Annotated in this window: 55 protein-coding genes (2 of these 55 only partly in view); 30 read left to right on the forward strand and 25 right to left on the reverse strand. The window is 66.0% G+C overall.

Going from position 1 to position 55,152, the window contains the following annotated elements; genetic code table 11:
* Nucleotides 1–261, reverse strand: the start of a protein-coding gene (locus Q0L25_RS09300) for a class I poly(R)-hydroxyalkanoic acid synthase (protein WP_296613603.1). 1,440 nt of this gene lie to the left of the window's left edge; 261 of the gene's 1,701 nt are visible here — the first part of the coding sequence; it begins with the start codon at nt 259–261; the stop codon falls past the left edge of the window.
* Nucleotides 262–501: 240 nt separating this feature from the next.
* On the opposite strand from Q0L25_RS09300, the gene Q0L25_RS09305 reads away from it, so the two are divergent.
* Both Q0L25_RS09305 and Q0L25_RS09310 read left to right on the forward strand, forming a co-directional pair.
* Complete coding sequence (locus tag Q0L25_RS09305) at nt 502–1,710, forward strand: LL-diaminopimelate aminotransferase (protein WP_066591975.1); 1,209 nt, start codon at nt 502–504, stop codon at nt 1,708–1,710.
* An 89-nt stretch (nt 1,711–1,799) separates the two neighbouring features.
* Nucleotides 1,800–2,576, forward strand: coding sequence for a sulfite exporter TauE/SafE family protein (locus Q0L25_RS09310; protein ID WP_296613605.1), 777 nt, complete (start codon nt 1,800–1,802; stop codon nt 2,574–2,576).
* 48 nt (nt 2,577–2,624) lie between these two features.
* On the opposite strand, the gene Q0L25_RS09315 is transcribed toward Q0L25_RS09310, so the two are convergent.
* Nucleotides 2,625–4,124: a hypothetical protein gene (locus tag Q0L25_RS09315; protein ID WP_296613606.1), complete on the reverse strand. Its 1,500-nt coding sequence runs from the start codon at nt 4,122–4,124 to the stop codon at nt 2,625–2,627.
* Between the two features lie 148 nt (nt 4,125–4,272).
* On the opposite strand from Q0L25_RS09315, the gene Q0L25_RS09320 reads away from it, so the two are divergent.
* Nucleotides 4,273–4,695, forward strand: coding sequence for a thioesterase family protein (locus tag Q0L25_RS09320; protein ID WP_296613608.1), 423 nt, complete (start codon nt 4,273–4,275; stop codon nt 4,693–4,695).
* Nucleotides 4,696–4,814: 119 nt separating this feature from the next.
* Here Q0L25_RS09320 and Q0L25_RS09325 read toward each other — a convergent pair whose 3' ends face one another.
* On the reverse strand, nt 4,815–5,309 hold the full coding sequence (locus tag Q0L25_RS09325; RefSeq protein WP_296613609.1) for a helix-turn-helix domain-containing protein: 495 nt from the start codon (nt 5,307–5,309) through the stop codon (nt 4,815–4,817).
* Nucleotides 5,310–5,454: 145 nt separating this feature from the next.
* Between Q0L25_RS09325 and Q0L25_RS09330 the strand changes: the two genes are divergently transcribed.
* The 4 genes from Q0L25_RS09330 to Q0L25_RS09345 all read left to right on the forward strand — a co-directional run bounded on the left by Q0L25_RS09330 (nt 5,455) and on the right by Q0L25_RS09345 (nt 9,999).
* The gene (locus Q0L25_RS09330) at nt 5,455–5,772 is read left to right on the forward strand and encodes a hypothetical protein (protein ID WP_296613611.1); all 318 of its coding nucleotides are present in this window, start codon (nt 5,455–5,457) and stop codon (nt 5,770–5,772) included.
* A 127-nt stretch (nt 5,773–5,899) separates the two neighbouring features.
* Nucleotides 5,900–7,987, forward strand: a complete 2,088-nt coding sequence (locus Q0L25_RS09335; RefSeq protein WP_296613613.1) for a bifunctional (p)ppGpp synthetase/guanosine-3',5'-bis(diphosphate) 3'-pyrophosphohydrolase — start codon at nt 5,900–5,902, stop codon at nt 7,985–7,987.
* 9 nt (nt 7,988–7,996) lie between these two features.
* Nucleotides 7,997–9,025, forward strand: a complete 1,029-nt coding sequence (gene tsaD, locus Q0L25_RS09340) for a tRNA (adenosine(37)-N6)-threonylcarbamoyltransferase complex transferase subunit TsaD (protein WP_296613615.1) — start codon at nt 7,997–7,999, stop codon at nt 9,023–9,025.
* Nucleotides 9,022–9,999, forward strand: coding sequence for an NAD(P)H-dependent glycerol-3-phosphate dehydrogenase (locus Q0L25_RS09345; protein WP_296613618.1), 978 nt, complete (start codon nt 9,022–9,024; stop codon nt 9,997–9,999). Before tsaD ends, Q0L25_RS09345 begins: the two co-directional genes overlap by 4 nt.
* Before the next feature lie 188 nt (nt 10,000–10,187).
* On the opposite strand, the gene Q0L25_RS09350 is transcribed toward Q0L25_RS09345, so the two are convergent.
* The 3 genes from Q0L25_RS09350 to gyrB all read right to left on the reverse strand — a co-directional run bounded on the left by Q0L25_RS09350 (nt 10,188) and on the right by gyrB (nt 14,235).
* Entirely contained in the window at nt 10,188–10,928 is a 741-nt protein-coding gene (locus Q0L25_RS09350; RefSeq protein ID WP_296613620.1) for a methyltransferase, read from the reverse strand.
* The gene (locus Q0L25_RS09355; protein WP_296613622.1) at nt 10,925–11,668 is read right to left on the reverse strand and encodes a methyltransferase; all 744 of its coding nucleotides are present in this window, start codon (nt 11,666–11,668) and stop codon (nt 10,925–10,927) included. Before Q0L25_RS09355 ends, Q0L25_RS09350 begins: the two co-directional genes overlap by 4 nt.
* 77 nt (nt 11,669–11,745) lie before the next feature.
* The gene (gyrB, locus tag Q0L25_RS09360; protein ID WP_296613625.1) at nt 11,746–14,235 is read right to left on the reverse strand and encodes a DNA topoisomerase (ATP-hydrolyzing) subunit B; all 2,490 of its coding nucleotides are present in this window, start codon (nt 14,233–14,235) and stop codon (nt 11,746–11,748) included.
* A gap of 231 nt (nt 14,236–14,466) precedes the next feature.
* Between gyrB and Q0L25_RS09365 the strand changes: the two genes are divergently transcribed.
* Nucleotides 14,467–14,931 carry a nuclear transport factor 2 family protein gene (locus Q0L25_RS09365; protein WP_296613627.1) on the forward strand — a complete coding sequence of 155 codons (465 nt, stop codon included), beginning with the start codon at nt 14,467–14,469 and terminating at the stop codon, nt 14,929–14,931.
* A gap of 173 nt (nt 14,932–15,104) precedes the next feature.
* Here the strand turns inward: Q0L25_RS09365 and Q0L25_RS09370 are convergent, their stop codons facing one another.
* The 5 genes from Q0L25_RS09370 to Q0L25_RS09390 form a co-directional block, all read right to left on the reverse strand.
* The gene (locus Q0L25_RS09370) at nt 15,105–15,857 is read right to left on the reverse strand and encodes an OmpA family protein (RefSeq protein WP_296613630.1); all 753 of its coding nucleotides are present in this window, start codon (nt 15,855–15,857) and stop codon (nt 15,105–15,107) included.
* Between the two features lie 79 nt (nt 15,858–15,936).
* Entirely contained in the window at nt 15,937–17,106 is a 1,170-nt protein-coding gene (recF, locus tag Q0L25_RS09375) for a DNA replication/repair protein RecF (protein ID WP_296613632.1), read from the reverse strand.
* A gap of 27 nt (nt 17,107–17,133) precedes the next feature.
* A complete protein-coding gene (locus Q0L25_RS09380; RefSeq protein ID WP_296613635.1) occupies nt 17,134–17,931 on the reverse strand; it encodes a Coq4 family protein in 798 nt (265 codons plus the stop codon).
* Between the two features lie 339 nt (nt 17,932–18,270).
* Nucleotides 18,271–19,383: a DNA polymerase III subunit beta gene (gene dnaN / locus Q0L25_RS09385; protein ID WP_296613637.1), complete on the reverse strand. Its 1,113-nt coding sequence runs from the start codon at nt 19,381–19,383 to the stop codon at nt 18,271–18,273.
* Nucleotides 19,384–19,582: 199 nt separating this feature from the next.
* Nucleotides 19,583–20,257, reverse strand: coding sequence for an outer membrane beta-barrel protein (locus Q0L25_RS09390; RefSeq protein WP_296613639.1), 675 nt, complete (start codon nt 20,255–20,257; stop codon nt 19,583–19,585).
* A 151-nt stretch (nt 20,258–20,408) separates the two neighbouring features.
* Here Q0L25_RS09390 and Q0L25_RS09395 point away from each other — a divergent pair, with 151 nt between their 5' ends.
* Both Q0L25_RS09395 and Q0L25_RS09400 read left to right on the forward strand, forming a co-directional pair.
* Entirely contained in the window at nt 20,409–21,044 is a 636-nt protein-coding gene (locus Q0L25_RS09395; RefSeq protein WP_296613640.1) for a histidine phosphatase family protein, read from the forward strand.
* Nucleotides 21,041–21,523, forward strand: a complete 483-nt coding sequence (locus Q0L25_RS09400) for a hypothetical protein (RefSeq protein ID WP_296613642.1) — start codon at nt 21,041–21,043, stop codon at nt 21,521–21,523. Before Q0L25_RS09395 ends, Q0L25_RS09400 begins: the two co-directional genes overlap by 4 nt.
* A 173-nt stretch (nt 21,524–21,696) precedes the next feature.
* On the opposite strand, the gene Q0L25_RS09405 is transcribed toward Q0L25_RS09400, so the two are convergent.
* Nucleotides 21,697–22,587 (reverse strand): LysR family transcriptional regulator, encoded by an 891-nt coding sequence (locus Q0L25_RS09405; RefSeq protein ID WP_296613644.1) that lies wholly within the window; start codon nt 22,585–22,587, stop codon nt 21,697–21,699.
* A 91-nt stretch (nt 22,588–22,678) separates the two neighbouring features.
* On the opposite strand from Q0L25_RS09405, the gene Q0L25_RS09410 reads away from it, so the two are divergent.
* A complete protein-coding gene (locus Q0L25_RS09410; protein WP_296613646.1) occupies nt 22,679–23,605 on the forward strand; it encodes an NAD(P)H-binding protein in 927 nt (308 codons plus the stop codon).
* A gap of 68 nt (nt 23,606–23,673) precedes the next feature.
* The gene (gene rlmN / locus Q0L25_RS09415) at nt 23,674–24,858 is read left to right on the forward strand and encodes a 23S rRNA (adenine(2503)-C(2))-methyltransferase RlmN (protein WP_296613648.1); all 1,185 of its coding nucleotides are present in this window, start codon (nt 23,674–23,676) and stop codon (nt 24,856–24,858) included.
* Between the two features lie 272 nt (nt 24,859–25,130).
* Here rlmN and Q0L25_RS09420 read toward each other — a convergent pair whose 3' ends face one another.
* A complete protein-coding gene (locus Q0L25_RS09420) occupies nt 25,131–25,793 on the reverse strand; it encodes an MBL fold metallo-hydrolase (RefSeq protein ID WP_296613649.1) in 663 nt (220 codons plus the stop codon).
* Nucleotides 25,794–25,910: 117 nt separating this feature from the next.
* Between Q0L25_RS09420 and pabB the strand changes: the two genes are divergently transcribed.
* On the forward strand, nt 25,911–27,671 hold the full coding sequence (gene pabB, locus Q0L25_RS09425; RefSeq protein WP_296613651.1) for an aminodeoxychorismate synthase component I: 1,761 nt from the start codon (nt 25,911–25,913) through the stop codon (nt 27,669–27,671).
* Between the two features lie 71 nt (nt 27,672–27,742).
* Here pabB and Q0L25_RS09430 read toward each other — a convergent pair whose 3' ends face one another.
* Complete coding sequence (locus Q0L25_RS09430; protein WP_296613653.1) at nt 27,743–29,014, reverse strand: MFS transporter; 1,272 nt, start codon at nt 29,012–29,014, stop codon at nt 27,743–27,745.
* A 74-nt stretch (nt 29,015–29,088) separates the two neighbouring features.
* The gene (locus Q0L25_RS09435; RefSeq protein ID WP_296613655.1) at nt 29,089–31,461 is read right to left on the reverse strand and encodes a TonB-dependent receptor; all 2,373 of its coding nucleotides are present in this window, start codon (nt 31,459–31,461) and stop codon (nt 29,089–29,091) included.
* A 125-nt stretch (nt 31,462–31,586) separates the two neighbouring features.
* On the opposite strand from Q0L25_RS09435, the gene Q0L25_RS09440 reads away from it, so the two are divergent.
* Entirely contained in the window at nt 31,587–32,255 is a 669-nt protein-coding gene (locus tag Q0L25_RS09440) for a TetR/AcrR family transcriptional regulator (RefSeq protein ID WP_296613657.1), read from the forward strand.
* Between the two features lie 61 nt (nt 32,256–32,316).
* Here Q0L25_RS09440 and Q0L25_RS09445 read toward each other — a convergent pair whose 3' ends face one another.
* From Q0L25_RS09445 to rpmF, 5 genes are all read right to left on the reverse strand, one after another.
* Entirely contained in the window at nt 32,317–32,706 is a 390-nt protein-coding gene (locus tag Q0L25_RS09445; RefSeq protein ID WP_296613659.1) for a MerR family transcriptional regulator, read from the reverse strand.
* Between the two features lie 11 nt (nt 32,707–32,717).
* Complete coding sequence (locus tag Q0L25_RS09450; RefSeq protein ID WP_066593020.1) at nt 32,718–33,017, reverse strand: integration host factor subunit alpha; 300 nt, start codon at nt 33,015–33,017, stop codon at nt 32,718–32,720.
* A 147-nt stretch (nt 33,018–33,164) separates the two neighbouring features.
* The gene (locus tag Q0L25_RS09455) at nt 33,165–34,130 is read right to left on the reverse strand and encodes a beta-ketoacyl-ACP synthase III (RefSeq protein ID WP_296613662.1); all 966 of its coding nucleotides are present in this window, start codon (nt 34,128–34,130) and stop codon (nt 33,165–33,167) included.
* Nucleotides 34,127–35,173 (reverse strand): phosphate acyltransferase PlsX, encoded by a 1,047-nt coding sequence (gene plsX, locus Q0L25_RS09460; RefSeq protein WP_296613663.1) that lies wholly within the window; start codon nt 35,171–35,173, stop codon nt 34,127–34,129. Before plsX ends, Q0L25_RS09455 begins: the two co-directional genes overlap by 4 nt.
* A gap of 28 nt (nt 35,174–35,201) precedes the next feature.
* Nucleotides 35,202–35,381 carry a 50S ribosomal protein L32 gene (gene rpmF / locus Q0L25_RS09465; protein WP_066593015.1) on the reverse strand — a complete coding sequence of 60 codons (180 nt, stop codon included), beginning with the start codon at nt 35,379–35,381 and terminating at the stop codon, nt 35,202–35,204.
* 225 nt (nt 35,382–35,606) lie between these two features.
* Here rpmF and Q0L25_RS09470 point away from each other — a divergent pair, with 225 nt between their 5' ends.
* The 5 genes from Q0L25_RS09470 to Q0L25_RS09490 all read left to right on the forward strand — a co-directional run bounded on the left by Q0L25_RS09470 (nt 35,607) and on the right by Q0L25_RS09490 (nt 39,978).
* A complete protein-coding gene (locus tag Q0L25_RS09470) occupies nt 35,607–36,044 on the forward strand; it encodes an MAPEG family protein (protein WP_296613666.1) in 438 nt (145 codons plus the stop codon).
* A 262-nt stretch (nt 36,045–36,306) separates the two neighbouring features.
* A complete protein-coding gene (locus tag Q0L25_RS09475) occupies nt 36,307–37,065 on the forward strand; it encodes a sulfite exporter TauE/SafE family protein (protein ID WP_296613668.1) in 759 nt (252 codons plus the stop codon).
* Nucleotides 37,066–37,119: 54 nt separating this feature from the next.
* The gene (locus Q0L25_RS09480; protein ID WP_296613670.1) at nt 37,120–37,929 is read left to right on the forward strand and encodes a cytochrome b/b6 domain-containing protein; all 810 of its coding nucleotides are present in this window, start codon (nt 37,120–37,122) and stop codon (nt 37,927–37,929) included.
* Nucleotides 37,926–38,684, forward strand: a complete 759-nt coding sequence (locus Q0L25_RS09485) for a molybdopterin-dependent oxidoreductase (protein ID WP_296613672.1) — start codon at nt 37,926–37,928, stop codon at nt 38,682–38,684. The genes Q0L25_RS09480 and Q0L25_RS09485 overlap by 4 nt, the downstream gene beginning before the upstream one ends.
* A gap of 61 nt (nt 38,685–38,745) precedes the next feature.
* The gene (locus Q0L25_RS09490) at nt 38,746–39,978 is read left to right on the forward strand and encodes a cyclopropane-fatty-acyl-phospholipid synthase family protein (protein WP_296613674.1); all 1,233 of its coding nucleotides are present in this window, start codon (nt 38,746–38,748) and stop codon (nt 39,976–39,978) included.
* A 170-nt stretch (nt 39,979–40,148) separates the two neighbouring features.
* On the opposite strand, the gene hemA is transcribed toward Q0L25_RS09490, so the two are convergent.
* A complete protein-coding gene (gene hemA, locus Q0L25_RS09495; protein WP_296613675.1) occupies nt 40,149–41,393 on the reverse strand; it encodes a 5-aminolevulinate synthase in 1,245 nt (414 codons plus the stop codon).
* Between the two features lie 200 nt (nt 41,394–41,593).
* Between hemA and Q0L25_RS09500 the strand changes: the two genes are divergently transcribed.
* On the forward strand, nt 41,594–41,767 hold the full coding sequence (locus tag Q0L25_RS09500; RefSeq protein ID WP_296613676.1) for a hypothetical protein: 174 nt from the start codon (nt 41,594–41,596) through the stop codon (nt 41,765–41,767).
* Between the two features lie 6 nt (nt 41,768–41,773).
* Here the strand turns inward: Q0L25_RS09500 and murI are convergent, their stop codons facing one another.
* On the reverse strand, nt 41,774–42,565 hold the full coding sequence (murI, locus tag Q0L25_RS09505) for a glutamate racemase (protein WP_296613678.1): 792 nt from the start codon (nt 42,563–42,565) through the stop codon (nt 41,774–41,776).
* 95 nt (nt 42,566–42,660) lie between these two features.
* Here murI and plsY point away from each other — a divergent pair, with 95 nt between their 5' ends.
* The 5 genes from plsY (at nt 42,661) to topA (ending at nt 47,988) form a co-directional block, all read left to right on the forward strand.
* A complete protein-coding gene (gene plsY / locus Q0L25_RS09510) occupies nt 42,661–43,269 on the forward strand; it encodes a glycerol-3-phosphate 1-O-acyltransferase PlsY (RefSeq protein WP_296613679.1) in 609 nt (202 codons plus the stop codon).
* The gene (gene dprA / locus Q0L25_RS09515) at nt 43,262–44,344 is read left to right on the forward strand and encodes a DNA-processing protein DprA (protein ID WP_296613681.1); all 1,083 of its coding nucleotides are present in this window, start codon (nt 43,262–43,264) and stop codon (nt 44,342–44,344) included. The genes plsY and dprA overlap by 8 nt, the downstream gene beginning before the upstream one ends.
* A gap of 227 nt (nt 44,345–44,571) precedes the next feature.
* Nucleotides 44,572–44,904, forward strand: a complete 333-nt coding sequence (locus Q0L25_RS09520) for a hypothetical protein (RefSeq protein ID WP_296613682.1) — start codon at nt 44,572–44,574, stop codon at nt 44,902–44,904.
* 109 nt (nt 44,905–45,013) lie between these two features.
* The gene (locus Q0L25_RS09525) at nt 45,014–45,388 is read left to right on the forward strand and encodes a hypothetical protein (RefSeq protein WP_296613684.1); all 375 of its coding nucleotides are present in this window, start codon (nt 45,014–45,016) and stop codon (nt 45,386–45,388) included.
* Between the two features lie 59 nt (nt 45,389–45,447).
* A complete protein-coding gene (gene topA, locus Q0L25_RS09530; protein WP_296613685.1) occupies nt 45,448–47,988 on the forward strand; it encodes a type I DNA topoisomerase in 2,541 nt (846 codons plus the stop codon).
* 108 nt (nt 47,989–48,096) lie between these two features.
* Here the strand turns inward: topA and Q0L25_RS09535 are convergent, their stop codons facing one another.
* Complete coding sequence (locus tag Q0L25_RS09535; protein WP_296613687.1) at nt 48,097–48,396, reverse strand: hypothetical protein; 300 nt, start codon at nt 48,394–48,396, stop codon at nt 48,097–48,099.
* A gap of 125 nt (nt 48,397–48,521) precedes the next feature.
* The gene (panC, locus tag Q0L25_RS09540; RefSeq protein ID WP_296613688.1) at nt 48,522–49,358 is read right to left on the reverse strand and encodes a pantoate--beta-alanine ligase; all 837 of its coding nucleotides are present in this window, start codon (nt 49,356–49,358) and stop codon (nt 48,522–48,524) included.
* A gap of 98 nt (nt 49,359–49,456) precedes the next feature.
* Between panC and Q0L25_RS09545 the strand changes: the two genes are divergently transcribed.
* From Q0L25_RS09545 to Q0L25_RS09560, 4 genes are all read left to right on the forward strand, one after another.
* A complete protein-coding gene (locus Q0L25_RS09545) occupies nt 49,457–50,224 on the forward strand; it encodes a division plane positioning ATPase MipZ (RefSeq protein WP_296615659.1) in 768 nt (255 codons plus the stop codon).
* A gap of 1 nt (nt 50,225) precedes the next feature.
* Complete coding sequence (locus Q0L25_RS09550) at nt 50,226–50,507, forward strand: J domain-containing protein (RefSeq protein ID WP_296613690.1); 282 nt, start codon at nt 50,226–50,228, stop codon at nt 50,505–50,507.
* Nucleotides 50,508–50,560: 53 nt separating this feature from the next.
* The gene (gene pgmG, locus Q0L25_RS09555) at nt 50,561–51,943 is read left to right on the forward strand and encodes a phosphoglucomutase/phosphomannomutase PgmG (RefSeq protein WP_296613691.1); all 1,383 of its coding nucleotides are present in this window, start codon (nt 50,561–50,563) and stop codon (nt 51,941–51,943) included.
* Between the two features lie 204 nt (nt 51,944–52,147).
* The gene (locus tag Q0L25_RS09560) at nt 52,148–52,903 is read left to right on the forward strand and encodes a 3'-5' exonuclease (protein ID WP_296613692.1); all 756 of its coding nucleotides are present in this window, start codon (nt 52,148–52,150) and stop codon (nt 52,901–52,903) included.
* 217 nt (nt 52,904–53,120) lie between these two features.
* On the opposite strand, the gene glmM is transcribed toward Q0L25_RS09560, so the two are convergent.
* Nucleotides 53,121–54,461 carry a phosphoglucosamine mutase gene (glmM, locus tag Q0L25_RS09565; protein ID WP_296613694.1) on the reverse strand — a complete coding sequence of 447 codons (1,341 nt, stop codon included), beginning with the start codon at nt 54,459–54,461 and terminating at the stop codon, nt 53,121–53,123.
* 72 nt (nt 54,462–54,533) lie between these two features.
* On the opposite strand from glmM, the gene Q0L25_RS09570 reads away from it, so the two are divergent.
* On the forward strand, nt 54,534–55,152 hold the 5' end (the start) of the coding sequence (locus Q0L25_RS09570) for a cation:dicarboxylase symporter family transporter (RefSeq protein ID WP_296613696.1). 659 nt of this gene lie beyond the right edge of the window; only the first 619 of its 1,278 coding nucleotides appear in the window; its start codon is at nt 54,534–54,536; the stop codon falls past the right edge of the window.

Here is a 55,152-nt window from a genome sequence, read left to right on the forward strand (position 1 = left end):
GGCTTCGGACTTGAAGCGCTTGTCCTTGACTGGCGCGCCGCTCTCTTCACCTGCTTTCGGGTCGAGGAAGCGCTGCCACAATTTGAGGCTGTCCGACCAGAAATCGCCGACCCGCGCCAAGGTCGCCGGGTCGTTGAACCCCGGGACCACCGGCACGCCCGCGCCTAGTCCGGCTTCGAGCATCATCTGCTGCGCGCGGCCCATCACCCAGGTCCAGTGCTGCATGTCCTCCAGGCTGGGTGCGTCGATCTGGTCGGCCATCGTCATTGTTCCCCGGCGAAGGTCATGCGCGCGACGCGCCGTCCGTCCTTACGGCAGCGGCGCTCCGCGCGAAAGCGTCCTGCGGCGGCGACGGCGTCGTTCTTTGGGTCGTCGTCACGCCGGGAAACGCGGCAGGCCGGCTTTTGTCTCCGCTTTTCGGCACGGATCGCCGCATCCGGAACAACGCGGTTTCGCCGCCGCCCGCTTATGCCCTAAGGAGGGAAGCGAAAGGAGTTTTGAATGTCCGACGAATTCTACCGCATCAAGCGTCTGCCGCCTTATGTCATTGCCGAGGTCAACGGCATGCGGGCAGCAGCGCGTGCGGCAGGCGAGGACATTATCGACCTGGGCATGGGCAATCCCGACCTCCCCCCGCCCCAGCACGTGATCGACAAGCTCTGCGAGGTCGCGCAAAAGCCCGACGCGCACGGCTATTCGCAGTCCAAGGGCATTCCCGGGCTGCGCCGCGCCCAGGCCAATTATTACGGCCGCCGCTTCGGTGTCGACCTCGATCCCGAGACCGAGGTCGTGGTGACGATGGGGTCGAAGGAAGGACTGGCCAGCCTGGCGACCGCGATCACCGCGCCGGGCGACGTCGTGCTCGCGCCCAATCCGAGCTACCCGATCCACACGTTCGGCTTCATCATCGCCGGCGCTACGATCCGCGCCGTGCCGACGACGCCCGACGAGCATTATTTCGAGAGCCTGGAACGCGCGATCGCCTTCACCGTGCCGCGGCCGTCGATCCTGGTGGTGAACTACCCGTCCAACCCGACGGCCGAGACGGTCGACCTGGCCTTTTACGAGCGGCTGGTCGCCTGGGCGAAGGAGAACGAGGTGTGGATCCTGTCCGACCTCGCTTATTCGGAACTCTATTTCAACGGCAAGCCGACCGTGTCGATCCTGCAGGTCAAGGGCGCCAAGGACGTCGCGATCGAGTTCACCAGCCTCAGCAAGACCTATTCGATGGCCGGCTGGCGGATGGGCTTCGCGGTCGGCAATCGCAAGCTGATCGCGGCGATGACCCGGGTGAAATCCTATCTCGATTACGGCGCCTTCACCCCGATCCAGGCCGCCGCCTGCGCCGCGCTCAACGGGCCGCAGGACATCGTCGAGAAGAACCGCCAGCTCTATCACAAGCGCCGCGATGTGCTGGTCGAGAGCTTCGGCCGCGCCGGCTGGGATATTCCCAGCCCGCCGGCGAGCATGTTCGCCTGGGCGCCGCTGCCGCCCGCGCTGACGCACTTAGGCAGCCTTGAGTTCTCCAAACAATTGCTGACTCACGCCAAGGTCGCGGTCGCGCCAGGGGTGGGATATGGCGAGAATGGGGAAGGGTTCGTACGCATTGCGATGGTCGAGAACGAGCAAAGGCTCCGCCAGGCGGCGCGCAACGTGCGGCGGTACCTCCAGTCGATGGGCGTCAACACTCCGGCGAGCAATAGTGGCTGAACGGGCGCAACCCGTTCTTCCATCCCCGGTCCGCCCGGTCGCCGCGCCGGCGCCTGCCGGCCCAGTCTCGTGACGCAGCGCAGCTCGCGATGACGATCAACCTGCTCTATTCGCTGGCCGGCGTGCTGGTCGGGCTGGTCGTCGGGCTGACCGGCGTCGGCGGCGGATCGCTGATGACGCCGTTGCTCGTCCTGGCGTTCGGTTTCCACCCGACCACAGCGGTCGGCACCGATTTGCTCTATGCCTCGGCGACCAAGACGGTCGGGACGACGGTCCATGGCTGGCGCGGCACGGTCGACTGGCGGGTCGTCGCGCGGCTGGCGCTGGGCAGCGTGCCGGCGACGCTGGTGACCCTGCTGATCCTCAACCGCGCGGGACCGGAATCGTCCGGCACCGGCCATGCCATGTCGGTGATCCTGGGCGTTACGCTGGTGCTGTCCGCGGGCGCGACGCTGCTGCGCGCGCGGATCGTCGCGTATCTGACCCCGCGCTTCGGCACGGTGAACCAGAAGCGGCGCGCCGGCTACACCATCCTGCTCGGCGCGGTGCTCGGCGTGCTGGTGTCGCTGACCTCGGTGGGCGCGGGCGCGCTCGGCATGACCGCCTTGCTGATCCTCTACCCGACCCTGCCGGTCAACAAGCTGGTCGGATCGGACATCGCGCATGCCGTGCCGCTGACCCTGCTCGGCGGCATCGGGCATTGGATCCTGGGATCGGTCGACGCCGCTTTGCTCGTCTCGCTGCTGATCGGATCGATCCCCGGCATCATTGTCGGCAGCCTGTTGGCAAGCCGCATCTCCGACCGGGTGCTCGGCCCGATCCTGGCGGTGGTGCTGGCGTTGGTCGGCGTACGGCTGCTATTCTAGGCTGCAGAGTTCTGCGCCGAACCTCAACGGGTTCGGCTCGCCATGCGATCAGAATGGGTTAGGCTGGAGGTGGATGTGCACCGGTCCGCCGGCCGCGCGGATCGCAGCAACGACCTCGGGACGCTTCCGTACTCGGTTGGCCGAGGCGGCGAAGGGCGATTTCGGCATGCGCGGGTCGGGAGCATCGTAGTCCGCGAGATCCATCATCGCGCTCCTGCGGGATACGGGCGCCGCCAGCCGGCGAACATAGGAGGCCGCGGCGGCATCCTCGTCGCCTAGGCAGAGGTAAAGCGCCGTGACGGTCGAGGGATCGTCGCTTTCGTGCGCGACGGCATAGGCGAGGTCGGCGCGGGCCTTGTCGAGCTGCCCCAATTCCGCATAGGCGCAGCCGCGTACGAGGCGCACCTGCATCAGGCCATAAGGGCTGGCATCGGGTGACGTGCCCATCCGGTCGAGCGTCGCGAGCGCCTCTTTCGCATGCCCGAACACCACCTGCTGGTCGGCAAGATTGATGATCTGGCTGACGTTGGGCACGCCATTTTCCTTCAACTGGCCGCCCCTGGTGAAGGCATCAACCATCTCGTCATATTTGCCGGTCGCGAGATAGGCATAACCCAGCGCATTCCAGAACCAAGGCAGCTTGTCCTCGATATCATCGAACGCGTCGGGCGTTGCGATACGCGGTTCGGCCGCCTTGAGCAGTGCGATCGCCTCGTCGTTGCGGCCAAGCCGGTGGAGATCCAATGATTCGGCGTTTATCACCGCGAGCGCGTGCGGATAGCGATCGAGCATGGCGCGATGACGGGCGAGGTCGGCTTCGACCACCGCGCGGAAATCGACCGGACGACCGCGCAGAGCGAGCAGACCCGGATCGAATGCGACCTCCATCATCGCTTCATAGCCTTGAAGGTCCGCGATCATGGCGCGCGCTTCGTCGCGTTTCCCCGCCGCGAGCAATTTGCGCGCATACAGCGCCCGCATATAATCGCCCCAGCCGTCGATCTTCGCCGAGATATCGTCAGGATCGTAGGCGGGATTGGCGAGAATCGCGAGCAGCCGCGTATCATTGGCCGCGTCGCCGGCCCGCTCTATCTGGTTATGCATCTGCATGAACAGGGAAGGGGGGAAGGTGTTGAGCGTGCCGCCCCGGCCGGCCGCAGGCATGCGTTCAATCGTGTCAATTGCCGAGGAATAACGCTTGCCCTCGAAATCGGCGATGACCGCCGCGCGCCAGGCAAAGTCCGAGCTCTCGGCAAGCGCAATCTCACGCTTCGCATAGTCGCTGGCCTTGGCCATATCCTTCGCCTTCCAGGCGCAATCGATCGTGATGTCGTAGGCGAGCGAGAGATCCTTGGGGGCGGCGGATGCCGGCGCGGCGATGACTGGCGCCACCAGCGACGACGCCTTGGCGCAATCGTTGTCGCGATATGCCTGGATCGCCTCGGATAGCGCCTTGTTGGCATCCGGCGCTGCGTTATCGGCGGCGGCGAGCGGCGCCGCCGGCGCGGCAATCAGCGCCGCTCCAGCAAGAACAATAAAATGCCGCATCGGTTCGCCCCCATGTGTCCCCTGGCTGCGACGTTGATCGACTTGGCAAAGAGGCGCAACCCGCCGTCTGGTCCATTTCGATCTATAAAGCGTGGTCAGGATCGTACCGCGGTAGCCGTATCGTCGCTGCCGCGATATGGCGCACGCCATGACACGCCCCGGCTTCGCTTTCTCCACCCCGATCAAGGTCCGTTATGCGGAGATTGACGGGCAAAAGGTCGTCTTCAACTCGCGCTATCTCGAATATGCCGATGTCGCGGGGACCGAATTCTGGGAGTGGAGCGGGATCGCCGACGCGCTGGGGCCGGTCTGGACCGAGACCGAATTCCACGTGCGCCATGCCGAGGTCGAATTCCTCAAGCCGTTCTTCTACGGCGACGTGATCCAGGCCTATGCCAAGGTGGAACGGCTCGGGTCGACCAGCATGACGCAGGTATTCGAACTCTGTCACGCCGCAACCGGCGAGCTGCATTCGATCGTGCGGCTGGTGACGGTCAACGTCCATTTGCCGACCGGACAGCCGGTGCCGATCCCCGACGCCATCCGGGAGTTTATCGGCAAGCTGGGCTGAAAAATAAGCCCCTCTCCTTTAGGGGAGGGGATGGGGGTGGGGCAGTGCCTCAACCCCTGTCGCCTTTGGATAGGCCCCACCCCAACCCCTCCGCTGAAGGGGAGGGGCTTTAATGCGCGTTATTCCGCCGCCGCCTGCAGCGGCTCGTCGTCGCCGACCACGTCTTCGGGCAAGGCCCAATGCATGTCCATCTTCCCCAGGACGCGGCCGTCGTGCGACAGCACCTCGACCGGCCGGACCCGCCGCATGTCGCGCGCGTCGACCAGCACCGGGGTCGCCGGAACGCCGGTTTCCCACCGCTCGCCCCATTGCCGCAGTGCAACCATGGTGGGCAAAAGCGCCATGCCCTTGTCGGTCAGCCGATACTGGATCTTGCGGCGATCCTCGGGCAAGGCCTCTCGCGTCAGGATCTCGTGCTCGACCAGCCGCGCCAGTCGATTGGCCAGGATGTTGCGGGCGATACCCAGCTCGGATTGGAATTCTTCGAAATGGTGCAGGCCGTTGAACGCCGCACGCAAGATCATGAAACTCCAGCGTTCACCCATCGCTTCGAGCGCCGCCGGCAGGCTGCATTCGACGAGGTCGCGCAGCGGCTCTCTCAGATGTCCGCCCATCAATATTCCTCTCTTTGCATCGAAGCGTAACCCATTTCCTGCGTCATGAAAATGCCATGCGGATTTCCAGTTGCAACTGAAAACCTATAGGAGTAGGTGGTGATTCGCAACCTATTGTGCGTTGCAACGTACACAGGAGGAAATCATGTCCCGCATCGCCCCCAGGATTCTCACCGCCGCCGCCGTCGCCATGTTCGGCAGCACCATTGCCTTCGCGCAGCCCCAGGGTCCCGGTTACTATACCGCCACCCCCGCCGCGGCGCCGACCAAGACCAGCCTGATCACGCGCGACACCGTGTGGAAGTTCCATGACGGCGCGTTCGCCGCTGCCAAGGCCCCCGAGCGTGACATCGTTCTGTGCCAGCTCGTCGCGCAGCGCGTCGGCAAGCTGACGTCGTTCACCGTCGGCGGCCAGGCGCTCGACGCCGACACGCTGTCCAAGTGCAACGCCAAGGCAAACTGATTGGAGAGCGGTGCCAGCACCGCGCTCCCCTAAACATCACCATCCCCTCGTTGGCCGCGCGCCTTTAATTGCTCGCGGCCAACATTTTGTTGCAAAGCAGCGCGGTCCGGCCCCATCTTGAGCGGTAATGCTGCGCCAGTACGAACTCGTTGATCGGGTCCTGTCCTACGACCCCGAGGCTGATGAGGCCTTGCTCAACCGCGCGTACGTCTTTTCTCTCCAGGCGCATGGCTCTCAGAAGCGCGCATCGGGCGATCCCTATTTCAGCCATCCGATCGAAGTCGCGGGCATCCTGACCGACCTGCATCTCGACGACGAGACGATCGCCACCGCGATCCTGCACGATACGATCGAAGACACGGTCGCCACCCCCGACCAGATCCAGAAATTGTTCGGCGACAATGTCGCGCGGATGGTCGACGGCGTCACCAAGCTGTCCAAGATCGAGGCGCAGACCGAAAGCGAGCGCGCCGCGGAGAATCTGCGCAAGTTCCTGCTGGCGATGTCGGACGACATCCGCGTGCTGCTGGTCAAGCTGGCCGACCGGCTGCACAATATGCGCACGCTCCACCACATCCCCAATCCGGACAAGCGCAAGCGCATCGCGCGCGAGACGATGGACATCTATGCCCCGCTCGCCGAGCGGATCGGCATGTACGAGTTCATGAAGGAGATGCAGACGCTCGCCTTCGCGCAACTCGAGCCCGAGGCGTATGAATCGATCCAGAAGCGCCTGGACCAATTGCAGGAAGGCGGCGACCGCATCGCCAAGATCGGGTCGGGCGTGAAATTGCTGCTGTCGCGCCACGGCGTCGACGCCGACATTTCCGGCCGCGAGAAGCACCCGTACAGCATCTGGAAGAAGATGCAGGAGCGGCACATCAGCTTCGAACAGCTCTCGGACATCATGGCGTTCCGCGCGATCGTGCCGACGGAGGAGGATTGCTATCGCGCGCTGGGCGTCATCCATCGCCGCTGGCCGTTCGTGCCGGGGCGGTTCAAGGATTATATCTCGACTCCCAAGCGCAACGGCTATCGCTCGCTCCACACCTCGATCATCCACGCCGGCGATACGCGCGTCGAAATCCAGATCCGGACCCAGGAGATGCACGCCGAGGCCGAATACGGGCTTGCCGCGCATTGGGCGTACAAGACCGGCAAGGTCCGCGCCGACGGGCAGCATAGCTGGATCACCGACCTGGTCGAAATCCTCGAAACCGCCGAGACGCCCGAGGAACTGCTCGAGCATACGCGGATGGCGATGTACCAGGATCGCATCTTCGCCTTCACGCCGAAGGGCGAGCTGCATCAGCTGCCCAAGGGCGCGACGCCGATCGATTTCGCTTATGCGGTGCACACCGATCTCGGCGACCAGGCGGTCGGTGCCAAGATCAACGGGCGCCACGTGCCGTTGCGCACCGTGATCGAGAATGGCGACCAGGTGCAGATCCTGCGTTCCAAGGCGCAGTCGCCGCAGCCCAACTGGCTCAACTTCGCGATCACCGGAAAGGCGCGCGCCGCGATCCGGCGCCATCTGCGCGCGATCGAACGCAAGGAAACGCTGACGCTCGGCCGCAAGCTGTACGACGAGATCGTCGATCGCCTGCCCGCGCCATTGTCGGTCGATGCGGTCAAGACCGCGCTCAAGAAGCTCAAGCTGCCCGACGAGGATGCGCTGATCGAGGCGGTCGCGCGGCGGCGGATCACCGATGCCGAATTGATGGAAGCGCTGATGCCGGGGTCGGCCGGCACCGAGGCGGGGCGCGCGCTGCCGCAGCAGTCGTCGGCGATTTCGATCACCGGCCTGACGCCCGGCGTCGCCTACAAGCTCGATACCTTGTGCCATCCGGTGCCGGGCGACCGCATCGTCGGCCTGCGGCGGCCCGACCAGGAGATCGAGGTCCATCGCATCGACTGCCCGGTGCTGGCCAGTTCGGACGATGTCGATTGGGTCGACCTTGCCTGGGGCGACAAATCGGAAGGCGGCCTGGCGCGGATCGAAGTGACGCTGAAGAACGAGCCCGGCGCGCTGGGCACCGTGTCGACGATCATCGGCCAGCACCGCGCCAACATCATCAACATCCGGTTCGACACCAGCGATACCGGCTTCCACACCAACCAGATCGACCTGGAAGTGCGCGACGCCGCGCATCTCGAGAAACTGATGGCGGCGCTGCGCGCGGCGGATGCGGTCAATGCCGTGACGCGGGTGTAGAACGATCCCATGACCCTGATCCTTGGCCTCGAATCCTCGTGCGACGAGACTGCGGCGGCATTGGTCACCAGCGACCGCCGCATCCTGGCGCACAAGCTCGCCGGGCAGGAGGCCGCGCACCGGCCCTATGGCGGCGTCGTGCCGGAGATCGCCGCGCGCGCGCATGTCGAGGCGCTCGAACCGCTGATCGAGGCCGCGCTGGCGGAAGCCGGCGTGACTCTGGCGCAAGTCGATGCGGTTGCAGCCACCGCCGGCCCTGGGCTGATCGGCGGCGTGATGGTCGGGCTGGTCACCGGCAAGGCGCTGGCCCATGCGGCCGGCAAGCCGCTGGTCGCGGTCAATCACCTCGAAGGCCATGCGCTGAGTCCGCGGCTCGCCGATCCCGATCTCGATTTCCCCTATCTGCTGCTGCTCGTGTCGGGCGGACATTGCCAGTTGCTGCTGGTCGAAGGCGTCGGGCGCTATCGCCGCCTCGCCACCACGATCGACGACGCGGCGGGCGAGGCGTTCGACAAGACGGCCAAGATCCTCGGCCTCGGTTTTCCCGGCGGCCCGGCCGTCGAGCGGGCCGCCGCCGCCGGCAAGGACGTCGTGCCCTTGCCGCGGCCGTTGCTGGGATCGGCCGAGCCGCATTTCTCGTTTGCCGGACTGAAAAGCGCGGTGCTGCGCGCGCACGACACCGGGCAGTGGCGCGTCGAGGACATAGCGGCGAGTTTCCAGCAAGCCGCGGTCGATTGCCTGGTCGACCGCACGCGCCGGCAATTGGGCGATACCGACGCGACCGCCCTGGTCGTCGCCGGCGGGGTAGCGGCGAACGGCGCGGTGCGGATGGCGCTCGAATCGCTGGCGGGTGACTATGGCCTGCCGTTCAGCGTGCCGCCGCAATGGCTATGCACCGACAATGCCGCGATGATCGCCTGGGCCGGCGCCGAGCGCTTCGCGGCCGGCCTGACCGATCCGCTCGACGTGGCCGCGCGTCCGCGCTGGCCGCTCGATCCGGACGCGGAAAAGGTGCGTGGCGCGGGAGTGAAAGCGTGAGGATAGGCGTGATCGGCGGCGGCGCCTGGGGCACCGCATTGGCGCAAGTAGCGGCGGGCGACGGCCAGCGCGTCACCTTGTGGGCGCGCGAGCCCGAAGTGGTCGAATCGATCAACGCGCGGCACGTCAACGAACTGTTCCTGTCGAGCGTGCCGCTGTCCGAGCGCATCGTCGCGACCGACGATCTCGACGCGCTGCGCGATGCCGACGCGTTGCTGGTGGTGGCGCCGGCGCAGCATGTCCGCGCGGTACTGGGCGGGCAGGATTTCGGCGCCACGCCGCTCGTGCTGTGCGCCAAGGGGATCGAGGCGGGCAGCAAGCTGCTGGTCGGGGAAGTGGCGCGCGCGGTTCAGCCGGCGGCGCCGATCGCGGTGCTGTCGGGGCCGACCTTCGCGCATGAAGTCGCGGCCGGCCTGCCCACCGCGGTAACCCTGGCCTGCGAGGACGTCGCGCTGGGCGCGGCGCTGGCCGAGCGGCTCGCCTCGCCGACTTTCCGGCCCTATGCGTCGGACGACGTGACCGGGGCGGAGATCGGCGGCGCGGTCAAGAACGTGCTGGCGATCGGCTGCGGCGTGGTCGAGGGCGCCGGGCTGGGCCAGAATGCCCGCGCCGCGTTGATCGCGCGCGGTTTCGCCGAGATGACGCGGTTCGGCCTGGCACGCGGCGCGCGGGCCGAGACGATGGCGGGCCTGTCGGGACTCGGCGACCTGGTGCTGACCTGCTCGTCGACCAGCAGCCGCAATTTCTCGCTCGGCGTCGGGCTGGGCGAAGGACGATCGGTCAAGGAGTTGCTGAGCGAGCGCCGGACGGTAGCCGAGGGCGCCTTCACCGCGCCGGTGCTGCTCGAAGCGGCGGCCGAGGCCGGGGTCGACATGCCGGTGACGGAGGCCGTGTGCGCTCTGCTCAACGGCGCGCCGGTCGGCGGCGTGATCGGCGCGCTGCTCAGCCGGCCGTTGCGCGACGAGCGCGAATAGGGCGCGGCGCGGCTAATCCGCGGCAGGGTGCTTAGAGCGTGATGGTATGGACTTAGCCGGTTCACCCTCACCCTTCCCACCGCCTACGGCGGCGGGCCCCTTCCCTCTCCCATCGGGAGAGGGAGGGAGGCGCGAAGCGCCGGAAGGGTGAGGGTGAGTGAGATCGCTCAAGCCGATCCCATCACGCTTTATGGCCTGCGGAATTTGAAAATGAACTGATCGGTGTGCCCGCGGATCGACTTGTCGAACACCGGCTTGCTGTGATCGTCCTCCGCATTGGCGAGCAGTTTCGACTCGCCCTCGAACACGAATCCCGCGGCGGTCACCTGTTGCTTGACGGTCGCGGGGTCGATCCGGTGCAGGGTGTCGGTATCGCGCATCCCCGATCCCGCGGCGGCGGCGTGATCGATGATCAGATAGATGCCGCCGGGCTTGAGCGCATCGAATACCGCCTTGTTGAGCACGGCGGGGTCGATCGATCCCATGAACTTGTCGGGATAATCGTGATAATTCTGCGAGGTGAAGACGAGGTCGACCTTTTCGGGTGCGGCCAGGCTGGTTGCCGGCTGGGTGCTCGCCGATACATTGGCGAAGGCGGGCGTGCCGGCGGCGGCGGCATAGCGTTTGACGTCGCTGCCCGATTCCATCGCATAGGGCTTGGGCCAGATGCCGTAGACATGGCCCGACGGCCCGACGATGCGGGCAAAGGTCCGCGTCCAATAGCCGCCGCCCGGAATCAGGTCGATTACCTTGTCGCCGGATTTCAGCCCGGCGAAAGCGGCGATCTCCGGCCCGTGACGCCGCGCGTCGAGCGCGACGTCGCGCGCCAGCCGCGTGTCGGCGGTGGCGCTATTGCCGGTGTCCCATTTCTGCGTGCAGCCGCCGAGCGCGGCGGCGCCCAGTAGCACCGCCAACCCGGCGCGGATCACTTGAGCGGCTTCCGGAATTTGTAGACGAACTGATCGGTGACGCCGCGAATCTTGGGGTCGAACACCTTGAGCGTATGATCGTCCTTGGGATTGGCCAGCGCCTTCGATTCGCCGACGAAGGTGAAGCCGGCGGCGAGCACTTCCTTTTTGACGATCGCGGGATCGATCCGGTGCAGCGTTTCGGTGTCGCTCAATCCGCTGCCCGCCGGGGCGGCATGGTCGATCACGACATAGGTGCCACCGGGCTTGAGCGCCTTGAACACCGCGGCGTTAAACGCGTTGAGCGCCGCCTCGCCGCGGCCGTTATTGGGGATGTCGTGGTAATTCTGCACGGTCCAGACCAGATCAGCCGGCGCGTCGAGCGTGATCATGGCTGGGTCGCGCGCGGCGGTGACGTTGCCCAGCTTGCGCCCGTTCAATCCTTCGATCGTCGCGTTGGCGCCTGGGCCCGCGACACTCGGCCAGATCGCGTAGACATGGCCGCTCGGCCCCACCACGCCGGTGAAGATGCGCGTCCAATAGCCTTGGCCGGGCAGATAATCGACCACCCGCCATCCCGGCTTCGCGCCGGAGAAGGCGACGACATCGGCGGCATGGCGCCGTGCGTCGTCGCCTGCCTGATCGGCGCGTGCCGGGTCGGCCAATGCCTTGGCGATGGCGGGCGCCACGTCCGATTTTGCCACCACGCCGACCGGCACCCCGATCGCGGCTGCTGCCGCCAACATCACCCCAAAGCGCATCGACCCTCTCCTTCAACGATTATCGTTACGCCAATGATCTAGACCTGTCCGGCGACGGTTCAATGACCGTCGCCGTGTCACACGTCGAGATTGGCGACGCTCAGCGCATTCTCCTGGATGAATTCGCGGCGCGGCTCGACCACGTCGCCCATCAATCGGGTGAAGATCTCATCGGCGACATCGGCCTGGTCGACCGCGACGCGCAGCATCGACCGGTTGGTCGGGTCGAGCGTGGTTTCCCACAATTGCTCGGGGTTCATCTCGCCCAGCCCCTTGTAACGCTGGATCGACAGTCCCTTGCGCCCCGCCGCCAGGATCCCCTCGAGCAATTGCGACGGCCGCGCGATCAGCGCCTCGCCCTTGCCGACGGTGACCGGCAGATCCTCGTCCTCGCCACTCTCTGCCGGCTCCTCGCTGGCCGTGGTCGCGCTCTTGAGCGGCGTCAGCTTGACCGCGCTGGTGAAGCTGTCGATCTGCTCGGCGGCCAGGCCGTGCAGCTTGCGCGCCTCGGCCGAGCTCAGGAACGCGGCCTCGATCACGTGGTGGTCGGTGACGCCGCGCCACAGGCGCTGAAAATGGAGCGAGCCTTCCTCGGTCAGTTGCGCGGTCCAGGTCGCCTCGGGATCGCCGCCATCGAGCTTGACCGTCGTCGCCTGCAGCCGCTCCGCGCGCTGTGCGGTGCTGGCCTCGGGATCGAACACGCCGCCCATCGCCAGCGCCTCGATGATGCTCGGGTCGTAGCGCCGCGGCACGAACCGCATCAGCGAGCGCATGCGCCGGGCATGATCGACCAGCGCGCGCAGCGCGTCGCCGCTGCCGACGCCGTCGAGCGTGCTCGACGCGACGCCCGCCGCGACCAGATATTCCTCCAGCGCGGCCTCATCCTTCAAATACACTTCGGACCGCCCGCGCGTCGCCTTGTAGAGCGGCGGCTGGGCGATGAAGAGGTGCCCCGCCTCGATGATCTCGGGCATCTGGCGATAGAAGAAGGTCAGCAGCAAGGTGCGGATATGCGCGCCGTCGACGTCGGCGTCGGTCATGATGACGATCTTGTGGTAGCGCAGCTTTTCGAGATTGAAGTCGTCGCGGCCGATGCCGGTGCCCATGGCCTGGATCAGCGTGCCGATCTCCTTCGACGACAGCATGCGGTCGAACCGCGCGCGCTCGACGTTGAGGATCTTGCCGCGCAAGGGCAGGATCGCCTGGAAATGGCGGTCGCGGCCCTGCTTGGCCGAGCCGCCCGCCGAATCGCCCTCGACCAGGAACAGCTCGGACTTGGCCGGATCCTTTTCCTGGCAATCGGCGAGCTTGCCCGGGAGGCTGGAAACCCCCAGCACCGACTTGCGGCTGGCTTCACGCGCCTTGCGCGCGGCCTCGCGCGCGGCGGCGGCGTCGATCACCTTCTGGATGATCTGGCGCGCATTGGCCGGATTCTCTTCAAGCCATTCGGCCATCTTGTCGGCGAGCAGGCTTTCCAGCGGCTGGCGCACTTCGGACGAGACGAGCTTGTCCTTGGTCTGCGAGCTGAACTTGGGATCGGGCAATTTGACCGAGACGATCGCGGTCAGGCCTTCGCGCATGTCGTCGCCCTGGAGCGTGACCTTCTCCTTCTTCATCAGCCCCGATTTCTCGGCATAGGCATTGAGCGTGCGGGTCAGCGCCGAGCGGAACGCCGCCAGGTGCGTGCCGCCGTCACGCTGCGGGATGTTGTTGGTGAAGCACAGGACGTTCTCGTAATAGGAATCATTCCATTCGAGCGCGACGTCGATGCCGATATCGTCGCGCTGGCCGGAGATCGCGATCGGCTCCGGAAACAGCGGCGCCTTGGTGCGATCGAGATATTTCACGAACGCCGCGATGCCGCCTTCGTAATAGAGTTCGATCGTCTTGGGCTCTTCGTGCCGCGCGTCGGTCAGGAACAGCCGCACGCCCGAATTGAGAAAGGCGAGCTCGCGATAGCGATGCTCGAGCTTCTCAAAATCGAACTCGGTGATCTTGAAGGTGGAGGGCGACGGCAGGAACGTGACGCGCGTGCCCTTCTGGCCCTCGGCGGCCTTGCCGACGACCTTGAGCGGAGCGACCGCGTCGCCATGGGTGAAGCGCATGTAATGCTCTTCGCCATCGCGCCAGATCGTCAGGTCGAGCCATTCGCTGAGCGCGTTGACCACCGACACGCCGACGCCGTGCAGGCCGCCGGACACCTTGTACGCATTGTCGTCCGACGTGTTCTCGAACTTACCGCCGGCGTGGAGCTGGGTCATGATGACCTCGGCCGCCGACACGCCTTCCTCGGCATGGATGCCGGTCGGGATGCCGCGGCCGTTATCGGTGACGCTGACCGATCCGTCGGGGTTCAGCGCGATGTCGATGCGGTCGCAATGACCGGCCAGGGCCTCGTCGATCGCGTTGTCGGAAACCTCGAACACCATGTGGTGGAGACCCGATCCGTCGTCGGTATCGCCGATATACATGCCGGGACGTTTGCGGACGGCGTCGAGCCCTTTGAGGACCTTGATCGAATCGGCGCCGTAATCTGAATTCTGAGGGGGTGTTGCCATAGCGAGCATATAGGGATTCGCCCCCGAAAACGGAAGCAAAATGGCGAGCGGGTGGGCCCGTTGCTGGCGAGCTGGTAACGAGCCCGCACACCGGTCGCGCGGAGCCATTCGTTAGGGTTGCGAATAGCGTTCGGGAAACGATCCACCGTAGCGCGGTTCGACCTGGTGCGAAGATCGTGGATGCTTGCCAGCGCGTGGTGCCGGGCTAGGCTGCGGACATCGAAAAAGGGAGAGAGAACAATGAAGTGGATCGTGATCACGGCGGCTTTGGCCCTGGCGAGCCCGGCACTGGCGGAGGGGCCGGCCGCGCAGTCGATGCCGAGCTATCCGGGCGTTCCCGCCGATCTCGCCAAGGCGGCGGCGGAGTTCGACCTCGGCCAGGTCAAGGGCGACGCAGCGATCCTGCGGCGCGTGCTCGCCGACGACTATCTGCTGATCAACAGCCAGGACAAGCGCGAGGACAAGGCGCAGTTCATCGCCGATTACACCGCCAAGGGCTTCACGATGGAGCCGTTCGCGATCGACGATCAGGTGATCAAGGTATGGAGCGACGGCGCGGTGCTGGGCGGTGCCGTCACGATGAAAGGCATGTCCGAGGGCAAACCCTATTCGGTGCGCATCCGCTTCTCCGACATCTGGGCGAAGCGCGGCGGCAAGTGGCAGGTGATCTACACGCACGCCAACCGGGTGGCGGCGGGGAGTTAGGACGGTTTCCCCTCCCTGCAAGGGAGGGGATTAAGGGGTGGGTAAGCGCCGGGCGAGGCTCGATGCCTCGTCCGGCGCTGTTTTGTCAGATGGCTGATGAGTCTTGGTAGGCGCACAGACGCGCGCACCCACCCCCGACCCCTCCCTGGAAGGGAGGGGAGAGTGATGAGTCATCAGAATTCGCTGGCCCGCCGTCCCAGCAAGGTCACTTCGACCCTGCGGTTGAGCCGCATCCCCGCCGCGGTGGCGTTGGTCGCGACCGGATCGCGTTCGCCATGACCGGCGACCGAGAAGCGGGCGCGAGTCACGCCCATCGCATCGAACGCGCTGCGGACGCTCGCCGCGCGGCGTTCGGACAGATCCTGATTGTGCGCGTCGGTGCCGCGCGAATCGGTATAACCGTCGATCGCCACGCGCACCCCGGGATTGGCGCGCAGATAGCTTGCCAGCGGGCGCAATTTGTCGATCGCGCCGGGGCGCAGCACGTCGCTGTCGGTGGCGAACAGCACGTCTTCGTCGAGCCGCATCATCGCGCCGCGCGCGGTCTGGCGGAAGCCGTAGCCGTGCATCGCGCCACGATCCCAACCGCCCCGGCCGCCGCGCTCTTCCACGACATAGCCGCTGTCGCGCGCATCCCAGTCGAACCCGCGCAGCCGCGGTCCGGCAATCTGGGCAAAGGCGCGGTTGGCCTGGCGCGCCTCGAAGATCGTCAGGAAGCGATCATGGTTGCGATCGAAATTGCGCATGACGAAGGCGCGCCCGCGTCGCGTCTCGCGCAATTCGGGATAGAGGATGCGGACGCCCGGGCCGACCATGCGGAAATCGGTCATGCCGGGGCGACCGCCCGACCAATCCCAGCGATCCTGCGCGACTGCCGGACTGGCGATGGCGATCAGCGCGGTTGCGGCGGCAAACATCATCTTCATGGCTATTCTCCCTATGATGATCGACGCGTGCTAACGGCGCGGGACTGAACCCGGCCTTAGACGAGCCGACAGGGAGCGTTCAGGCGGCGGAGACGGTTCCGTCGGCGACGGTAAACCACGACGCAGCGCCGATATCGTCGAACGGCGCCCGTTCGGTGCCGGTGATCCAGACCTGGCTGCCGGTCGCCGCCAGCCGGTCGAACAGAGCCGCGCGGCGCACCGGATCGAGATGTGCCGCGACCTCGTCGAGCAGCAGGATCGGGGCGCGGCCGACGCGGTCGGCGACGAGTTCGGCATGGGCGAGGACGAGGCCGAGCAGCAGCGCCTTCTGCTCGCCGGTCGAACAAAGCGACGCGGGCTGGTTCTTCTCGAGATGCGTGACCGCGAGGTCGCTGCGATGTGGCCCGACCAGCGTGCGGCCGGCGGCGGCATCGCGCCGGCGCCCCTGCGCCAGGTCGGCGGCGAGGGTATCGGCGCCGCTCCAGCCTTCCAATGCCAGGCCGGCGCGCGCAAACGGCCCTTCGGGCTGGCTCGCCAAACGTTCGGCCAGCGCCGCGACCGTTTCGCGCCGCCCGGCATCGATCGCCGCGCCGTGCTCCGCCATCTGCGCCTCGAGCGCGGTCAGCCATTGCGGGTCGGGACGGTCATCGGCCAGCACGCGGTTGCGCGCGCGCATCGCCGCTTCGTAGCGATTGGCATGCTGGGCGTGGTCCGGCCGCAGCGCCAGTGTCAGCCGATCGAGGAACCGCCGCCGCTCGCCGGCGGGCTCGACGAACAGCCGGTCCATCGCCGGGGTGAGCCACAAGACGGTCAGCCATTCGGCCAGTGCGGTCGCGGCGGTGGTGGCGCCGTTGATGCGAACGATGCGGCGTTCGGGGGCGGAGGGCTGGGTGCCAGTGCCGATGTCCACCTCCCCTCCCACTTGTGGGAGGGGACGGGGGAGGGCTTGTCGTGACTCTGCAACCTTAGACGCCGGAACGATATCCGACACGCCCTCCCCTAGCCCCTCCCACAAGTGGGAGGGGGACAAGGTCGCCGCCACGCCAAACCCGCCTTTACCGCCTTGCCGCGCCATATCGCTCAGCGCCGCGCGGCGCAGTCCGCGCCCGGGTGCCAGCAGCGACACTGCTTCGAGCACGTTGGTCTTGCCCGCGCCATTCTCGCCGGTCAGCACGACGAAGCCGCGCCCCGGATGGAGCACGGCTTCGGCATGATTCCTGAAATCGGTGAGGATCAGGCGCGACAGCATCGCGCCCGTCCCTAGCGGAATTTTGGGTTAGGCCGCCAGCTTGGCAGGTTCGGCCGCGCCCGATTGCTGGTTCTTCGCACTCAGATACGACGCCATTTCGGCGCCCAGTTCGCGTTGCGCCTTGAGATAGGCCACCGGCTCGCCGAGCCCGAGCCGCGTGCGCGCCGCATCGATGGGCTCGTGCATCAGCTGCAGATAGTCCTCGGCGGAAATCCACTTGGCCTTCTTGCCGCGCTTATAGCCTTCCCACACCGCCTTCGCGAACAAGGTGTTGCCGGTGACCTTCAGGCTCTTGAGCGAGGCCGCGGCGGCGATGAACGCCCAGCCGAGTCCGCCGACCTGGGCATAGCTGAACGCGACCAGGGCCGCTTCGCCCAGGCTTTCGTCGGCCTTGTAGCCGGTCAGGACGTGCCAGATGTCGTGCGTGTCGCGCACCCGCCGCCCGAACCAGGCATAAGGATGCGCCATGTCTTCCTCGCGGTTGATCTTGCTGACCTCGGCGAGGCCATCGGCCGAATAGCCGGTCGATTCGAGGAAATGATTGTAGGCCGCGCCGACCGTGCCGGGGGCGAATTGCTTGGCGAAGCCGGGCTGCGAGAACAATTGCGCGAGCTCGATCCGCTCATAGGCCATCCGCCCGCCCTCTTCGGTGGCGATGAACCGCGCATAATTCATCGGCGCGTTGCCGACGTTGAGCGCACGCATGATGCGAAACACCTGCGTCGTGTCGTCGCCGTTCGCGAGCAGCTTGCGAATCGCGTCGAACGCGGTCTTCCAGTCGCGCTTGCCAGTGGTGCCGGGAAAGGGAGGGAGCTTTGCGGCCATCGGATGATTCCTTATTGACACACATGTAAGTAAGCAAACTGATGCGCCGAGTCAAGCGGGTGTCGGCCACGTTGTGCGTCGGGTCGATGACGATATCGTTGACGCCCGCAAAAACCCTCTCCCGCCGGCGGGAGAGGAGCGAGACTTATGAGCGAAGCGAATTAGTCGCAGCGGTGAGGGTCTTCTTCTGCCCGGCCGCAGAAGAAGAAGAAGAAGAAGAAGAAGAAGAAGAAGAAGAAGAAGAAGAAGACCCTCACCCTCCCACCGCTTCGCGGCGGGCCCCTCCCTCTCCCGCACGCGGGAGAGGAGTGTGAGGACGTGCTTCTACCGTCGCCGGCGTCACACCCGCATCGGCATCAGCACGTAGAGCGCCGGCGACTTGTCGTTCTCGCGGATCAGGGTCGGCGCGCTGGCGTCGGCCAGATGGACTTCCACCGTGTCGCCCTCGATCTGGCCGAGGATGTCGAGCAAGTACCGGCTGTTGAAGCCGATATCGAACCCCTGCGCGGCATATTCGCCGGGGACTTCCTCGGCGGCGGTGCCATTTTCGGGGCTGGTCACCGAGAGCGTGATCTTGTCGCGATCGAGCGACATCTTCACCGCGCGGGTCTTTTCGGTGGCGATGGTCGACACGCGGTCGACGCCTTCCTCGAAGCTGCGCGGATCGATCTTGAGGATCTTGTCGTTGCCGGTCGGGATGACGCGCGAATAATCGGGGAAAGTGCCGTCGATCAGCTTCGAGGTCAGCAGCGCCTGGCCCATGTCGAAGCGGATTTTCGACGAGGACAGCGACACGCCGACCGATCCGTCGATCTCGTCGAGCAGCTTCCTGAGTTCCGCCACACACTTCCGCGGGATGATGATGTCCGGCATGCCCTCGGCGCCGTCGGGGCGCGGCAGGGTGACGCGGGCGAGGCGGTGGCCGTCGGTCGCCGCGGCCTTGAGCACCGGCTGGCCGTCGTCCGCGACGTGCCAGAAGATGCCGTTGAGATAATAGCGCGTCTCTTCGGTCGAGATCGCGAACCGCGTCTTGTCGATGATCTGCTTGAGCGTTTCCGCCGGCAGTTCGAACTGCACCGGCAATTCGCCTTCCGCGATCACCGGGAAGTCGTCGCGCGGCAAGGTGCCGAGTTGGAACCGCGCGCGGCCCGCGACGATCGTCATCTTGCCCTCGGCCGCGCTCAGCTGGACCTGGCTGCCCTCGGGCAGCTTGCGCGCGATGTCGAACAGGGTGTGCGCCGACACGGTGGTCGCGCCCGGCGTGTCGACCGCGGCGGGCACGCTCTCGTTGATCTGCAGGTCGAGGTCGGTCGCCATCAGCTTGAGCGATCCGTCGCCCGTCGCCTCGATCAGCACGTTCGACAGGATCGGGATCGTGTTGCGGCGCTCGACCACCGACTGCACATGGCTCAGCCCCTTGAGGAGCGTTGCGCGTTCGATCGTCGCCTTCATGTCCTAACCCCCGGGCCGGTGCCCTGATTTTCCGACCCGCCAGACATGAGAGAATCCGGGGGCAATTCGCCTACCCTCTTCCTTAACGCGAAAAAGGGCCGGAGCAAGCGCCCCGACCCTCCTTTCACACCCTGTTTTCCCCTGTTGTTGTGGATGAATCGCTTTGGTGAGTGAATCGCTTCAGAAGCGAACACCAACCTTAGAAGCGGACACCCACACCGGCGACGACCTGATGCCGGTCGGTATCGACCGAGAAATTGTTGGTGTTGCCGCCGTTGGGATATTCCAACCGGGCCTGGCCATAGTTGGAATAGCGATATTCGACCTTGGCATAGGCCTTGCCGCCGAGCGACTGCTCGACGCCGGCGCCGGCGCGCCAGCCGTCCAGGTTGAAATGCTGGCCGGTTTCGGTGGTGCCGTCCGAGGCGACGAGATCGAGCCGCTGGTTGGTGTACCCGCCCTTGGCATAGATCATCGTCCGCGGCGCGACGACATAGCCGACGCGCGCGCCGGCATAGAGGTCGCGGCCCGCCTTGACCCGTCCATAGCCCAGCGCCCCCGCTGCGGACGGATTGTTGGTCACCTTGCTGGTCGACCCGGTCACTTCGCCTTCGGCGCCGAACACCCAATTGCCGCTGCGCGCGTCATAACCGACGTCGCCGCCATAGGTTAGGCCGTCGGCCGAGTTGCTGCTGTCGATCGAGGAATTGGGCACCTGGCCCGGTTGCATCCGGTCATAGCCCAGGATGACGCCGGCACGCGGGCCACTGAACGCGGTGTCGCTATCCGGGTTCGGAGGGCCATCCTGCGCGAAGGCTGGAGCAGCGACGGCAAGCGCCGCGAGGCTGGCGGTGGCAAGGATCAGCTTACGCATAAATAACTCCATTCACTCAATTCCCGCGGAGCACCGGGGGGTCGGTGGCGCGGGAAGGGGCAAATGGGTGATCGCGCGAGAGGTTGCATGAACCTCAGATAAACGAGAAATTCCGTTGCTTTCGCGCCACAGGGGGTTGAAAGCGCGGGAGATGATTACAAGGCGGGGGCGCGACTTCATCGCGCGGCACGGCGAGACGGTATTCAACGCGGCCGGGCGGTTGCAGGGCGACCATCCGCATACCCCGCTGACCCGCGCCGGATTCCGTCAGGCCGACGAAATGGGCGAGGCGCTTCGCCACGTTTTAGGCGACCAGCCGGCGCTGACGCTGTGGGCGTCGCCGACCGGACGCGCGCTGCAGACCCTGGCGGTGATCGCCGAGCATGTCGGGCTCGACTGGCACCAGGCGAAGACCGACCCACGCCTGACCGAGATCGGCATGGGCAGCTGGGGCGGGCGCTATTATCGCGACGTCATGGCCGAGGTCGGCGACGTGATCGATCGGCCGAGCGGCCTGTTGATCAGCGCGCCGGACGGCGAACTCTATCCGCAGATCGCCGAGCGCGTCTCGGCCTGGCTCGCGGAAACCAATGACGATCCGGGCGACCGATTGGTCATCATGCACGGCATTTCGAGCCGGGTGATGCGCGGCGTGATGACCGGGCAGCCGGTGGTCGAGCGCTTCGGCGCACCCGCGGCCGGCCATTTGCCGCAAGGGTCGCTGGTGATGATCGAGGGCGGCGTCGAGACGATCGTCCGTCTCGGTGGCGGCGGGGAGACGGTGTGAGGGGAGGGGCGATCGCGGCAGCGCTCATCGCGACCGCAGCTGGGGCGGTACCGGCGACCGCGCGCGATACGATCGGCGTGTGGAACCGCTGGGGGGCGTTCAGCGATCCCAGCCCGCGGCGCTGCTTCGCGATCGCACAGCCGGTCGATCCCGATCATCGCGCGGGATTCGCCAGCATCGCCAATTGGCCCGGGCAGAATATCCGGAGCCAGCTCCATATCCGCCTCAGCCGCGGCCGGGCCGGCAATGCCCGCGTGACCTTGTCGATCGGCGAGCGCCGCTTCGAGCTGATGGCCGGCACCGACGACGCCTGGGCACCCGACGCTCGCACCGACGCCGCGATCGTGTCCGCGATGCGCAGCGGGCGATCGATGAGCGTCGAGGGGTTGGGGCGGGATGGTAGCGCCTTCGCCGATGTCTATGCGCTCGCCGGCGCGGCTACGGCAATCGACGCGGCGGCACTGGCGTGTAGGGGATAGGGACCATTCCCTCTCCCTTTGGGAGAGGGAGGGAGCCGCGTAGCGGCGGAAGGGTGAGGGTGTGGAGCTTTGCCCTCGCAGCACCCTCACCTTCCCACTCGGCTACGCCGAGCGGGCCCCTTCCTCTCCCAAAGGGAGAGGAGATTGTGTCGGACGCTCCGCCTTTCGTCGCTTCACGGTTCTCCGGGCCGAAGATACTCCTGCAACCCCGCGACCAGCGCATCGAACACCGCGCGCACGGGAGCCGAGGTTCGCAAATCCTCGTGCATCACCACCCAGGTGTCGAGCGCATGGCTGAACGCGTCGGGCAGGATGCGGACCAAAGCCGGATCGCGGGCCGCGAGCGGCACCTGGCACACGCCGATCCCCAGCCCGGCGCGGAGCGCCGCCAGCTGCGCGAGATCGCTATCCGATCGAAAGGCGAAATCCTCGACCCGGATCGGAATGCCGCCGGCACGCATCGCGCGGGTCACCGCATTGTCGTTCTCCACGCCGATCAGGCCGAACGCGACCACCTCTTCGAAATTCGCCGGCGCGGGCCGTCCGGCGAGCAAATCGGCGCGGACGTGCAGCCCGACATGGATATCGCCGATCCGCCGCGCGACCAGGGCACCTTGTTCGGGCCGCACCATCCTCACCGCGACATCGGCTTCGCGCCGCAACAGGTCCTCGTTGCGATTGTTCGGGCTGAGCGCGACGACCAGCCGCGGATATCGCCGGCGCAGATCGGCCAGGATCGGCGGCAATATCTCGACCGAGATCACGTCGCTCGCCGAGACGCGGACCAGACCGGCGATTTCGCTCCCCTGCGTCGCGCCGCGGGCGAAGGCGGCGGCGGCAATCTCCATCGCCTCGGCATGCTGACGCAGCCCGAGCGCAGCATCGGTCGGTACCAGGCCGTCGGGCGCGCGCGTGAACAAGGCGACACCAAGGCCCGCCTCGAGATCGGCGATCCGCCGCCGCACCGTGGGCTGCGCCAGCGCCAGCCGGCGCGCCGCCCCCGACAGGCTGCCTTCGCGCAATACCGCGAGGAAGGCGCGGTGACGTTCCCAGTCTTCGCTCATCAATTTTGTATAGGCCGCCTGTAAGATTGCGGCAATTTTATACAGCCTCGCCCCGGTCGATATCGCCTTCCTCAAGTCAAGGAGACGAACGATGGCGAAGACGGCGTTGGTGCTGGGAGCAAGCGGTGGCGTGGGCGGCGAGACGGCGCGGGCGTTGATCGCGCACGGCTGGACGGTGCGCGGGCTGACGCGGTCGCCTCGCGAGGGCGACGGAATCGACTGGCGGATCGGCGACGCGATGGACCGCGCGGCGGTGCTGGCGGCGGCGGAGGACGTGGATGCGATCGTCCATGCGGTCAATCCTCCGGGGTATCGCGATTGGGAGAAGCTCGTCCTGCCGATGCTGGAGAACAGCATCGCCGCCGTCCGCGCCAACGACGCGCGGCTGGCGCTGCCCGGCACGATCTACAATTACGACCCGCGCACCTCGCCGGTGATCGCGCCCGACAGCCCGCAGCATCCGAACACCAGGAAGGGCGCGATCCGCGTCCGGATGGAAAGCGCGATCGAACATTCCGCCGTGAAGGCCGTCATCCTGCGCGCCGGCGACTATTTCGGGCCGCGGCCGGGCGGCAGCTGGCTGAGCCAGGGGTTGGTGACGCCCGGCAAGCCGGTCGGCCGCGTGATGGTGCCCTGGAAGGCGGGTGTCGGACACGCCTGGGCCTATCTGCCCGATGTCGGCGAGACATTCGCGCGCCTGCTCGACAAAGGCGATGCGCTACCACAATTCGCGCGCTATCATTTTGGCGGCGTCTGGGACGATGACGGCACGCGCATCACCGGCGCGATCGCCCAGGCGGTGGGGCGCCCCGTCAAGACCTGGCGGATGCCCTGGGCGCTGCTCCCGCTGATCGGGCTGTTCAACCCGACAATGAAGGAAATGGTCGAGATGCGCCCGTTCTGGGAGCATCCGGTGCGCCTCGACAATGCCGACTTGGTCGCCGCGATCGGGGAGGAACCGCACACCCCGCTCGACGTCGCGATGGCGACCAGCCTGAAGGCGCTGGGTTGCGGTTGAGCGCCACCTAGCAAAACGACGTCTTTTCCCCTATGTGCGGCGCCATGCAGACAGAGTCGGCCGCCCTCATGCCCATCCCCGGGCACATCGATCCCGTGCCCGTGCCGCGCCAGACGGTGGCGCGCGAGGATGGTCGCGTCGACCTGGTTGGCCTGTCCAAGACCGAGCTGCGCGAGGCGTTGCTTGCCGCGGGCATGGAGGCCAAGCAGGCGAAATTGCGCGCCAAGCAGATCTGGCATTGGATCTACAATCGCGGCGCGACCGACTTCGCTGCGATGACCGACATCGCCAAGGCGCAGCATCCCTGGCTGGTCGAGCGGTTCGTGATCGGCCGGCCCGAAGTGATCGAGGCGCAGGTGTCGACCGACGGCACGCGCAAATGGCTGCTGCGCGCGCCCGACGGCCAGGATTACGAAATGGTGTTCATCCCCGATGCCGATCGGGGAACACTGTGCGTGTCGAGCCAGGTCGGCTGCACGCTCAATTGCCGCTTCTGCCACACCGGCACGATGCGGCTGGTGCGCAACCTGACCAGCCAGGAAATCGTCGGCCAGGTCATGCTGGCGCGCGACGCGCTCGGCGAATGGCCGTCGCAGCCGGAGGGCCGCATGCTCACCAACATCGTGATGATGGGCATGGGCGAGCCGCTCTATAATTTCGACAATGTCCGCGACGCGCTTCGCGTCGTGATGGACGGTGATGGTCTCGCTTTGTCGAAGCGCCGCATCACGCTGTCGACCTCGGGCGTGGTGCCGATGATGGCGCGCGCGGGGGAGGAGATCGGGGTCAATCTCGCGGTGTCGCTCCACGCCGTGACCAAGGAAATCCGCGACGAGATCGTCCCGATCAACCGCAAATACGGGATCGAGGAACTGCTCCAGGCCTGCGCCGATTATCCCGGCGCCAACAATGCCCGGCGCATCACGTTCGAATATGTGATGCTCAAGGACAAGAACGACCGAGACGAGGACGCGCACGAGCTCGTCCGGCTGATCCGCAAGTACAAGCTCCCGGCCAAGGTCAATCTGATCCCGTTCAACCCCTGGCCCGGCGCGCCGTACGACACATCGACGCCCGAGCGCGTGCGGCGGTTCAGCGACATCATCTTCGAAGCCGGCATTTCGGCCCCCGTGCGCACCCCCCGGGGGCGCGACATCGACGCGGCGTGCGGCCAGCTCAAGACGGCGGCGGAGAAGAAGAGCCGGGCGGAACTCGACCGGCTGGCCGAGGAAAAGCTCGCAGCGCTCGGCTAGGATCGTCGCCATTCGATGTTCGCCCGCGCGGTACGATGGCTTCTTTCCCCGCGGAAAAGAGAGCCAAAGGTGCTCGATCACTTCTTGCCTGAGTCGCCTAATTCATAACCGTCATGCCGGGCTCGTCCCGGCATCCACCGGGAGGCTGAGCCCGTGCTTGAACGTCTTGCTCCGCGCTCCGGGCACGGTGGATGCCGGGACAGGCCCGGCATGACGAATGGGAAATGGTGAAGGTCGATCCGTCCTAATTGGCCGCCGGCACGCCGGAAGCTTCAGGCGAGTACCGAATCCGCGACGAACGGGTTGGACTTGCGCTCCTGGCCGAAGGTGCTCGGATCGCCATGGCCGGGCAGGAAGAAGGTGTCGTCGCCCATCGGCCAGAGCCGCGTGACGATCGAGTCGATCAGGTCCTGGTGATTGCCGCGCGGGAAGTCGGTGCGGCCGATCGATCCGCGGAACAGGACGTCGCCGACGATCGCCAATTTCGATTCCGGGTGGTGGAACACGACATGGCCCGGCGTATGCCCCGGCGTGTGGTGGACGGCGAACTCCACCTCACCGACGGTTACCGTATCGCCCTGATCGAGCCAGCGCGCCGGCACGAACGACCGGCCGGGGACCCCGAAGCGCAAGCCGTCCTCGTCGAGCTTTTCGAGCAGGAACAGGTCTTCGGGATGCGGCCCCTCGATCGCCACGCCGAGATCGTCGGCCAGCTGGGCCGCGCCGCCGCAATGATCGAAATGGCCGTGCGTGACCAAAATCTTCTCGATGGTGACGCCGTGCTTTTCCATTTGCGACTTCAGCAGGGGCAGGTCGCCGCCGGGATCGACGAACGCGCCGCGCATCGTCTTCGTGCACCATAACAAGGTGCAATTCTGTTGGAGCGGAGTGACGGGGATAATCGCCGCGCGAAGCGGCTGCGCGGTGCTGGCCATGACCGAGACCTAAGACCTGGACTGCCGAGCGGCAATGCCCCGTACGACGTGCATATGAATGTGGATTACGCCATGCCGGTAGAAACCGGGGGTTGCCGAAGCGTCCGGCGCGGTTGCATGACCGAGGAAGTGATCCGCCGCGACCGCCCTTTCGTCCTGCTCGACGACGCCCGCACGGCCGGTGCCGCGCCCGCACGGCTCTATCGGGCGCCGGTCGAGATCGTCGAGACGCACGAGGTCGCAGGCGTCAAGTCCGCGCTCGAGCGGCTGCGCGCGGCGCGGCATCGCGGGCTCCACGCCGCGGGGTTCCTGGCGTACGAAGCGGCGAGCGCGTTCGAGCCGGCGGTCGGCCAGTTGGCTCAGGCGGCAACCCCCTTATTGTGGTTCGGGCTGTTCGAGCGGTTCGACGAGATCGCGCCCGACGACGTCGCCTCCCGTCTGCCCGACTCCGCGGCCGCCTGGCTGGGCGCGCCCGTGCCGGATGTCGACCGGGACGCCTATGCGGAGCGTTTCGGGCAGGTGCATGCTCTGATCGAGGCGGGCGATCTTTATCAGGCCAATCTCAGCTTTCGCGCGCGGGTGCCGGTCATCGGCGATCCGCTGGCCGCTTATGCGCAACTGAGGGATAGCGCGCGCGCCGGCTATGGCGCGGTGGTGTGGACCGGGCGCGACTGGCTGCTGTCGCTGTCGCCCGAATTGTTCTTTGCACTGGACGGCGGGCGACTGACGACGCGGCCGATGAAAGGCACTGCCCGGCGCGGCGATACGCCCGAGGAGGACCGCACGCTGGCGGCCGCATTGCGCGACGACGCCAAGCAGCGCGCCGAGAATCTGATGATCGTCGATCTGCTGCGCAACGACCTGTCGCGCGTCGCCGAGCCGGGCAGCGTCGCCGTGCCCGACTTGTTCGCGGTCGAGACCTATCCGACCATCCACACCATGACCTCGACCGTCACTGCCACCCTGGCGCCCGACCAGGATGCGATCGACGTGCTGGCGGCGTTGTTCCCATGCGGATCGATCACCGGCGCGCCCAAGATCCGCGCGATCGAGGCCCTGGCCGGGATCGAGATGGGCAGCGCGCCGCGGGGACCCTATACGGGCGCGATCGGTCGGCTCGACGCGACCGAGGGGGCGATGTTCAATGTGGCGATACGGACCTTGGTGATCGAGAATGGCGCGGACCATGCGCTGCTGGGCGCGGGCGGCGGCATCGTCGCCGATTCGCGGATGAGCGAGGAATGGGACGAGGCACAGGCCAAGACCGCGTTCGTCCGTGCCGGCGCGCGCCATTTCGACCTGATCGAGACGATGGCGTTCGATCCGATCGAGGGAGTCGCCTTGCTCGAACGCCATCTCGCACGGATGAAGGCGAGCGCGATTGCTTTCGGCTTCGCGTTCGACCGCCATGCCGCGCGCAACGAGCTACAGGCCGCGACCTTCCGGTTGCGCGCGGCGTCGCGTATCCGCCTGGTGCTGGCGCCATCGGGTGCGGTCGCGATCGAAGTCGCGGCGATGCCGACCATGCCAGAGACGCCGGTCACGGTGACGATCGCGCCGCTGCCGGTTGCGCCCGACGATTTCCGCCTGCGCCACAAGACCAGCGACCGCGCCTTTTACGACCGCGCGCGACAGGGATTCGAGACTGTGTTCGAGGTCGACGGCCAGCTGACCGAAGGCAGCTTCACCAATCTGTTCGTCGAGCGCGGCGGCGTGCTGCTGACCCCGCCGCTCAGCGCCGGATTGCTTCCCGGCGTGTTGCGCGCCGAGCTGATCGACAGCGGCCGGGCGGTCGAAGCGACGCTGACGCGCGCCGATCTCGCTCATGGCTTCTTCGTCGGGAATGCGTTGCGCGGGTTGATACCGGCGACGCTTTAGAGTCGTTTTTCAGCTTCGCTGAATCGGTACCGGCCCGCTCCGCCACCGTTTCAGCTTCGCTGAAACAGAGTCTAATCCTCCGCCTCGACCCAGCCGCGCTTGAGCGGCTTGATCGCGAGCAGCGCGAGCAAAGCGGCGACCAGATAGAGGCTCACCCCGATGATCGCGGCGTAGCGGAGCGAATCCGCGCCGTAGCTCGCCTTCAGCGCGTCCGACAGCGTGCCCATCAGCAGCGGTCCCAAGCCGAGCCCGAGCAGGTTGTTGACCAGCAGGAAGCTGCCCGAGGCGCTTGCCCGCATCCGCGACGGCGCCAGATGCTGGGCCGCGGTGACGATCGGGCCAAGCCACAAGGTGTTGAGCGCGTTGGGGATCAGCAACAGGAACCAGGCCAGTACCGGGAGAGGCGTGAACAGCCCGAGCATGAAGGTCGGCGCGGTGATCAGCCAGGCGATGGCGGGCAAGCGCGCATACCAGGCGCGGTCGACCGTCCCGAGCCGGTCGGCGAACACGCCGCCGAGGAAAATGCCGGTGGTGCCGCCGATCAGCAGCAGCGAGCCCATGAACTGGCCGACCTTGATCAGGTCGTGATTGGCGGTCCAGCCGTAATGGACCGCGATGATCTTGGGCACCCACAAGGCGAGGCCATAGCCGGCCATCGAGCTGCATCCGGCGCCGATCGACAACAGCCAATAGGCCGGTTTGCGGGCGAGGATCGGGATGACCGACAGTACCGGAACGTGCTCGGTGTCGATGGCCGCCGGCCGCGGGCGATCGCGGACCAGCCAGAGGAAGACCGGCGCGACGACGATGCCGGCAATGCCGACGGTAATGAACGCGGTCTGCCAATTCACCAGCGCCGCGATATAGGCGCCGAGCAGCACTCCCGAGCCGAGCCCGATCGGAATGCCCATCGAATAGATGGCGAGCGCGCGGGCACGGCGCTCGACCGGGAAATAATCGGCGATCAGTGCATAGGACGGTGCGACGCCGCCCGCCTCGCCGACGCCGACGCCGAGCCGCGACAGGAACAGCGACCAGAAGCCCGTCGCGGCGCCGCACAAAGCGGTGAATCCGCTCCACACCACCAGCGAGCCGGCGATCACCTTCGTCTTGCCGACGCGGTCGGCGAGCAAAGCGAGCGGCACGCCGAGCACCGAATAGAGGATGGCGAAGGCGGTGCCGCCGATCGCGCCGAACTCGGCATCGCTCAGGTGCAGGCTGGCCTGGATCGGCTTGGCGAGGATGCCGAGGATCTGGCGGTCGAGGAAGTTGAACGTATAGACGACCAGCAACATGGCCAGCACCAATGCCGGATAGCCCGGGCGTTCGGTCCGCGTCGTCATGCCCTCTCCCACTCTTATAGATGGAGCCGGGCACGCGGCTGGCGCGCCCGGCTCATCCCCCTTTTAACCTGCCATCAGAATTTGAGCGAGAAGGTTCCGAACACCTGACGCGGATTGCCGTAGAAGGCGGTGGCGACGCCTTCCTTGCCCAGCGTCGGCGTGACGCCGCCGGTCGGGGTGTAGATGATCTGCCCGGTCGCGGCGTTGGCGGCGAGATATTGATAGCCGCCGATCTTGTAATGCACGTCGGTGATGTTCTTGGCGTGCACGCCGAACGAATACTGACGCTTCGACCCGAAGCTGTAGGTCAGGTTCGCGTCCCACAAGGTATAGCCCGGCTGGTCGAGGAACGGGCTCGCCACCTCGAACTGATGCGTCAGGCTGCGATACGACACCGTGGTCGACGCATTGAGGTCGCCGCTCGCCACTGGCACCGTCCCGCTGAGCGTCCCCGACACCGTCCATTTCGGCGTGTTCTGGAACTGGCGGTATTGCGAGACCTCGGCGCCGGTCGGGCCGATATAATGCTTGTACTTGGGATCGATATAGCCAAGCGCGCCGGTGAAGGTGATGTTCGAACGCGGGCCGGCGAAATCACGTGCCAGCACTGCGTTGGTTTCGAGCTCGATGCCCTTGATCTCAGCCTTCGCGGCGTTGGTGGTGATGCCGCAGAAACTGGCGACGCCGCCGATCGTGCAGGCGACCGAACCCGGGATCTGGACGTTCTTGTAATCGGAATAGAAGCCGTCGAGCGCCCAGGTCAGGCGCTTGTCGAACGCCGAGCCCTTCCAGCCGATCTCATAGCTGTTGACCGATTCGGGATCGAACGAGAGGTAGTTGTAGATGTCCTGATACGTCCGCCCGACCGCCGGATTGCTGATCGGCGCCGAGGTGCCCGAGCCGCGCGGATCGAAGCCACCGCCCTTGAAGCCTTCCGAATAAGACACGTAGAACAGGTGATCGGGGCTCGGCTTGAACGACAGGCTGGCGCGCGGCGTGAAACGCTTGAAGTTGGCCTCGCCGCGGAAATTGGTTGACGCGCCGAGATTGAGCGTCGGATTGCCGCCGAATTCGCTGGTCGCGCCGTAGAGCGGACCACCGAGGAAGTTCGCCTTGTAGACGAACGACTTGCGTTGATCCCAGGTGTAGCGGCCGCCCACCGACAGGCTCAATTGCGGGGTGAAATCGAACGTGAAGTCACCGAACACCGATGTCGTCTCGGTCCGCACGTCGCCGGCGGTATAGGCGTCGAGATTGGCGAGCGTCGTGTTGAGCAGCACGTCGAATCCCGTCGAGGCCTTGGCGCCGAGATAATAGAAGCCGACGATGCCGTTGACCTTGCTGCTCGACCATTGGAACTGGAATTCCTGGCTGGTCTGCTCGTTACGATAGACCGCGGGCACATCGACGTCGACCGACGGCGTCGAATCGAAGTCGATCGGGGTGAAGCTGCGGTCCTTGCGCCACGCGCTGATCGACTTGAACGTCAGATTGTCGGTCAGCTTCGCGGTCGCGGTCATCGACAGGCCGCCCGCCTGGATATCCTGTTTGGGGAAATTGAGACCGGCATTGGTGTCATAGACATTGTCGAGCACCGGCGACCCGGTCAGCTTGCCGGCGAACAGGCGATGGCCGTTGCGCGGCGCCGACTTGTCATGCGTGTAATCGCCGGTGATGCGGACGAGCAGGCGGCTGTCGGGCGTTTCGAACTCGATCGTGCCGCGGCCGGCCCAGATGTCCTTGTTGTAATTGTCGATGCCGAGATTGAGGTTGCGGCCGAAACCGTCGCGCGTCAGCCGCGCGCCGGACACGCCGACCCGGAGCATCGACCCGATCGGGGCGGACAGGCTGACGATGCCGTCGGCCTGATTGTACGAACCATAGGTGCCGCGCGCGGCGACCTCGAAATGGTCGGGCAGCCGGCGCGTGACATATTTGACCGCGCCGCCGATCGTGTTGCGGCCGTACAGCGTGCCCTGCGGCCCCCGCAGCACCTCGATCCGTTCGACGTCATAGATGTCGAGCACGGCGGCCTGGGGACGGTTGAGATAGACGTCGTCGAGATAGATGCCGACGCCGGCCTCGAAGCCCGGCACCGGATCCTGCTGGCCGACGCCGCGGATGAACGCGGCGAGCGTCGAATTGGTGCCGCGCGCGTCCTTGATCGTCGTGTTCGGCGTGGTGTTCTGGATGTCGGTCAGGTCGACCGCGCCCATCTTGTCGAGCTTGTCGGCGGTGAAGGCGGTGACCGCGATCGGCACGTTGAGCAGCGTTTCCGACCGGCGCCGCGCCGTCACGACGATGTCGGCCGGCGCGTCGGCATTCGCCTGGGCATCGACCGCGGCCGGCTGCGCGGCCGGGGCGTCCTGCGCGAAGGCCGGGCTGGCGAACAATGCGGTGGCGGCAGCGCCGATATAGAGCGCGCGCACATGACGGTGACGAATCATCCCTTCAAACCCTCCCAATGGTCTATCGTCCGTGCGGGAAACGACCCGGTTGAACGCTTGTTGATCTGCCCTATACTGAAACCTGAACCGGGTTTCAACTTCCGGCGAGACGGGGAGGCAAAAGAATGGTCCAGCGTGGCTCAACTGCAACGCCTGTCCTCGGGACCGGCGTTGCCGGTGCCCGGGGGCTTGACGCTACCGCGAGCGAGGGCAAGGCGCCGCGCACCGAGCGCGGGCGGCGGACGCTGCGCGCGTTGCTCGACGCCGCGGCGGTCGAATTCGGCGAAAAGGGTTTCCACGAGGGGTCGATCAGCGGGATCACGCGCCGCGCCGGCGTCGCCTTGGGCAGTTTCTACACCTATTTCGATTCGAAGGACGCGATCTTCCGCGCGCTGGTTCGCGACATGTCCGACCAGGTCCGCGACACCGTCGCCCCGGCGATTCGCGCCGCGCCCCACCAGATCGCCGCCGAGCGCGCGGGCCTGCTCAGCTTTCTCGAGTTCGTGCGCGGTCACAAGGAGATCTACCGAATCATCGACGAAGCCGAGTTCGTCGATCCGGCCAGTTTCCGCGCGCATTACGCGACCACCGCCGAGCGCATCGAACAGCGCCTTAAGGCCGGTGCCGACCGCGGCGAGATCCGCGACGACGTGTCCGATGTCCATGCCTGGGCAGTGATGGGGATGAACGTGTTTCTCGGCCTGCGCTACGGCGTGTGGGATGAGGACAGGACGCCGGAAGCGGTGGCGGATGTCGTGGCGGAGCTACTGCGGGACGGGTTGCGGGCGCGGTAGGGTTCTCGCCGCACAATGTTCACAACCGTCATCCCCGCGAAAGCGGGGATAACGGGTGGTTTTAACCCTCGAGCGCACGCACCAATTGATCGCGAATCGCCTTGAGTACGCTGAGATCAACCGGCGATCCGGGCACCGGAACCGGCGCAGCCGGCACCTCAGCCGCTGGTGCGGGTGCTGTCGCCGCAGCCGCGCCGCCGCGCCCCTCGCTCGCCAGCAATTTCTGCACGCCGCGGATCGTATAGCCCTGCTGGTTGAGCAGATCGTCGATCCGCCGGATCAGCGCGACATCCTCGGGCCGGTAATAGCGGCGCTTGCCGGCGCGCTGCAGCGGGCGCAATTGCGGGAAGCGCGTCTCCCAATAGCGCAGGATATGCTGAGGCAATCCAGTGTCTTGCGACACCTCGCCAATCGTACGAAATGCGCCAGCCGCCTTGTCGAGCGCGGCCATGCGCTGCTCCGTCAGCCCGCTTCGACGATGCGGTCGCGCATCATCTGACTGGCACGGAAAGTGAGCACGCGCCGCGGCGCGATCGGCACTTCCACGCCGGTCTTGGGATTGCGTCCGATGCGCTGACCCTTGTCGCGCAGGACGAAGGTGCCAAAACCCGAAATCTTGACATTTTCGCCGCGCGCCAGCGCGTCGCACATATGATCAAGGATCTCTTCGACCAATTTGGCCGAATCGGCCCTGGATAGCCCCACTTCACGCTGCAGCGCGTCGGATAGATCAGCCCGCGTCAACGTACCTACACTTGCCATTCACACCCTCCCTTGCGTGGCAGAAACTTGCCGTAACACAATGGAGGAAGGCATGAAATGGGCTTAATTACCCTTAATGGGGCAGGCCGTGGTGCCGCGGAACCGGTTACGGGCACATGATCAAGCTATGGCCGGACCGGCACGACCTCAGATGCGGACGACCGCCGCGCCCCAGGTGAAGCCGCCGCCCATCGCTTCGAGCACGACGATCTGGCCCGGCTTGATTCGCCCGTCGCGCATCGCGGTGTCGAGCGCGAGCGGGACCGACGCGGCCGAGGTGTTGGCATGCTGGTCGACCGTCACGACGACCTTTTCGGCGGCCAATCCGAGCTTGCGCGCGGTCGCATCGAGGATGCGGGCATTGGCCTGGTGCGGCACCACCCAGTCGACATCGCCGGGGACCAGTCCCGCCGCGACGAGGGATTCGTCCATCACGCTGGCCAGGTTGGTGACCGCGTGGCGGAACACTTCGCGTCCCTTCATCCGCACCTTGCCGACCGTGCCGGTGGTCGACGGCCCGCCATCGACATAGAGGAGTTCGTTGTGGCGGCCATCGGCATGGAGCCGGCTGGCAAGAATCCCGGGGCCGTCCTCGGCGACGTCCCGCGCCTCGAGCACCACCGCGCCGGCGCCATCGCCGAACAGCACGCAGGTCGTGCGGTCTTCCCAGTCGAGGATACGGCTGAACGTCTCGGCGCCGATCACCAGGGCGCAATTGGCGGCACCGGTCTTGATCAGGCTGTCGGCGACCTGGATCGCGTAGAGGAAGCCCGAGCACACCGCGCCGACATCGAACGCGACGCAATCGTCGATCCCCAGCATCGCCTGGACCTTGGTCGCGGTCGCCGGAAAGGTCTGGTCGGGAGTCGCGGTGGCGAGGACGATCAGGTCGACATCGTCGGCCGCCTTGCCTGCCGCGGTCAGCGCCGCGCGCGCCGCGTCGGCGGCCAGCGTGCCGGTCGTCTCGTCGGGGCCCGCTATGTAGCGGAAGCGGATGCCGGTGCGCTCGACGATCCATTCGTCGCTGGTGTCGACGGTCTCAGCCAGTTCCGCGTTCGACACGCGCCGCATCGGAAGCGCCGACCCGGTACCGCTGATGACCGCACGCCTCACGCAACTGCTCCTTCGGGTTCCCGCGTCTCGAAAAATTTGAGATCCTCGGCGATCTTGCGCGCCAGGTCGTCGCGCACGCTCTTGGCCGCGACCGCGATCGCATTGGCGACGCCGGTCTCGTTGGCGCCGCCATGGCTTTTCACGACCAGGCCGTTGAGGCCGAGAAAGACCGCGCCATTGTGATTGTTGGGATCGAGATGATGGCGCAGCAATTCGGTCGCCGGGCGCGAGATCAGGAAGCCGATCTTCGAGCGCATCGAACTGCTGAACGCGCGACGCAGCAGGTCGGCGACGAATCGCGCGGTGCCCTCGGCGGTCTTGAGCGCGATATTGCCCGAAAAACCGTCGCACACGATCACGTCGACATCGCCGCGCGACAATTTGTCGCCCTCGATGAAGCCGGCAAAGGTCAGCGGCAAATGGGTCGCATCGCGCAGCGCCTGGGCGGCATCGCGAATCTCTTCCGTGCCCTTCTGATCTTCGGTGCCGATGTTGAGCAAGGCGACGCGCGGGCTGGCGAGATCGAGCTGGGTGCGCGCATAGGCCGCACCCATCACCGCGAACTGCATCAGGTTACGCGCGTCGCATTCGGTATTGGCGCCGAGATCGAGCACGACCGTGTCGTTGGCGCCGAGGCTGGGCATCAGTCCGGCGAGCGCGGGGCGATCGATCCCCTTCATCGTGCGCAGCGAGACTTTGGCCATCGCCATCAGCGCGCCGGTATTGCCCGACGATACGGCCGCGGCGGCGCGGCCCTGCTTGACGAGGTCGATCGCGACGCCCATCGACGTCGTCTTGGCGCGGCGCAGCGCGGCGCTGGGCTTCTCGTCGCCTTTGATGACTTCGGGCGCGTGGACGATTTCGGAATTCGCCGTCAGATTGGGGTGAGTCTTCAACCCCTCGGCGATCTTCGCCTCGTCGCCGACCAGGAAGAAATGCGTGCCGTCGAAGCGGCGCCGAGCTTCGGCGACGCCTGCCAACATCACCGCCAACCCCTCGTCACCGCCCATCGCGTCGATGGCGATCCAGGAGTTGGTGGTCACGCGTCAGTCCCCCCTCAATGGGCCCCGATCAACCTTCGACCGAGACGACCTCACGGCCATTATAATGGCCGCACGACGGGCAGAGATTGTGCGGGCGCTTCAGCTCGCCGCAATTCGGGCACTCCTGGAACGCTTCTACCGAGAGCGCATCGTGCGCGCGGCGCATGCCACGGCGAGAGGGCGAGGTCTTCTTCTTGGGAACGGCCATTGCGGCGACAACCTTCAAAAAATCGAATTGATCAGGACGACTAGGCCCGGAAACGTACCGGCGCAACCGAGGGGTCGGCCACGCGCTACAGAGAGTCGGGATGCATCGCGAAGCGTGCGCCTATAGCGATTTGGCGCGCCGTTGCAACCCGCGCGGAGTCGCGGCACGGCGACTAGGCGGCCGCGCGCTTCACTGGCATAGCATCGCCGCAACAGGAGGGGCAGGATGATATTACCCGTAACGCTCGTGATCGCCGCAGCCACCGGCCTGATCAACGTCTGGTTGGCACTGGCCGTCGGGCGCAATCGGGTGAGCAGCAAGATCAATCTGGGCGATGGCGGCGAGGCGGCGATGACCGCCAGGATCCGCGCGCATGGCAATCTCACCGAATATGCGCCGACCGTGCTGATCCTGATGGCGCTGATCGAACTGGCGCGCGGCCCGAGCCTGTGGCTGTGGATCGTCGGCGCGCTGTTCATCCTGGTGCGGCTGGCCCATGCCTTCGGCATCGTGCGGCCGGCGCCCAGCGTGTTGCGGATGATCGGCGCGGTCGGCACCTGGGTTGTGATCATCGTGCTGGCGATATGGGCGCTCGCGATCAGCTATCAGGCCGAGTGGACCCCGCCGGTCAGATCGATGCAGATCGGCCAGCCCGCGGCGTGATTCGGGCTTCGGCCTGAACCGCAGAGCGATCGGATGAACAAGTTTGCCGTATCCGACGAGCGTTTCGGAACGCATTCCCCTCACGCTTGCGGGAGGGGTTAGGGGAGGGCATGTTCATAGCACGTCGGGCAATAGACAGGCCCTCCCCCGACCCCTCCCGCAAGCGGGAGGGGAGAAGAAGGCCTCTTCCTTTACCCGAGTGCCTTGGCTTGAACCGATTGCGGCCTCGACTTTTGCTGCCAACGCCTCAAGGGAGCAGGCGATGAATCCGGCCCTCTCCCTCCTCTTCGCGTTCGGCGCAGGCACCGTCGGCGGCGCAATGAATGCGCTGGCCGGGGGCGGGACGTTCGCGACCTTGCCCTCGCTGCTCGCGCTGGGTGTTCCCGCCAATGCCGCCAACGCGACCTCCAACGTCGCCTTGCTGCCCGGCGCCGGGATGAGCGCCTGGGCGTTTCGCGACGAACTGGGGCCGGTCGGCGGCGTCGGAATTCGGACATTGTCGGCGATCACCTTCATCGGCGGGCTGGCCGGCAGCGTACTGCTGGTGCTGACCCCCAGCCATGCCTTCGACGTGATCATTCCCTGGCTGGTGCTCTATGCCTTCGTCGTGCTGGCGTTCGGCAAGCACGCCGCGGCCTGGTTGCGCGACCGCGTGACGATCGGGCGCGGCAGCTTGATGGTCGTGCAGATGCTGCTCGGCATCTATGGCGGCTATTTCGGCGGCGGCGTCGGCCTGATGACGACGGCCACTTATGGCCTGCTCGCCGGGCACAGCCCACGCGAATTGTTCGCGCCGCGTACCCTTATGCTGGCGATCGCCAATTTCGCCGCGGCGATCGTATTCATTGCCGCAGGGATGGTGCGCTGGATCGCGTGCCTGCCGATGTTGGCGGGATCGATCCTCGGCGGCTGGGCCGGCGCGCATATCGGCAAACGCTTGCCTGCATCCGCGGTACGCGTGTGGACGTTGCTGGTGACGGGCGTGACGACGATCGTATTCTTCGCGCGCGCTTATGGCTAAAGGGAACGTCGATCGAGTGTAACCGATCGGGCGTATCGTTCGAAGGAAGCGATGATGGACGACCCGACCGCTCTTGCCGATCCCCCCACGACTGCGCCGAGCGCGCGGAGTGAGACGATCTATCGCCACCGGCTGGCAACGCGCCTGTGGCACTGGATCAACGCGATCACGATCTTCATCATGATCGGCAGCGGCATCGGCATCCTGAACGCGCATCCGCGGCTCTATTGGGGGCAATATGGCGCCAATTTCGACCATGCCTGGCTCGATCTCCGGCCGTACGGCAACATCCTGCGATCGGGCTGGCTGACGATCCCGGCGGGGTACAATCTCGCCATCTCGCGGCGCTGGCATTTGCTCTTCGCGCTGGTGCTCGGCTTCGGGCTGCTTGTCTTCATGATCGCCAGCCTGATCAATCGCCATTTCCAGCGCGACCTGCGCGTGCGCGCCAAAGAAATCGGACCGCGCCATCTCTGGGCGGACCTGCTCGCGCATCTGCGCCTCGACTTCCACAATCCCGACGATCCCGCAGCCTATAATACGCTGCAAAAGCTCGCGTATGTCGTCGCGATCTTCATTTTGATCCCGCTGATGATCTTCACCGGGCTGACGATGTCGCCGGGAATGGACGCGGCCTGGCCGTGGTTGATCGAGCTGTTCGGCGGGCGCCAGTCGGCGCGCTCGATCCATTTCATCGCGGCGAGCGGAATCGTGCTGTTCGTCATCGTCCATCTGGCGCTGGTGGTCCTGGCCGGCCCGATCGGGGAAGTGTGGTCGATGATCACCGGCCGCTGGACATTGCCCGCCGCGCGGCCGTCCGAACCGCCGCCCACGCCGCTCGCCGAACCGGAGGCCGCCGAATGACTCTCCTCACGCGACGCACGCTCGTCACCGGCGGCGCGCTCGGCGCCGGGCTGCTGCTGTCGGGTTGCGACAAGCTTGCCCAGCAACCCGGCTTTCGCCGCATCCTGTTCTCGGGCGAGAAGATCAATATGGGGCTGCAGCGCGCGCTGATGGACCGCAATGCGCTGGCGCCCGAATTCCGCCCCGACCAGATGTCGCCGGTGTTCCGCACCAACGGCAATTCCAACCCCAACACCGCCGACTATAACCGCCACGTCGCGGAGAATTTCGCCAATTGGCGGCTGGAGGTCGGTGGGCTGGTCGACCGGCCGCTCCGCCTCAGCCTGGCCGATATCGGCGCGTTCCCGCAACGCGCGCAGATCACCCGCCACGATTGCGTCGAAGGATGGAGCGCGATCGGCAAATGGCAGGGGCCGATGCTGGGCAATGTGCTCAAGGCGGCGGGGGTGCGCAATTCGGCGCGGTACATCGTCTTCACCTGCGCCGATCTGTGGAGCGGGGCGCCCTATTACGAATCGATCGACATGGTCGACGCTTTCCACCCCCAGACGATCCTGGCCTGGGCGATGAACGACAAGCGCGTCTCGGTCGGCCATGGCGCGCCGATCCGGCTGCGGGTCGAACGCCATCTGGGGTACAAGAACGCCAAATACGTGATGCGGATCGACGCGGTGGCGAGCCTGGCCGGGATCGGTCTGGGCAAGGGCGGCTATTGGGAAGATCATGTCAATTACGACTGGTATGCCGGTATTTGACGCGGTCGGAGGTGTTTCCGGTCTTTTCGTGGCCGCAATCAACCGATAGCAGCGAACGCCTATGGCCCTGATCGATCTGTTCTTCGAGCGCGCGTTCAAGCGCGGCACGCTGTCCGTCACCTATGCCGACGGCACGACCAAGTCGTTCGGCACCGCGGATCCCGAGTTTCCCGATGTCGCGATCCGCTTCACCACCAAGAGCGTGCCAGGGCAAATCCTGCGCGATCCCGCCTTGGGCGTGGCCGAGGCGTTCATGCACGGCCGCGTGGTGATCGAGCGCGGCGACATCATGCAGCTGCTCTCGCTGGCGAGTAAGAACAATCGCTGGGAAGACGCGACCGGTGCGCTCGATCCTGGGCTCGCCGCGAAAGCCGTGGTCGGGGTCAAGCGCAAGCTCGACCAGTTCAACCGCGCGCGCGCCGCGCGGGCCAACGTCAAGCATCATTACGACATCGGCAACGCGCTCTACGACCTCTTCCTCGACGCTGACCGCCAGTATAGCTGCGCCTATTTCGTCGATCCCGGCGAAAGCCTGGAACAGGCGCAACTCGACAAGAAGGCGCATATCGCCGCCAAGCTGGCGCTCAAGCCCGGCATGCGCGTGCTCGACATCGGCTGCGGCTGGGGCGGCATGGCGCTCTATCTGCACAAGACCTATGGCGTCGACGTCGTCGGCATCACGCTGAGCGACGAGCAGATCGCCACCGCCAAGCAGCGCGCGGCGGAGGCCGGCGTTTCGGACCACGTGAAGTTCGAGCTGATCGACTATCGCCATATGACCGGGACGTTCGACCGTATCGTCTCGGTCGGCATGTTCGAGCATGTCGGCCCGCCGCAATATCGCACCTTCTTCCGCAAATGCCGCGATCTGCTCAACGACGACGGCGTGATGCTGCTCCACACGATCGGCCGCGCCGGCGGGGCGGGCGTGACCGACGAATTCACCGCCAAATACATCTTCCCGGGCGGCTATATCCCGGCATTGTCGGAGATTACCAAGGGCTATGAAGGCCTGCGCTATTACATGACCGACGTGGAAGTGCTGCGCCTCCATTACGGCTACACGCTGCAGCATTGGTACGACCGCGCCGTCGCCAATCGCGAGAAGATCATCGCGATGTATGACGAAGTTTTCTACAATATGTGGATCTTCTACCTCGCCGGATCGTGCGTCAGCTTCCTCTATGGCGGCATGGTCAATTACCAGCTCCAGTTCGCGCGCAACCGCGACGCGCTGCCGATCACGCGCGATTATATGGGTGAGGAAGAACGGCGGATCGCTGCGAAGGTTTGAGCTGGGATCGTTCGCGATCAGGCTTGCCCGTCATGCCGGACTTGTTCCGGCATCCAACGTGCGACAACGGCTGGATTCCATTGTGGAGGATTGGACCCCGGAACAAGTCCGGGGTGACGAGGTAGCTTAATCGCCTTCGATCAAAAATAGGCGCGTCATGACCCGGCCGCTTACGCCGCCTTGCGCAGTTCCAGCTCCAGCCGGTTCCAGATTTCGAGGAGTGCCTTGGTGAGGTCGCGCATCATGGTTTCGTCATGGGCGGGGCCTGGGGTGAAGCGCAGGCGTTCGGTGCCGCGCGGCACGGTCGGGTAATTGATCGGCTGGACGTAAACGCCGTATTCGGCGAGCAGGATGTCGCTGATGCGCTTGGCCTTGACCGGATCGCCGACCATCAGTGGCACGATATGGGTGTCGCCCGGCAGGACGGGCAGCCCGGCTTCGGTCAGCATCGCCTTGAGCATTTTGGCCGAGGCCTGCTGGCCGTCGCGTTCGGCGCTCGACGCCTTGAGATGGCGCACGCTGGCGAGCACGCCGGCGACCAGCACCGGCGACAGGCTGGTCGTGAAGATGAAGCCCGGCGCGTAGCTGCGGATGACGTCGATGATCGTCTGGTCGGCGGCGATATAGCCGCCCATCACGCCGAACGCCTTGCCCAGCGTGCCCTCGATGATCGTGATCCGGTCGGCGACGCCGTCGCGCTCGGATATGCCGCCGCCGCGCGGGCCGTACATGCCGACGGCATGGACCTCGTCGAGATAGGTCAGCGCATTGTACTTGTCGGCAAGGTCGCAGATCGCGGCGATCGGCGCGATATCGCCTTCCATCGAATAGACGCTCTCGAACGCGATCAGCTTGGGGACGTTGGCGTCCTCGGCCGCCAGCAGCTCTTCCAGATGCGCCAGGTCGTTGTGGCGGAACACGCGCTTCTCGCAACCCGAATTGCGGATGCCCGCGATCATCGAGGCGTGATTGAGTTCGTCCGAGAAGATGACGCAGCCAGGCAGGATCTTGCCCAAGGTCGCCAGGGTCGCCTCGTTCGAGACATAGCCCGAGGTGAACAGCAAGGCCCCTTCCTTGCCGTGGAGGTCGGCCAGTTCGCCTTCGAGATCGACATGGTAATGCGTGTTGCCGCCGATATTGCGCGTGCCGCCCGAGCCCGCACCGACATCGTGCAGCGCTTCTTCCATCGCCGCGATCACCTTGGGGTGCTGGCCCATCGCCAGATAATCGTTCGAGCACCACACCGTGATCGGCATCGGCCCGTTATGGCCGGCAAAACACCGCGCATTGGGGAACATCCCCTTGTTGCGCAAAATGTCGATGAACACGCGATACCGCCCCTCGGCATGCAGCCGGTCGATCGCCTGGGTGAATACCCGCGAATAATCGACGGGCCGCGCGGTGGAATCGCTCATGAAACGCGCCAATAACGCGGGTTTCGGCGATTTTCCATGGGTAAGAGGTGCAAAAGGCGCAATCGCGACGCTGCTCTGCGTCAACGCAAGTGTCGCATTGCTGTGGTATGGAGCGAGTCGTCGTCGGCGTTCCGGGTCCGAGCAAGCCGGCGATTGAGAGCAGCAGGAAAGCTCCCGCTTGAGTCGTAGGAGCAAATGCGATGGCCGATCAGATTGGCCCGACAGGCCAGGATGTAGAGTATCTCGCGCGGCGGGAAGCCCAGGAACGGATGGCGGCCGAGCAATCCGCCGATCCCTCCGCGCGCCGCGCCCATCGAGCGCTGGCCGAGCAATATGCCCGGCGGTTGCGCATGCCGCCGGTGCGGGCGGTTTGAGAAGAGTTAGAGCGACTCGGCGCGATTGATGCCGTAGCGCGCGAGCGCCGGGGCGAGGTGGCGTTCGGCGTCGCCGAACCGGGTGAAGACCGCGCGGTGCAGCGGCGTCTCGGGCCAGTCCTGGCCTTCGGTCAGATGCGCGACCCGGCGCGCGATCCCGGGCGCGCCGTCGATGAAGCGCACCGGATGCGGCGCGGCTTCGGCGAGCTCCTCGGCAACCAGGGGGAAATGCGTGCAGGCATTGACCACGACATCGATCCGCTCACCGCCCGGCTGGTCGAACAGCCCGGCGATCGCCGCACGATACTCCGCGATCGGCCGCCTTTCGCCCTGGAGCTTGGCTTCGGCGAGTTCGACCAACGCGGCCGATCCGTGGCGCAGGACGATGCAATCGCCGGCAAAGCGCGCCGCGAGATCGTCGACATAAGGCTGGCGCACCGTCGCGTCGGTGCCGAGCACGCCGATCACGCGCGTCTCGCTGATCGCCGCGGCGGGCTTGATCGCCGGCACGGTACCGACGATCGGCAGATCGAGCGCGGCGCGTACCGCGCCCAGGGCGATCGTCGACGCGGTGTTGCAGGCAATCACGATCAGCCGCGGGCCGTAGCGCTCGGCCAGCCGTCCGAGCAAGGCCGGCACGCGCGCCGCGATCTCCAGCTCGCTCTTGGTGCCGTAGGGGAAGCCCGCCGAATCAGCGACATAGACCAAGGGTGCGCGAGGCAGCAGCGTTTGGGTGGCGGCGAGCACCGACAGCCCGCCGACGCCGGAATCGAACAACAACAACGGGCGATCGTCCATGTACGGCCTCTAGGGGGATGCATCCATTCTGATCAAGATAAGTGGAAACACGGGTGCGGCTAGATTATGTATCAAAACGACAGGGGAGCGTTCACGTGGCGACGGAATATCTATGGGCAGCGCCGGCCGGCGCCGTGCTGCTCGGTTACCTTCTCGGCTCGATCCCGTTCGGCGTCATCCTGACCCGCGCCTTCGGCGCCGGTGACCTTCGCCAGATCGGATCGGGCAATATCGGCGCGACCAACGTCCTGCGGACGGGTCGCAAGGGTCTGGCCGCCGCGACCTTGCTGCTCGATCTCGCCAAGGGCGCCGCCGCGGTGCTGATCGCCGGCTGGCTGTTCCATGGTCATCAGATCCCCGCCGCCGCGGCCGTCTTGCTCGGCCATTGCTACCCGGTCTGGCTGAAGTTCAAGGGCGGCAAGGGCGTGGCGACCCTGATGGGAATCGTGCTCGCGCTGCACTGGCCGATCGGGCTGGTCTATGCCCTGGTCTGGCTGGGATTGCTTGGCGTGCTCCGCATTTCGTCGGTCGCCGGCATGACCGCCGCGATATCGGCGCCTGTCACGGCAGCGGTGCTGGGCGATTTCGATGCGGTATTCCTGCTGGTCGCGCTGGCGCTGATCGTGCTCTGGAAGCATCGCGCCAATGTCGAGCGGCTGATCCAGGGCAACGAGCCGAGGATCGGCGCCAAGAAGGATGGCTGACTCCCGCGTCGCGCGATTGCGGCTGATCCGTACGCCGACGATCGGTCCCGTCACCTATCGCCAGTTGCTCGCACGGTTCGGCAGTGCCGAGCGCGCGATCGAGGCTTTGCCCGATCTCGCCGCGCGCGGTGGCGGCAAGGCGCCCAGGATCGCCGACGCCGCGGCGGTCGAACGCGAGATCGCGCGGGTGGAGACACTCGGCGCGCGCTATCTGTTCGTCGACGACATGGATTATCCGCCGCTGCTCGCCGAGCTCGACAATGCGCCCGCGGTGATGACGATCCGGGGCGATACCGGACTGTTTGCGCGCACCAGCGTCGCGATGGTCGGCGCGCGCAACGCGTCCGCAGCAGCATGCCGCTTTGCCCGCGGGCTGGCGGTCGAGCTTGGGCGCGAGGGCGTGGTGATCGTCTCCGGCCTGGCCCGCGGGCTCGATACCGCGGCGCACCTGGGATCACTGGCGACCGGCACGATCGGCGTGATCGCGAGCGGCATCGACATCGCTTTCCCGCCCGAAAATCGGGCGCTGCAGGATCAAGTCGCCGAGCAGGGCCTGCTGATCGCCGAGCAACCGCCGGGGAGCGAACCGCTGGCGCGCAATTTCCCGCACCGCAACCGCGTCATCGCCGGGCTGGCCACCGGCACCGTGGTGGTCGAGGCGGCGCCGCGATCGGGATCGCTAATCACCGCGCGGCTGGCGGCGGAGGCGGGACGTGACGTCATGGCGGTGCCCGGCAGCCCGCTCGAGCCGCGCGCGCAGGGTTGCAACCTGTTGATCCGCGAGGGCGCGACCCTGGTCCAATCGGCCGCCGACATTCTGGAGACGATCCGTCCGATCGACCCGCGCATGGTGCGCGCGCCGGTCAGCCCGTTCGAGGAGCGATCCGGCGGCGAGCCCGGCGATGCCGAGCGCCGCGCGCTGACCGGGCTGCTCGGCCCGGTGCCGGTCGCGATCGACGAATTGATCCGCCAGTCGGGATTGCCGCCCGCGACGGTCGCGCTGATCCTGCTCGAACTCGAATTGGCCGGGCGCATCGAGCGCCATGCCGGCGGGCGGGTTAGTTTGATCCAATGATCCTGTAGGCGCTCGTTCCGAATATCGCTGACGAGTTGAGATTTGGAGTCGTTCGACCCGAGCTAACGTCACCCCGGCCTTGTGCCGGGGTCCACCGGGCGGCAAGGCCCGGAAAAGAAGCTCCGCTGTTGCGCTAACCTGCACAGTGGATGCCGGGACAAGCCCGGCATGACGGTCAAGTCCAATTATGCTCAACTACGGACAGTTCCTCAGGATCGGATCGAGCGATGCCAAGTGTCGACTTCAACGCAGTGATTTTGATTTTGGACACGTTGACTGAAGATCAATTTTCGTTCGTCGAACTCGACGACTGTATCGGCAGGCACTATGGTCGCGACGTTATTTCCCACGCCCTCAAGCTCCTGGGCGACCGCGACCTGATCAGGATCATTGTGGGCGCCGATGCGTCGTCTGAAGCTCCACGGGAATTTTGGGCTGGCATGTTGGAAGATTTCTTCGTTTTAGCGCAAAGAGATCGTGCCGAAAGGGCGACACACTTCCTCGAACTCAGCACACGGGGACAGGAAATCATGAGCCTATTCGGTATAGGTGCCATGTGAGCTCAGATAATACCCGGTTAGCGCGGCAGTTGAGAATTGGCGGTGATGTGCGCCACGCCAGACAATTGGTAATCGACCCGCTTCAACGCCACCCAGACGAGGTTTTCGCGTGACCCCGAATACCGCCCGCTTCCTGTTCCGCGGCGCCGCGATCTACGGCCTGATCGTCCTGTTGCCGCTCTATCTCCTCGAGCGTCAGGTGGCGGCCCCGGCCGCAGCGCTCGCCCATCCCGAATATTATTACGGTTTCATCGGCGCGGCGGCGGCGTGGCAGTTGGTCTATTGGACGATCGGCGGCGATCCGGTCCGCTATCGCGCGTTCATGCCGCTCGGTGTCGTCGCCAAGTTCGGTTTCTGGATTCCGACATTTTTGTTGTGGTTGAATGGACGCACGCCGACCTCCACCTTTGCGGTGACGAATGTCGATCTCCTCCTGGGGATCGGCTTCTTCGTCGCCTGGCGGGGGCTCAAGGCACCCGCTTGACGGGCATCATCGGGGCTCCCCATCCTCGCGCGTACACGTAAGGACCGCTTTTCACCGCCATGCAGCTTGTCATCGTCGAATCGCCGGCCAAGGCGAAAACCATCGAGAAATATCTGGGCAGCGACTATCGCGTTCTCGCGAGCTACGGCCATGTCCGCGACTTGCCGCCCAAGGACGGATCGGTCGATCCCGATGCCGGCTTCGCGATGGATTGGGAAAATTACGCCGACAAGGCGAAGCAGCTCAAGGCGATCACCGACGAGGCCAAGAAGGCCGATCGCTTGATCCTGGCGACCGACCCCGATCGCGAGGGCGAGGCGATTTCGTGGCACGTCCAGGAAGTGCTGCGCGGCCGCAAGGCGCTGCCCAAGCAAGTCGAGCGCGTCACCTTCAACGCGATCACCAAGGCGACGGTGACCGAGGCGATGCAGCATCCGCGCGAGCTCGACGAAGATCTGATCGACGCCTATCGCGCCCGCCGCGCGCTCGATTATCTGGTCGGCTTCACGCTCTCGCCGGTCCTCTGGCGCAAGCTCCCCGGCGCCAAGTCGGCGGGCCGCGTCCAGTCGGTCGCCCTGCGCCTGATCGTCGACCGCGAGCGCGAGATCGAGGCGTTCGTCGCGCAGGAATATTGGTCGGTCGCCGCGACGCTCGAACAGGACGGCACGCCGTTCACCGCGCGCCTCGTCAAATGGAATGGCGAGAAGCTCGACCGCCTGTCGATCGGCAAGGAAGGCGATGCGCTGAAGGCCAAGGCCGACGTCGAGAACGGCCGCTTCACCGTCCAGTCGGTCGAGACCAAGCCGGCGACGCGCAATCCACCGCCGCCCTTCACCACCTCGACCCTGCAGCAGGAAGCCGCGCGCAAGCTCGGCTTCTCGGCCAGCCACACGATGCGCATCGCCCAGGCGCTCTACGAGGATGGCGCGATCACCTATATGCGGACCGACGGCGTGCAGATGGACGGGTCGGCGATCTCGACCGCACGCAAGGCGATCACCGAGCGCTATGCCGCCAATTACGTCCCCGACAAGCCGCGCCAGTACCAGACCAAGGCGAAGAATGCGCAGGAAGCGCACGAGGCGATCCGTCCGACCGACTTCTCCAGGGATCGCGCCGGATCGGGCGATCATGCCCGGCTGTACGAACTGATCTGGAAGCGCGCGATGGCGAGCCAGATGGCCTCGGCGCAAATGGAGCGGACGACGATCGACCTGGCCGACGGCACCGGCCGCCACGGCTTGCGGGCGACCGGGCAGGTCGTGATGTTCCCCGGCTATCTCGCGCTTTACGAAGAAGGCCGCGACGACGAAGCCGATGAGGAATCGCGCCGCCTTCCGCGCTTGCGCGACGGCGACGTCCCGGCCAAGCGCGACGTCAGCGCCGAGCAGCATTTCACCCAGCCGCCGCCGCGTTTCTCCGAAGCGAGCCTGGTCAAACGGCTCGAGGAACTCGGCATCGGGCGCCCGTCGACCTATGCGTCGATCATCCAGACGCTCAAGGACCGCGACTATGTGCGGGTCGAGAAGAACCGCTTCTTCGCCGAGGAATCGGGCCGGCTGGTGACCGCCTTCCTCGAACGATTCTTCGAGAAATATGTCAGTTTCGACTTCACCGCGGGGCTGGAAGACGAGCTCGACGAGATTTCGGGCGGCCGCGCGCAATGGCAGGCCGTGCTCGAGGCCTTCTGGCGCGACTTCAAGCCGCGCACCGCCGAGGTGATGGAGTTCAAGCCGTCCGAAGTGACGCAACAACTCGACGAATTCCTCGCGCCCTATCTGTTCCCCGACAAGGCGGATGGCGGCGATCCGCGGCTCTGCCCCAATTGCGGCAAGGGCCAGCTGTCGCTGCGTGGTGGGCGGTTCGGCGCGTTCATCGCCTGCTCCAATTATCCCGAATGCAAATATACCCGCCGCTTCGCCCAGGCGGGCGCGGCGAGCGGGGAAGATACCGGCCCCGAATCCTTGGGCAAGGATCCGGAGACCGGCCTGGAGGTCGAGCGCAAGGCGGGGCGGTTCGGCCCCTACATCCAGCTTGGCGAGGGCAAGGACGCCAAGCGCGCGTCGATTCCCAAGGATATCGAGCTCGACCTCGACTGGGCCTTGAAGCTGCTGAGCCTGCCGCGCGAGATCGGCGCGCATCCGGAGACGGGCAAGCCGATCACCGCCTCGATCGGCCGATACGGCCCCTATCTGGCGCATGACGGCAAATATGCCCGGCTGCAATCGACCGCCGAGGTGTTCGAGACCGGCATGAACGCCGCGGTGGTCAAGCTGGCCGAGGCGGCGGCGAACGGCGGCCGCCCGGCGCGCGGATCGCAGGCCCCGCTCAAGGTGCTGGGCGCGCATCCGCGTACCGAGGCCGAGATCAAGCTGATGGAAGGGCGCTATGGCGCCTATGTCACCGACGGCACGACCAACGCGACCCTGCCCAAGACGATCGACAAGGATCAGCTGACCCTGGAGGAAGCCGCACAATTGATCGACGCGCGTGCGGCCGCGGCGCCGGCCAAGGGGAAGCGGGGAGCGAAGAAGGCGCCTGCCAAGAAAGCAGCGGCGAAGAAGGCACCGGCCAAGAAGAAGGCCGCGGCAAAGACGTAATCGTCACCCCGGACTTGTTCCGGGGTCCAATCCTCGACAACGGAATCCTTCCGTTGTTGCACCTTGGATGCCGGAACAAGTCCGGCATGACGGTGGAGGATAAAGGGCTTAAGCCGCGCTGCGGCTCGTTGCGTTCAACCACGACCGGGCGCGGGTCTGCGCCTCGGCGATTTCGCGCGCGGTCATCTCGTCGGCTATTTCGGCGCGGCAATGGCGTGCGCCTTCATGGCCACCACGCGACGCGGCGAGGTTGAACCATTTGTGCGCCTCGATCAGGTCGAGATCGACTCCGTTCGCACCGGTCGAATAATCGACCCCGAGATCGTAACAGGCGTTCCAATCGCCACGCGCGGCATCGATCAGCCGGCTCTCGATCAGAAATCGCGCATTCTTCAGGCTGCTGCCCATCTCGCCAACCCCTTTATCCCTTTGGCCGGGCTACCTTGGAGGCAGAGGGGTCAACAAATGGTTAACGGCATTTAACCATGAAATTCAGGGCGCTGTTTGGTTCGGCCGCGCCGAACGTGCGGCGCCTACAAAGGCGCAGCTATGTCGAGATTGTCGATCAGGCGGGTCGTGCCGATTCGCGCCGCGGCCAGCAGGCGCCGCCGTTGGCCCGGCCGCGGCTCGCCAAGGGTCGCTGCATCGACCAGCGCGACATAGTCGGGAACGAACCCGGCGCCGGTCAGCGACCTCGTGGCGGCGTCGAGGGCACCCGGCTCCCCCGCCTCGATCGCGCGCTTCGCCTCGGCCAGCGCGCGCGGCAGCGCCACCGCCCGGCTCCTCTCGTCGGGCGAGAGGTAAATGTTGCGCGACGACAAAGCGAGCCCGTCCGCCTCGCGTACCGTCGGCACGCCGACGATCTCCAGTCCCATGTCCAGATCAGCGACCATGCGGCGGATCACCGCCAGCTGCTGAAAATCCTTTTCGCCGAAGAACGCGATATCCGGGCGCACCTGGTTGAACAATTTGGTCACGACCGTCGCGACGCCGTCGAAATGGCCGGGCCGCGCGGCGCCGTCGAGCCCTTCGCTCACCCCCGAGACCGACACGTTGGTGGCGAAACCCGCCGGGTACATGTCGTCGACGCCGGGCATCCACAACAGGTCGCAGCCATGCGCGATCAGCAGCGCCTTGTCGGCCTCCGCCGGGCGCGGATAGCGTGACAGATCCTCGTTCGGTCCGAATTGCTTCGGGTTGACGAAGATCGAGGCGACAACCTTCGCCCCGGTTGCCAGCGCGGCATCGACCAGCGCCATATGGCCTGCATGAAGCGCGCCCATCGTCGGGACCAGCGCGACGCGCGCGCCATCGCCGCGCAGGCCAGCGACGGCGCGTCTCAAATCGGGCAGGTGATGGACTATTTGCATGGGAGTTGCCGCTTCGATAGACGAGGGTTCGCCTGTAAAAGGCGCGGGGCATCTCAGGCAACCAGGGTCTTTACGTGGCGGACGCCAACAAACCACATATGATCGTCTTCGCCAACGAGAAGGGCGGGACCGGCAAGTCGACCACCGCGGTCCATGTCGCGATCGCGCTGCAATCGCGCGGCGCGCGCGTCGCGGCGTTCGACCTCGACCATCGCCAGCGCACCATGGCGCGCTATTTCGAGAATCGCGTCGCCACCGCTAAGCGCACCAGCCGCGAGCTGCCGACGCCCGTCTTCGCCGCGCATGACGGCGAGAGCCTGGAGTTCTTCGACGACACGTTGGGCCGGCTGTGCGACGACGCCGATTTCGTGGTGATCGACACGCCCGGACGCGACGACCGTTTCGGGCGGCTGGCGGCGAGCCGCGCCGACACCCTGGTCACGCCGATGAACGACAGCTTCGTCGATTTCGACCTGATCGGGCAGGTCGATCCGGATACCTACAAGGTGACCCGGCCGAGCTTCTATGCCGAACTGATCTGGGACGCGCGCAAGGCTCGCGCCAAGGCCGACGGCGTCGCGATCGACTGGGTCGTACTGCGCAACCGCCTTCAGCATATCGAGGCGCGCAACATGCGCCGCGTGTCCGAGGCGCTCGACCAGCTCGCCAAGCGGGTCGGGTTCCGCATCATCCCCGGCCTGGGCGAACGCGTGATCTATCGCGAATTGTTCCCCAAGGGGCTGACCATGATCGACAGCCGCGATTTCGGCGAAATGGGCCTGGCGCATGTCGCCGCGCGGCAGGAATTGCGCGAGATGATGGCGGCGCTCGCACTGCCCGAGCCGGTCATGCCGCTCTTCGCCTGACATGGCCAAGCTCATCCTGGCATTGGCCGTGGCCTGGTTCGGCTGGTGGCTGTGGCAAGGGCCCAAGAAGGTCTGGACCGACGGTCGCCGCAAGCCGGAGCGCAGCGACGACGAGATTCGGGCGTTGGCCGTGCTGGGGCTCGACCTCGGCGCCAGCCGCGAGGACGTCCGCATCGCGCATCGCCGCCTGTTGCGCAACGTTCATCCCGATCATGGCGGCACCGACGAACTCGCGCGGCGCGTCAACGAAGCGCGCGACGTGCTGCTGCGATCCAAGGATTGAACTTTTCCGCGCTCGGCGGATTGGGCGCGCATCACCCTCTGACCGGAGACTCCATGACCCATCGTTTCGACCCAACGTCCTTGCGTGAATACGATATCCGCGGCGTCGTCGGCAAAACCCTGTCGACCGACGATGCCGGCGCGATCGGCCGCACCTTCGGCACGATCGTACGCCGCGCCGGCGGTACGCGCGTCGCGGTCGGGCGCGACGGCCGCACCTCGTCGCCGGCGATGGAAGCGGCCTTGGTCGACGGGCTGCTCGCCTCGGGCGTCAACGTGATCCGCACCGGCATGGGACCAACCCCGCAGCTTTACTGGGCGGAGGCCGAGCTGGAAGTCGATGGCGGCATCCAGATCACCGGCAGCCACAATCCGGCCGAATATAACGGCTTCAAGATGGTGCTGCAGCATCGCCCGTTCTTCGGCGAGGATATCCAGAATCTCGGCCGGATGGCGGCCGAAGGCGATTGGGAAGAAGGCCAGGGCGAGGTCGCCGATGCCGATATCGTCGACGATTATGTCGGCCGGCTGATGGCCGGCTATTCGGGCGGCGCGTACCGGATCGGCTGGGACGCGGGCAACGGCGCCGCCGGGCCGGTGATCGAAAAGCTGACCAAATTGCTGCCCGGCGAGCATCATCTGATCTTCACCGAGGTCGACGGCACTTTCCCCAATCATCATCCCGACCCGACCGAGGAAAAGAACCTGGCGCATCTCAAGGCGCTGGTGGCGGAGAAGGGACTCGATTTCGGCGTCGCGTTCGACGGCGACGGCGACCGGATCGGCGCGATCGACGGCAAGGGCCGTGTGATCTGGGGCGACCAGATCCTCTCGATCCTGGCCGAGCCGGTGCTGAAGGAAGTGCCCGGCGCGACGATCATCGCCGACGTCAAGGCGAGCCAGGCGCTGTACGACCGCATCGCCGAATTGGGCGGGCAGCCGCTGATGTGGAAGACCGGGCACAGCCTGATCAAGACCAAGATGAAGGAAACGCACGCGCCGCTCGCCGGCGAGATGTCGGGCCACATCTTCTTCGCGCACGATTTCTACGGCTTTGACGACGCGCAATATGCCGCCGTCCGCTTGATCCGCGCGGTGCACATGATCGGCAAGTCGATGACCGAGATCAAGGACGCGATGCCGGTGATGGTCAACACGCCCGAGATGCGCTTTCAGGTCGATGAGAGCCGCAAGTTCGCGGTGATCGACGAAGTGCTCGACCGGCTCGAGACCGAAGGGGCCGACGTCAACCGCACCGACGGCGCGCGAGTCACCACGCCCGACGGCTGGTGGCTGCTCCGCGCGTCGAACACCCAGGACGTGCTGGTGGCGCGCGCCGAGGCGAAGGACCAGGCGGCGCTCGACCGCCTGCTCGCGCAGATCGACGCGCAGCTGGCCGCAAGCGGGCTGGAGCGCGGGCCGCAAGCGGGGCATTGACCAGGCCGCTCGACGACAAACCCTAATTCGTCACCCCGGCCTCGTGCCGGGGTCCACTCTTCCACAACCGAAATGAGGCGTTGTTGCGCGGTGGATGCCGGCACAAGGCCGGCATGACGGGGAAAGTTCGGCGACGGCACCCGATCGCCACGACAGTATCGGCCCGGAGTCGCTTTTCGGCGCCGAAACGCCCACATATAGGCAATGGCATCCCCCTCGATCATCCGTGTCATCGACCTCGAAACCACCGGCAATGCGCCGCCGCAGCATGGCGTGTTGGAAGTGGGCTGGCAGGATGTCGCGCTCGGCGCCGACGGACGCTGGGAACTCTATGGCGAGGGCGGCAGCCGGATGGTCAATCCGGGCCGCCCGATTCCGCCGATCACCCAGGCGATCCATCACATCCTCGACGAGCAGGTCGCCGATGCGCCCTATTGGATCGACGTCGCCCGCCCGGTGCTCGATCCCTATCCGCGCCGCCTCGCGCTCGCCGCGCATCGCGCCGACTTCGAGGAGCAATTCTGCACGCCGGCGCTGACCCATGGCGCCGACTGGATCTGCACGTGGAAATGCGCGCTGCGATTGTGGCCAGACAGCCCAAGCTTCTCCAATCAGGTGTTGCGCTATTGGCGCAAGCCCGAGGGGCTGGTGCATGAGCGCGGACTGCCTGCGCACCGCGCCTTTCCCGATGCCTATGTCACCGCCCACCACCTGCGCGACATGCTCAACGAAGCCTCGGTCGCGCAGCTGATCGAATGGTCCAAGCTGCCCGGACTGCTGCCGCGGGTCCGCTTTGGTCCCGATCGCGGCAAGGAATGGAGCGAGATCGCCGAGGACAGCCTGGCCGGACTCCTGACCGACCGCGACCCCGACGTGCGCTTCACCGCCGAGACCGAACTCGCCCGGCGGCGCGGCGGCGGCGCAGTGGGACGCGCCAACCTGCAAGGCTTGCTGCTGTAACGTCCATCGATCGGGCAGCCTGTCTAATCCTCCCCCGCCAGGGGAAGGTGGCAGCCGCAGGCTGACGGAGGGGGCGGACAGCCTCCAACTGCCGTTGTGCGTCCTCCCCTTCCGACGCGCTTCGCGCGCCACCTCCCCCTGGCGGGGGAGGATTAAGGGGGATGTCGTTACGCCCTGCGAGAAGGTTTTCGCCTACGGGAGGATGACGTTTGGACGATTACCCCGCCGCGGTCTTTACTGCGTCGCAGATGCGGTCGACCACCGCCTCGACCTGAGCGGAATCCTCGCCTTCGGCCATTACCCGGATCACCGGCTCGGTGCCCGACGGGCGGATGATCAGCCGGCCCTTGCCTTCGAGTTCGCCCTCGGCATCGGCGATCACGGCCTTGACGCCGACATCGTCGAGCGGCTTGCCGCCCTTGAACCGCACATTCTTGAGCAATTGCGGCAGCGGGTCGAAACGGTGGAGCAATTCGCTCGCCGGAATCCCCGAGCGGACCAGCTCAGCAAGGATCTGCAACGCGGCGACCAGCCCGTCGCCGGTTGTGGCGTAATCCGACAGGATGATGTGGCCCGATTGCTCGCCGCCGACATTATAGCCCTGGCCGCGCATCGCCTCGAGCACATAGCGGTCGCCGACCTTGGTCCGGATCAGCTTGATCCCTTGTGCGCCGAGATGGCGTTCGAGCCCCAGGTTCGACATCACCGTCGCGACCAGCCCGCCATTCCTCAAATTGCCCGCGCGCGCCCAGCCGGTCGCGATGACCGCCATCAACTGGTCGCCGTCGATCACCCGCCCGGTCTCGTCGACCACGATCAGCCGGTCGGCATCCCCGTCGAGCGCGATGCCGATATGCGCACCCGACGCGACCACGGTCTCGCACAAAGTCTGCGGCGCGGTCGATCCGACCTGGTCGTTGATGTTCTTGCCGTTGGGCGTGACGCCGATCGCGATGACCTCGGCCCCCAATTCCCACAAGGCGGAGGGCGCGACCTGATAGGCGGCGCCATTGGCGCAATCGACCACGACCTTGAGCCCGTCGAGCGTCAGATCGTCGGGGAAGGTCGCCTTGGCGAAATGGATGTAGCGGCCGCGCGCATCCTCGACCCGGCGTGCGCGGCCGATATCGGGCGCGTCGGCGAGCCTGACCTCACCGTCGATCAACGCCTCGATCGCCATTTCGTCGGCGTCGGACAATTTGTAGCCGTCCGGCCCGAACAATTTGATGCCGTTATCGGCGTAGGGGTTGTGGCTGGCCGAGATCATCACGCCGAGATCGGCGCGCATCGACTTGGTCAGCATGCCGATCGCCGGGGTCGGCAGCGGTCCGAACAGCGTCACGTCCATGCCGACGCTGGTGAACCCCGCGACCAGGGCGTTTTCGAGCATATAGCCCGACAGTCGCGTGTCCTTGCCGATCACCACGCGATGCTTGTGATCGCCGCGAACGAAGTGCGCGCCGGCCGCCATACCGACCTTCATCGCCATCTCCGCCGTCATCGGCTGCACGTTGGTGAGGCCGCGAATTCCGTCCGTGCCGAAATATTTTCTTGCCATTCTGACCGTTTCCGTCCGCTATCCCGCGCTCTTGGCCGGGCGTGATAGCGCGGCAATCGGAGAAGGGCGAGCATGTCGCAAGCATTGAGGATTCTGATCGCGCTGGTCGGCGGGTTGGTGCTGGGTATCGCGCTCGCCAATTGGGCGCCGGTTCCGGGCGCAACGATGCTCTATATCACCAAGCTGATCGGCGGGGCCTGGCTCCATGGCCTGCAGATGGTGATCGTCCCGCTGGTCGTCGCCTTGCTGGTGATCGGCATCGCCGCGTCGGCGGAAGCCGCCCGCGCCGGACGGATCGCCGGACGCGCGCTGCTCTTCTTCGTCGTCATCCTGTGGATCAACACGATCATGTCGGCGGTGATCACGCCGCTGTTGCTGCGCCTGTTCCCGCTCCGTGCCGAATGGGCCGAGGCGCTGAAGGCATCGCTGTCGAGCGCCAAGACCGCCGGCCAGGTACCGACCTTGGCCGACTTCTTCGACAAGATCGTGCCGACCAACATCATCGACGCCGCGGCGACCGATGCCTTCCTGCCGCTGACCGTGTTCGCGATGGTGTTCGCCTTTGCCATCACCCGGCTCGAGCCCGACCGCCGCAAGCTGATGGTCGATTTCTTCCAGGCGATCGCCGATGCGATGATCGTCGTGATCGGCTGGGTGCTGGTGCTCGCCCCGCTCGGCGTGTTCTGCCTGG

Source organism: Sphingomonas sp., assembly GCF_024508665.1.
GTDB lineage: Bacteria > Pseudomonadota > Alphaproteobacteria > Sphingomonadales > Sphingomonadaceae > Sphingomonas.

What these genes read in the sequence shown, in the direction of transcription:
- Q0L25_RS09305 (WP_066591975.1), top strand. Translation starts at nt 502, where the DNA reads ATGTCCGACGAATTCTACCGCATCAAGCGTCTGCCGCCTTATGTCATT.
- Q0L25_RS09310 (WP_296613605.1), top strand. Translation starts at nt 1,800, where the DNA reads ATGACGATCAACCTGCTCTATTCGCTGGCCGGCGTGCTGGTCGGGCTG.
- Q0L25_RS09315 (WP_296613606.1), bottom strand. Translation starts at nt 4,124, where the DNA reads ATGCGGCATTTTATTGTTCTTGCTGGAGCGGCGCTGATTGCCGCGCCG.
- Q0L25_RS09320 (WP_296613608.1), top strand. Translation starts at nt 4,273, where the DNA reads ATGACACGCCCCGGCTTCGCTTTCTCCACCCCGATCAAGGTCCGTTAT.
- Q0L25_RS09325 (WP_296613609.1), bottom strand. Translation starts at nt 5,309, where the DNA reads ATGGGCGGACATCTGAGAGAGCCGCTGCGCGACCTCGTCGAATGCAGC.
- Q0L25_RS09330 (WP_296613611.1), top strand. Translation starts at nt 5,455, where the DNA reads ATGTCCCGCATCGCCCCCAGGATTCTCACCGCCGCCGCCGTCGCCATG.
- Q0L25_RS09335 (WP_296613613.1), top strand. Translation starts at nt 5,900, where the DNA reads ATGCTGCGCCAGTACGAACTCGTTGATCGGGTCCTGTCCTACGACCCC.
- tsaD (WP_296613615.1), top strand. Translation starts at nt 7,997, where the DNA reads ATGACCCTGATCCTTGGCCTCGAATCCTCGTGCGACGAGACTGCGGCG.
- Q0L25_RS09355 (WP_296613622.1), bottom strand. Translation starts at nt 11,668, where the DNA reads ATGCGCTTTGGGGTGATGTTGGCGGCAGCAGCCGCGATCGGGGTGCCG.
- gyrB (WP_296613625.1), bottom strand. Translation starts at nt 14,235, where the DNA reads ATGCTCGCTATGGCAACACCCCCTCAGAATTCAGATTACGGCGCCGAT.
- Q0L25_RS09365 (WP_296613627.1), top strand. Translation starts at nt 14,467, where the DNA reads ATGAAGTGGATCGTGATCACGGCGGCTTTGGCCCTGGCGAGCCCGGCA.
- Q0L25_RS09370 (WP_296613630.1), bottom strand. Translation starts at nt 15,857, where the DNA reads ATGAAGATGATGTTTGCCGCCGCAACCGCGCTGATCGCCATCGCCAGT.
- recF (WP_296613632.1), bottom strand. Translation starts at nt 17,106, where the DNA reads ATGCTGTCGCGCCTGATCCTCACCGATTTCAGGAATCATGCCGAAGCC.
- Q0L25_RS09380 (WP_296613635.1), bottom strand. Translation starts at nt 17,931, where the DNA reads ATGGCCGCAAAGCTCCCTCCCTTTCCCGGCACCACTGGCAAGCGCGAC.
- dnaN (WP_296613637.1), bottom strand. Translation starts at nt 19,383, where the DNA reads ATGAAGGCGACGATCGAACGCGCAACGCTCCTCAAGGGGCTGAGCCAT.
- Q0L25_RS09390 (WP_296613639.1), bottom strand. Translation starts at nt 20,257, where the DNA reads ATGCGTAAGCTGATCCTTGCCACCGCCAGCCTCGCGGCGCTTGCCGTC.
- Q0L25_RS09395 (WP_296613640.1), top strand. Translation starts at nt 20,409, where the DNA reads ATGATTACAAGGCGGGGGCGCGACTTCATCGCGCGGCACGGCGAGACG.
- Q0L25_RS09405 (WP_296613644.1), bottom strand. Translation starts at nt 22,587, where the DNA reads ATGAGCGAAGACTGGGAACGTCACCGCGCCTTCCTCGCGGTATTGCGC.
- Q0L25_RS09410 (WP_296613646.1), top strand. Translation starts at nt 22,679, where the DNA reads ATGGCGAAGACGGCGTTGGTGCTGGGAGCAAGCGGTGGCGTGGGCGGC.
- rlmN (WP_296613648.1), top strand. Translation starts at nt 23,674, where the DNA reads ATGCCCATCCCCGGGCACATCGATCCCGTGCCCGTGCCGCGCCAGACG.
- Q0L25_RS09420 (WP_296613649.1), bottom strand. Translation starts at nt 25,793, where the DNA reads ATGGCCAGCACCGCGCAGCCGCTTCGCGCGGCGATTATCCCCGTCACT.
- pabB (WP_296613651.1), top strand. Translation starts at nt 25,911, where the DNA reads ATGACCGAGGAAGTGATCCGCCGCGACCGCCCTTTCGTCCTGCTCGAC.
- Q0L25_RS09430 (WP_296613653.1), bottom strand. Translation starts at nt 29,014, where the DNA reads ATGACGACGCGGACCGAACGCCCGGGCTATCCGGCATTGGTGCTGGCC.
- Q0L25_RS09435 (WP_296613655.1), bottom strand. Translation starts at nt 31,461, where the DNA reads ATGATTCGTCACCGTCATGTGCGCGCGCTCTATATCGGCGCTGCCGCC.
- Q0L25_RS09440 (WP_296613657.1), top strand. Translation starts at nt 31,587, where the DNA reads ATGGTCCAGCGTGGCTCAACTGCAACGCCTGTCCTCGGGACCGGCGTT.
- Q0L25_RS09445 (WP_296613659.1), bottom strand. Translation starts at nt 32,706, where the DNA reads ATGGCCGCGCTCGACAAGGCGGCTGGCGCATTTCGTACGATTGGCGAG.
- Q0L25_RS09450 (WP_066593020.1), bottom strand. Translation starts at nt 33,017, where the DNA reads ATGGCAAGTGTAGGTACGTTGACGCGGGCTGATCTATCCGACGCGCTG.
- rpmF (WP_066593015.1), bottom strand. Translation starts at nt 35,381, where the DNA reads ATGGCCGTTCCCAAGAAGAAGACCTCGCCCTCTCGCCGTGGCATGCGC.
- Q0L25_RS09470 (WP_296613666.1), top strand. Translation starts at nt 35,607, where the DNA reads ATGATATTACCCGTAACGCTCGTGATCGCCGCAGCCACCGGCCTGATC.
- Q0L25_RS09475 (WP_296613668.1), top strand. Translation starts at nt 36,307, where the DNA reads ATGAATCCGGCCCTCTCCCTCCTCTTCGCGTTCGGCGCAGGCACCGTC.
- Q0L25_RS09480 (WP_296613670.1), top strand. Translation starts at nt 37,120, where the DNA reads ATGGACGACCCGACCGCTCTTGCCGATCCCCCCACGACTGCGCCGAGC.
- Q0L25_RS09485 (WP_296613672.1), top strand. Translation starts at nt 37,926, where the DNA reads ATGACTCTCCTCACGCGACGCACGCTCGTCACCGGCGGCGCGCTCGGC.
- Q0L25_RS09490 (WP_296613674.1), top strand. Translation starts at nt 38,746, where the DNA reads ATGGCCCTGATCGATCTGTTCTTCGAGCGCGCGTTCAAGCGCGGCACG.
- hemA (WP_296613675.1), bottom strand. Translation starts at nt 41,393, where the DNA reads ATGAGCGATTCCACCGCGCGGCCCGTCGATTATTCGCGGGTATTCACC.
- Q0L25_RS09500 (WP_296613676.1), top strand. Translation starts at nt 41,594, where the DNA reads ATGGCCGATCAGATTGGCCCGACAGGCCAGGATGTAGAGTATCTCGCG.
- murI (WP_296613678.1), bottom strand. Translation starts at nt 42,565, where the DNA reads ATGGACGATCGCCCGTTGTTGTTGTTCGATTCCGGCGTCGGCGGGCTG.
- dprA (WP_296613681.1), top strand. Translation starts at nt 43,262, where the DNA reads ATGGCTGACTCCCGCGTCGCGCGATTGCGGCTGATCCGTACGCCGACG.
- Q0L25_RS09520 (WP_296613682.1), top strand. Translation starts at nt 44,572, where the DNA reads ATGCCAAGTGTCGACTTCAACGCAGTGATTTTGATTTTGGACACGTTG.
- topA (WP_296613685.1), top strand. Translation starts at nt 45,448, where the DNA reads ATGCAGCTTGTCATCGTCGAATCGCCGGCCAAGGCGAAAACCATCGAG.
- Q0L25_RS09535 (WP_296613687.1), bottom strand. Translation starts at nt 48,396, where the DNA reads ATGGGCAGCAGCCTGAAGAATGCGCGATTTCTGATCGAGAGCCGGCTG.
- panC (WP_296613688.1), bottom strand. Translation starts at nt 49,358, where the DNA reads ATGCAAATAGTCCATCACCTGCCCGATTTGAGACGCGCCGTCGCTGGC.
- Q0L25_RS09545 (WP_296615659.1), top strand. Translation starts at nt 49,457, where the DNA reads ATGATCGTCTTCGCCAACGAGAAGGGCGGGACCGGCAAGTCGACCACC.
- Q0L25_RS09550 (WP_296613690.1), top strand. Translation starts at nt 50,226, where the DNA reads ATGGCCAAGCTCATCCTGGCATTGGCCGTGGCCTGGTTCGGCTGGTGG.
- pgmG (WP_296613691.1), top strand. Translation starts at nt 50,561, where the DNA reads ATGACCCATCGTTTCGACCCAACGTCCTTGCGTGAATACGATATCCGC.
- Q0L25_RS09560 (WP_296613692.1), top strand. Translation starts at nt 52,148, where the DNA reads ATGGCATCCCCCTCGATCATCCGTGTCATCGACCTCGAAACCACCGGC.
- glmM (WP_296613694.1), bottom strand. Translation starts at nt 54,461, where the DNA reads ATGGCAAGAAAATATTTCGGCACGGACGGAATTCGCGGCCTCACCAAC.